Source organism: Nocardia goodfellowii (genome assembly GCF_017875645.1).
Classification (GTDB): domain Bacteria; phylum Actinomycetota; class Actinomycetes; order Mycobacteriales; family Mycobacteriaceae; genus Nocardia; species Nocardia goodfellowii.
Map to the genome: position 1 here is coordinate 57,672 of NZ_JAGGMR010000001.1, position 56,320 is coordinate 113,991.

Genomic DNA, 56,320 nt, shown 5'->3' on the forward strand with positions numbered 1-56,320 from the left:
CGGCCACCACCGCGGTGGGCAACAGCAGATCCATGGTGTGGCTGTCGGTGGGCAGATCCCGGAGCCGCGGATACGCCCGGCGCGCCTCGCCGAGCTTCTCGGCGGCGGTGTGCACCAGACTCGGATCACCGTGCAGCGGAACGGGAACCGGGGCCTCGCCCTCGGTGCGCAAACAGACCTCGAGCCGCCAGAGCGTGAGCTCCTCGTCGCCGTCGCCGTCCGGTTCCAGCAGGCGCAGCACCAGTTCGGGCTCGTCGACGGTGAGACTGGCCCGCCACCGCTCCAGCAACTCCGCGAGCTGATGGCTGCCGATCTCCAGATCCGTGTCCCCGACCAGGGCGGCCAGTAACGGATGGGTGGGTGCGGGTGCGTCGATGAGTTCGCTGACGATCGGGTCGGTGAGTTCGCCGACGAGGTTGTCGAGCAAGGCCGCCGGGCGGCCCGCGACCCGGAGCGCGGCGGGCATCGCCACCGCCAGTTCCGCCAGCCAGGCCCGCTGCCGTGCGCCGCCGATCAGCCGCCAGCGGACCCACCACTGGCCGTCTTCCCGGCGCAGTTCCGGCACCACCCGCCCGGCCCGCGCCCATCGTTCGATCCCGGCGGCGACGTGCGCGAGAAAGCGCAGATCCCCGGCAACCTCGGCGGCGGGCAGTCGCTGGCGCAGGACGGAGACCGCGGCGGACGGGGCCAGCGCGTGGGCCTGCACCTTCGTTCGCTCGCCGTCGAGGAGAACCTCGGCCCGGTGGCGCCACTTCGACGAACGCAGCACACTGCCCAGTGGGTCCGGCAAATCTCCGGGCGCCACCGCGTCGGTCCACAGCAGCAACCCGGAACCCGGTGACCACAGCCCGTGCAGCATCCGCCCATCCAATCAGGTGGCACCGACAGCTGCCAGGGCGCGTCCGGCGAATTCCGCGGACCCTGGCTTTCTGCGCCCGCACAGCACATAATTGAATATCCGCTGGTCATAGCATCAGAACCGCAACATCGCGGTAACCACCCAGCCTCAGAAAGGCAGGGCAGCAGCATGACGATTCTGCTCCAAGTTCTCGAGCAGAGCTTCACGCCGACAACTCCATGGGAGCGGCGCAAATTCACCTTCGTCGACGCCGGGAAGATTGTCGGCATGCGCCTGGACGGGCAGGCCGGCGTCTGGCTGGATCTGTCCCGCCCCGGTGAATCCCAGCGTCTGGCGCGCACACCGGCGGCGGGCGACGCCATCACCTTCCTGCTCACCACCTTCGCGAAGATCGCCGAATGCCAGGAGCGCGGCGGCTCATGGGTGATCGGGCACGACGGCTCGCGGCACCACACCATCGAGGCCACCCGGTTCCCGCCGCGCGCGGTCGAGTTGGCCGAAGACGAACTGCTGACCCGCGCCTGGCTGTAGCCGGGTCGATCGGCAACGCACGCTGGGCGTCCCGGAATGTCAGTGCAGACGAGTACAACTTGGTCCGTGCGCACAGGCATTCGACGGTGGCTGGTGGCGGCGTTCGTGCTCGCCGCGGTGGGCTGCGCCGAACTCGACGGCGCCCCCGTCGCGCCCGCGCCCGGCAGTCCCACCCGCATGCATGTCGAACAACTGCTCGCCTCGGTGCGGGTGATCGCGGAACGGCCGCACCCCGGCGGATACGAGCGGGGCTGTAAATCCGGACAGGCCTGCGTTTTCGGGGAGTCGTGGACCGACGACCACGACGGCCCCGGCGGGCACGACGGCTGCGACACCCGCAACAACGTGCTGGCCAAACAGCTCACGCAGGTCAGCTACCGGCCGGGCACGCGCGATTGCGTGGTCGTGTCCGGCGCCCTCGAGGATCCGTACACCGGGCAGAGCATCGGCTTCAGTAAGGACAACGCGCGCGAAATCCAAATCGACCATGTGTATGCACTGGCCGCCGCCTGGGACATGGGCGCGTCGATGTGGCCGGCCGAGCGGCGCGTGGCGTTCGCCAACGATGTCGAGGTCAATCTCCTGGCTACCGCCGCGGGCGTCAACCAGGCCAAGGGCGACAGCACCCCGTCGGAGTGGCTGCCGCCTGCCCGGGCCAATCACTGCTTCTACGCGGGCAAGTATTTGACGGTGGCGGTGCGGTACGACTTGCCGGTCACCGCCGCCGACAATGCGGCGCTGGCGGGAATCGCCCGCACCTGCCCATGATTCGGGCGACTCGTCTCGATCGCGACCAGGCGCTCGACGTCGTTGCCCCGCTACTCCGCACCGACCGCGACCGGGCGCTTGGGGTCGTTGTCCCCGCTACTCCACACCGACCGCGACCGGGCGCTCGAGGTTGTTGGACCCCACTGCTCCACACCGACCGCGACCTAGGCGCTCGAGGTTGTTGGACCGCCACTACTCCACACCGACCGCGACCCAGGCGCTCGTCGTTGAACCACCGCTACTCCGCGCCGACCGCGACCGGGCGCTTGGGGTCGTTGGACCACTGGGACCACGAGCCCGGGTACAGGGCCGCGTCGATGCCCGCGGTGGCGAGCGCGGCGATCTGATGGGCCGCGGTGACGCCGGAACCGCAGTACACGGCGACCGCGCCCGCGCCCAGGCTGGTGAAACGCTCGCGCAGCTCGTCGGCGGGGCGGAAACGTCCTTCGGCATCGAGGTTTTCGGCGGTCGGGGCGCTGATCGCACCGGGGACGTGGCCCGCGCGCGGGTCGATCGGCTCGGTCTCGCCGCGGTAGCGCTCTCCGGCCCGCGCGTCGAGAAGCAGGCCATCCCAGTTCGCCACCGCGTCGGCATCGACGACGGGCAGGTGGCCCGGACTCAAGTGGACGTCGCCGGTTCGCGGATCCGGCTCGGTGCCCTCGGTGAGCTCGCCGCCCGCCTTCTCCCAGGCGGGCAGTCCGCCGTCGAGGATGCGCACGTCGGCGACGCCCGCCCAGCGCAGCAGCCACCAGGCGCGGGCCGCCGCCATCCCGCCGGTAGCGTCATAGACGACCACCGCGTCACCCTCGCGGATACCCCAGCTGCGCGCGCACTTCTCCAGTCGCTCGATCTCGGGCAGCGGGTGCCGTCCCCGCGCGGGCGACGCCGGGGCGGCCAGTTCGGTTTCCAGATCGACGAAGATCGCGCCGGGAATGTGACCGTCCAGATAGTGCTGCGGGCCGTCCGGATCGCCCAGCGCCCAACGCACATCCAGTAACCGGACTTGGTTGTCGGCCAATGCTTTTCGAAGATCTTCCGGCGAAATCAGTACGGCGCCCAACCCAGCTCCTCGTGTCGAAGTCCTCGGAACCCCCACTGCTTATGCCCCGATGCTACGGCTCCGGTGGGGGCCTCGGGCCGGCACGGCGGAACCGGCACGCCACGTCGAGTGCCGGAGAGACAGCACCCGAAGACCAAGCGCCGGAGTCGATCACCACCTCCCGACCGAGCTGGACTGATGATTTCAGGCCAGTTTCCCAGGACTGGACGGGGACACGAGGTCGGGACGGAGGCGAGACTCGGTCAATGTCCAAGGTTTCCGCTCCGCCAGAAACGGTTGTCCAGCCCGACGTCGCAGTGGGGATCGGGCAGCCGATCGGGGCCGGGGTGGTTACCGCGTTAGTGGGCTTCACCAGCTCGTTCGCGGTGGTGCTTGCCGGGTTGACGGCGGTCGGGGCCAGCTCGGCGCAGGCGGCGTCGGGGTTGCTCGCGCTCTGTGTGACGCAGGCGGCCGGGATGGTGCTGCTGAGTTATCGATATCGGATGCCGATCACATTGGCCTGGTCGACGCCGGGGGCGGCACTGCTCGCGAGTACCGGTGCGGTGGCGGGCGGTTGGGCCGCGGCCGTGGGGGCGTTCGCGCTGGCGGGGGTCCTGATCGTGGTCACCGGGTGGTGGCAGCGGCTCGGGGATCTGGTGGCCTCGATTCCGATGGAAATCGCGCAGGCGATGCTGGCCGGGGTGCTGTTGCCGATGTGCCTCGCGCCGGTGCAGTCGGTGCGGACCAGTCCGGCGGTGGTGGTGCCGGTGATCCTGGTCTGGCTGGTGTTGCAGCGCTACGCGAAACGGTGGGCGGTGCTGGCGGCGTTCGTCACCGCGGCGGTCGGCGCGGGGATCAGCATCGCGGCCGGCGATCGCGGGCTGGAGCTGGCGGCTCTGGTGCCGACGGTGGAATTCACTGTGCCACAGTGGAATTGGCAGGCGATGGTGGGCGTGGCGATTCCGTTGTACATCGTCACCATGGCGTCGCAGAACATTCCGGGGACCGCGGTGATGAAGTCGTTCGATTACCAGGTGCCGTGGCGGGCGGCCATGACGGTCACCGGAATCGGCACCGTGCTCGGCGCGCCGGCGGGTGGGCACGCCATCAACCTCGCCGCCATCAGCGCCGCCCTGTCCGCCGCGCCCGCGGCGCATCCCGATCCGAAACGGCGCTGGATCGCGGCCTGCACCGCAGGCGGCTGCTACCTGCTGCTCGCACTGGGTTCGGCGGCGCTGGTCGCCGTAGTCGCCGCCGCACCCAAGGGCACCTTGGAAACGGTGGCGGGCCTTGCGCTGCTGGCTACCCTGGCGACCGCGCTCGCCGGTGCGCTTCGCTCCGAGCAGCACCGCGAGGCGGGCATCGTCACCTTCCTGATCGCGGCCTCGGGCGTCGGATTCCTCAATATCGGCGCCGCGTTCTGGGCCCTGCTCGCGGGCCTGATCGTCCGTCAGGTGCTGAAACCTCGGTGACGGCAGCGGCTATCCCGCGAGTTCCACCGCGGCGGGCGAGGTCTTGCCACGGGCGAAGGTACCGAGAGCGGTGTGGTTGAACAGCAGGTTCAGCACGAAAGCTGTTCCCGCGCCGAGCGTCACCCCGCTGGTCAGCAGGATTTGGGCGGAGGAGGGGAACTTGGCGAACATGTCCCCCGCCATCTCCGGCAGCAAACCGACGCCGACCGCCGCGGCCACGATCGTGGCGTTGATGCGATCGGAAAGGTCCGCCCGCAGCAGCGTTTGGACGCCGACGACGGTGACAGTGGCGAACAGCACCAGGCCGACGCCGCCCACCACCGGCTTCGGCACCGCCGCGACGAGCGCGCCGATCCGCGGCACCACGCCCAGTACGATCAGGATCACACCGCTGACGGCGGTGACATAGCGGCTGAAGACGCGGGTGGCGGCGACCGAGCCGACATTCTGGTTGAAGATCGTGTCGATGAACGCGGTGAAGATGCCGCCGAGCACGCCGGACAAGCCGTCCCCGACCAGGCCGCGCGCCAAATCGCCCTTGGTGATGGGTTTTCCGGTGATCTCGCTGAGGGCGAGCATGCTGGCGGTGGATTCCGCGAACACCACGGCCATCACGATGCTCATCGCCACCACGGCGGTCACGGGGAATTCCGGCGATCCGAAATGGAACGGCTGCGGTAAACCCAGCCACGCGGTCCCGCCGATGCCGTCGGCGGTTACCAGCCCCATCGGGATGGCGATGACGATGCCGGCGACCAGCGCGATCAACACCCCGAGCTGCGACCAGACACCGCGACCGACACAGATGAATCCCACCGCGATCAGCACCACCACCGCCGCCAATCCGATATGCGAAGGCGAGGCGAAGGTCGGCGACTTCGGGTCGGTGCCGATGATGAGCCCACCGGCCACGCCGATCAGCGAGACACCGACCACGGTCAGCACGGTCCCGGTGACCAGCGGCGGAAAGAAGCGCACCACCTTCGCGAACGGATAGGCCAGCGCCACACCGACGACACCGCCGACCAGCATCGAGCCGTAGACCGCGTCCAGCCCGTACTCCGCGGCGATCAAGATCATCGGATTCAGTCCGACGAAGGTCGCCCCGCAGATGATCGGCAGCCGCGCGCCCGCGAGCATGCCCACCCCCACACTCTGGATGACGGTGATGATTCCGGCGACCAGCAGATCGGCGCTGATCAGCAGCGCGACGGTCGCCGAATCCAGTCCCGCGGCCGCGCCGAACACCAGCGGCACCGTGATGCAACCGGTGTACATGATCAAAACGTGCTGGATACCGAACGCCAGCTGCCGCCCGAACGGCAACCGGGTATCCACGGGATGTGCTGTCACTGCCATGTACAAGAGTTATCGGCCGCGCATTACGCGCAGCGCACGCTCTGTGTTTCCCGCACGTGACATCGCCGATGGAGTGCGGACAGGTCCCACACACTGGGTGGACTACCCGCACACCCTCGACGGGTGTGCGGGTAGTCCATCAGCTGCGGCTGAGCAGGGTGAGCGGATCTTCCAGCAGACTCGCGACAGTCGCGAGGAAGCGAGCGCCCAGTTCGCCGTCGACCATGCGGTGATCGAAGCTGAGCCCGAGGGTGGTGACCCACCGCACAGCCAGTTCGTCGCGGAATACCCAGGGTCGCTTGGCGATCGCGCCGAGGCAGAGAATGGCCGCCTCGCCCGGATTGACCAGCGGGACGCCGGCGTCCACGCCGAAGACGCCGACATTGCTGATGGTGAAGGTTCCGCCGCGCAGGTCGACGGGGGTGGCGTTGCCCGAGCGGGCGGTATCGGCGAGCCAGGCGAGTTCTTTCGCGAGGTCGCGCAGACTCGCCGAATCGGCGTCCTTGAGGTTGGGTACCAGCAGGCCGCGGTCGGTGGCGACGGCGATGCCCAGGTTCACGTAATGCTTGGTGATGATCTGCTGGTTCGCCTCGTCCCAGGCGGCGTTGATCGCGGGGAAGTCGGTGATCGCCACCAGGACGGCCTTGGCCACCAGCGTCAGCGGCGTCAGGGTAAGGCCGGTGAACGCCTTGGTGGTGCGCAGATGATCGAGCAATTCCATCGACGCGGTGCAGTCGATGGTGACGAACGTGCTGGCCTGCGGGATGGTGCGGGCACTGGCCACCATGGCGGCGGCGATGCGCTTGCGGACACCGCTGACCGGCGTGCGCTCCTCGCGATCCGGCGGGCGGATGAGGCCGCCGTGCTGTCGTCCGCCCGTACGCGCGTCGGCGGCCGTCGCGTCGCCGGACCCGTTGTGCCCGGGTGGTTTTCGCGGTTGCGTGACCGGGACGGCGCTGCGCACGTCCTCGACGGTGACCGCGCCGTCCGGACCGGATCCGGCGACGTACCACAGATCGATTCCGAGTTCCCTGGCCAGCTTGCGAGCGGCGGGCGTGGCGGCGGCACGTGCGCTCAGCGAGTTGGTGCGCCCGGAATCGCGTTCGGGGACAGCAGGTCCCGGCGCGGCCTGATCCGAGACTTCGGAATCGGCGGACCATTTCCCGTAAATCGGCTGCTCGTCCGCAGTCTGGGCATCGGGTGCCGAAACAGACTCGGACGCAGTGACTTCCACGGAATCTTCGGCCGGAGCGCGCTTGCGCCTGCGCGAAACCGCTTCCGCCTCGGGCCCGTATCCGACCAGTACCGAGGTGCGCCCACTCGCGCCGCCCTCGGCGGGAGCCTCCTGATCCCCGCGCACGCGAATGAGCGGGGCGCCGACCTCGACGGTGTCTCCCGGCTCGGCCAGCAGCTCGACGACCACGCCCGCGAACGGGGACGGCAGCGCCACCACCGCCTTGGCGGTCTCCACCTCGGCGATGGTCTGATTCAGCTGCACGGTGTCGCCGACCGCTACCGCCCAGGACTGCAATTCGGCGTCGGTGAGGCCCTCGCCGAGGTCCGGTAGCCGGAATTCCAGGACGTGGTCTTCGGGCACGGGTGACACCTCTCAGGCAGCGAGCGATCGATCGACCGCGGCGAGGATGCGGTCGGGGTCGGGCAGGTGGTGTTTTTCGAGCTTAGCCGGGGGGTAGGGGATATCGAACCCGCCGACACGCAGCACCGGGGCTTCCAGGTAATAGAAGCAGCGCTCGGTGATCCGGGCCGCGATCTCCGCGCCCAGACCGCCGAAGACCGGAGCCTCGTGCACCACGATGAGCCGGCCGGTCTTGGTGACGGACTGCTCGATGGTGTCGAAGTCGATCGGCGAAAGACTGCGCAGATCGATCACTTCCAGCGAATGCCCTTCCGCCGCGGCGATCTTCGCGGCGGTGAGCGCGGTGGCGACGGTGCCGCCGTAGGCGACGATGGTGGCGTCCCCGCCCACCGCGCAGACGCGCGCGCGGTCCAGCGGTAGTTCCGGCGCGGCGTGGAAATCGACGTCGGCCTTGTCCCAGTAGCGGCGCTTCGGCTCGAAGAAGATCACCGGGTCGTCGAGCGCGATCGCTTGGCGGACAAGGTGATACGCGTCGGCCGGATTGCTCGGGGCGACCACCCGCAGCCCGGCGGTATGCGCGAAATACGCTTCGGGTGATTCGGAATGATGTTCCACCGAACCGATGCCGCCGCCGAACGGAATCCGAATGGTCAAGGGGGCCTTGACCTTTCCCTGCGTCCGGTAGTGGATCTTGGCGACCTGGGAGACGATCTGATCGAACGCCGGGTAGACGAACCCGTCGAACTGGATTTCACACACCGGCCGATACCCGCGCAGCGCCATCCCGAACGCGGTGCCGATGATGCCGGATTCGGCCAGCGGCGTATCCACCACCCGGTTGTTGCCGAAATCCTTCTGCAGCGTGTCGGTCACCCGGAAGACCCCGCCGAGGCGGCCGATGTCCTCACCCATGAGCAGGACCTTGGGGTCGTCCTCCAGGGCTTTGCGCAGACCGGCGTTGAGCGCGGCGGCAAAGGTGGTGATCATGCGCGAACTCCTTCTTGCGCGGGCATTTCACCGGGGTCGCCGGTGAGATACTCGAGGTACTCCCGCCGCTGCTGGGTGATGAGCGGATGCGGGGTGGAATAAACGTGGTCGAACAGCTCCGCCGGCTCGGGATCGGGCATTTCGATGGTGGCGCTGCGAAGCTGGTGCGCGACACGGTCGGCCTCGGCGGCGACTTCGCGCTCGAAATCTTTGTCGTACAGGTCTTCTCGCTCGAGTAGGCGGCGCAGTCGGTCGATCGGGTCGCGCCGCTTCCACTCTTCGGTCTCGGCGGCCGCGCGGTAGCGGCTCGGATCGTCGGCGGTGGTGTGCGGGCCCATCCGATAGGTCATCGCCTCGATGAACGACGGGCCGCCGCCGGAACGCGCCCGCTGGATCGCCTGCCGGGTCACCGCCAGCACCGCGAGCACATCATTGCCGTCGACCTGGGTGCCGGGAATGCCGTAACCGTAGGCGCGGCGCACGATCGGGGTCGCGCTCTGCACCCGGACCGGAGCGCTGATCGCCCAGCCGTTGTTCTGGCAGAAGAACACCACCGGCGCGCTCCAGCTGGACGCGAACCCCAGCGCCTCGGCGATATCACCCTGGCTGGTGGCGCCGTCGCCGAAGTAGGCGATGGTCGCGATCTCGGCGCCGTCGAGGTGGGCGGCGTAGGCGTATCCGGTGGCGTGCAGGCCCTGCGCGCCGACGACGATGTTCGGATTGGTCATCCGCGCGACGTCCGGGTCCCAGCAGTAGTGGGCGACGCCGCGCCACAACCGGGTGAGCTCGCGCGGCTGGACGCCACGGCAGTAGGCGACGGCGGCTTCGCGATAGCTGCAGAACACGTAGTCGTCGGGGCGCAGCGCGCGGGCGGAGCCGACCTGGGCGGCCTCCTGGCCGAACAGCGGGGGCCATAAACCTAGTTGACCCTGTCGTTGCAGCGCGGTTGCCTCGGTATCGATCCGGCGGGTGACCACCAGGTCCTGATACAGCGCGCGCAGCTGCTCCGGGCCGACGTCGGCGACCAGGGCGGCATGCTCCCGGTCGAAGACGCGGCGACCGTCGGGCTGAATCAACTGGACCGGGTATGCGAGCTTTTCTGGCATAGAGATCGCCTCCTACCAACTGGCCTCGAGCGCGGTGTGCTCTTTCTCACAGCATGCCTTACCGGGCGAACTGCGCAAGCGGTCTGTTTTGCCCTGCGCAGAATGCTCAAAAGTTCGACGCGGGCGAATGTCATACTGCGCATATGTCCACCAGAGAACCCGCCGACCCGACCTTGGACGCCACCGACGCGCGGCTCTTGCTCGAACTGGTCGCCAACCCGCGCGCGACCGGGGTGGAGCTCGCGACCCGGCTAGGGCTGTCCCGCAATACCGTCCAGGCGCGACTGGCGCGCTGGGAGGCCAGCGGTGTGCTCGGCAGCTTCGAACGACGGGTTCGCCCGCGCGCACTCGGCTACCCGCTGTCGGCCTTCGTCGCGGTGGTCGTCGATCAGCATCAGCTGGACGCGGTGGTGGAGGCGCTGGCCGAGGTCCCGGAAGTGACCGAAGTGTGCGGCATGACCGGCCTGACCGATCTCACCGTGCGGGTGGTCGCCCGCGACGCCGACGATCTCTACCGGATCGCCGGGCAGATCCTCAAGATTCCCGGTGTGGAACGCACCAATATGGCGCTGGTGATGCGGGAGCTGGTGGGTCCGCGGACCGCACCGCTGCTCGACCGGCTGGCCGACGGCGGGAACCGCGAGAACCTTTGAGCACGCGGCGTTAGGGTGCGCAGGTGGAGATTTCGGGCAAGATCGCAATAGTTACGGGTGCCGGCGCGGGAATCGGGGCGGCACTGGCGCACCGGCTCGCCGACGGCGGGGCGCGGGTGGTCGTCGCCGATCTGGACGCCGCCGGTGCGGCACGGGTCGCCGAATCGATCGGAGCCAACGCCATCGCCGTCGGTGGTGATGTGACCGACGAGAAGGTGATTCAAGGTTTGATCGATCGTGCCGAATCCGAATTCGGCCCGGTCGACCTGTATTTCGCGAACGCGGGCATCGGCGGCGGGGCCGGATTGGACAGCACCGACGAACAATGGTCGGCCGCACTGGAAGTCAACGTGCTCGCCCATGTCCGCGCCGCTCGGCTGCTCACTCCCGGCTGGCTGGAGCGCGGCAGCGGCTACTTCGTCTCGACCGCGTCCGCCGCGGGCCTGCTGACCCAAATCGGTTCCGCCCCATACTCGGTCACCAAACACGCGGCGGTCGGCTTCGCGGAATGGCTCTCGGTCACCTACGGAGACAAGGGTATTCGCGTCAGCTGCGTCTGCCCGATGGGCGTGGACACCCGGCTGCTGCACGGCGATCTAATCCCCGACAATCCCGAAGCCGCGGCACTGGCCGTCAAAGCCGTGAAAACCGCTGGGGCCGTGCTCACTCCGGAACAGGTCGCGGACGTCGTGATCGCCGGTGTGGCGGCGGAGACCTTCCTCATCCTTCCGCACCCGGAAGTCCTGAAGATGTACCGCCACAAGGGTTCCGACTACGACCGCTGGCTCGATGGCATGCGCCGCTTCCAGACGATGCTGCGGAGCTAGCCCTCGTCCTCGACGACCAGGGTGGCCGCGGCCGTGCGGATGATCTCGGGGATCTCGATCGGCTTGCGGGTCTCGGAGTCCACGTAGACGTGCACGAAGCTGCCGGTGGCGGCGAGCTCCAGGGTGTCGTCCGCGTCGCGGAAGATGGCCAGGTCATAGGTGATGCTGGAGCGGCCGAGCCGGGAGATACGCAGGCCGACCCGCAGCTGATCCGGGAAACTGATGGAGCCCAGGTACTGGCAGGAGGTCTGGGCGACCACCCCGAGGGCGGGCAGGTCGCGAATATCGGTGCCGGTGGCGTGCATCAGCCACGCGTTGACCGCGGTGTCGAAGTACGAGTAGTACGTCACGTTGTTGACGTGGCCGTAGTGGTCGTTGTCGGCCCACCGCGTCGGCATCGGCCACAGGACCGGATACTGCTTGTTCACCCGGCCGACGATAGCTGAGCGGTCGTCGTGCCCAACCGGTGGTCGCGCGGACTCACCCCGAAGTGCCGTTTGAACGCCGCGCTGAGGGCGAACGCACTGCCGTAACCCACTTTGCCCGCGATGGATTCGATGGTCGCGTCGGTTTCCTGGAGCAGGTCGGCGGCCAGCGCCAGCCGCCATTCGGTGAGGAACGACATCGGCGGCTCGCCGACCAGGTCGGTGAAGCGGCGGGCCAGCGCGGCGCGGGACACCCCGACCGCCTCGGCCAGGCCGGCGACGGTCCAGCCGTGCGCCGGATTGTGTTGCAGCAGTCGCAGCGCCTTGCCCACCAGCGGATCGCCGTAGGCGTGGTACCAGGCGGGCGCGTCGTTGCGGGCGAACCAGGCGCGCAACGCGGCGATCAGAACCAAGTCCAACAGGCGGTCCAGCACCGCGCTCTGGGCGGGTTCGTCCTTGGTGGCTTCGTCGGCGAGCAGTGCCACCAGGCGGGGGTCGCAGTCACCGTGCGGCAGCACGATGATCGGCGGCAGGGCGCGCAGCAACCGCTGACTGGCCGCGCCCGCGGACTCATAGGTGCCGGTGACCAGCACGGTAGCGCCGTCCGGGTCGGTCCCCCACTGCCGGGTACCGAGACTCAATGTCTCGCAGAGGATTTCACCGTCCGGCGTTTTGGTGACCTGGCCGGGGTGAATGATGATCTGCGGTTCGGTGCCCGGATCGTCGGCGACCGTATACGGTTGCGGCCCACGGAAAATCGCGACGTCACCGGCGGTGAGCTGACGCGGACTCGGTGCGGCGCCGGTCTTGTCCGGCACGATCCAGGCGGTACCGCGGATCATCGACACCACCGTGAGCGGAGCCTCGTCTTGAATGCGCAGCGACCACGGCGGGTCCAGCAGCGAGCACATGACGAACGCACCCCGGGCGCGTGGCCCTTCGAGCAGGCTGGCTAACGCATCCACACCGTCCACCTTAGACGCACGCGCATGATCATGAGCGGTTGAACTATGTAGAGTCTCGGCCCGCGCCGATGTACTGAGGACATGACATTCCCCGACGCAAACCAGCCCCGCATCCTCGTCACCGGCGGCACCGGCAAGACCGGCAGCCGAGTGGCGGCTCGCCTCCAGCAGTCCGGCCACCAGGTCCGAATCGGTTCCCGCACAGCGGAAATCCCCTTCGACTGGACCGACCGGAACACCTGGTCCGCGGCTCTGACCGGTATCGACGCGGTCTACCTCGCCTTCCAGCCCGACCTCGCGGTGCCGGGCGCACCCGATGTCATCCAGGCGTTCACCGCCGCGGCCGAGCACAGCGGCGTGCGCAAACTGGTCCTGCTGTCCGGCCGTGGCGAGCCCGAGGCCGTGGAATGCGAGGAAATCGTGCGGAATTCCGGCCTCGACTGGACCATCGTCCGGTGCAGCTTCTTCGCGCAGAACTTCAGCGAGGGCGCGTTCACCGATTACATCCTGGCCGGTCACGTCGCCCTGCCCAACGGCGACGTCCCGGAACCGTTCGTACACGCCGACGACATCGCCGACGTAGCGGTCGCCGCCCTCACCGCGGCGGGCCACAGCCGCGAGCTCTACGAACTCACCGGGCCCCGCGCCCTGTCCTTCGCCGAGGCCACCGCCGAGATCGCCGCGGCGACCGGTCGCGACATCGGCTACACCTTGATCAGCCGCACGGAATTCGTCGCGGGCCTGACCGAATACCAGGTCCCCGCCGACGCGGTGAGTCTGCTGGACTACCTGTTCGGCACCATCCTGGACGGCCGCAACTCCGCCACCGCCGACGGTGTGCAGCGCGCACTCGGGCGCGCCCCCAAGGACTTCGGTGCCTACGTGACCGAAGCCGCCGCTACCGGTGTGTGGTCCGTCGAGGAGGCGGCCGCGCACTGACCGAACCCGGGATACTGCACCGGATTCCGGAATACCCGGCACCCGCCGCTGGGTTGGAATCGGTAGACAGTGTTCGTCCCGCGGACGCGGCTCTCGACGATGCGACCGCGCACCCGGATCACCAGGTCAACGCAGCCCTGGCCCCGGTTCCACGGGATGCGAGCCGGCGATTTCGCGGCGCGGGCGGATCGCCGGCCGGGCGCCGGCTTGCACCGATCGGTACCGTCGAGTGATGCTGGATTCGATGGTCGAGCGTCCCATGCGGCGGGCCCGGGTGGCAGTGTTCACGGTGTTCGCGCTCAATGGATTCCTGCTGGCGCTGTGGGTGGTGCACATTCCCGTCATCACCGACCGGACCGGCGTCGCCAAATCCACGCTGGGCACGTTCATCCTGATGCTCGCGGGAGCGGGGATCATCGGGATGCGGATCGCGGGCCCGCTGGCCGATCGGTTCGGCAGCCGCACCCTGGTCGGTGCGGCGGCCGCGATCACCGCCGTGACCGTCATCGGCCCCGGGCTGGCCACCGGCCCGGTGCCCCTCGCCCTCGCGCTGGCCTGTTTCGGTTTCGGCAACGGCGCACTCGACGTCTCGATGAACACCCAGGCCGTACACGTCGAACGGGCTTACGGCCGGCCGATCATGTCCGCCTTTCACGCCCTGTTCTCCGGGGGCGGATTCCTCGGCTCGGTGCTCGGCGCGGCCGCCCAGCGGGCCGGGTGGGACGTGCGTCTGACGCTCGGGCTGGCCGCGGTCACCTGTCTGGCACTCACCGTCGCCCTGGTGCCGCTACTGCTGCGCGACACCGTGGCCACCGTCGATGCCGTCGATGTCGTTGCTGTCACCGATGCCACCGGCTCGCAGGACGCGGCGACCGGGTGGAGCCGGGTGCCGGAACGCACCCGGAAGGTGATGGCGCTGGCGCTGATCGCGTTCGTACTGCTGCTCTGTGAAGGAGCCGCCGCGGACTGGAGCGCCTTGCAGGTCCGCGAACACCTGGACGCCGACGAGTCCACCGCCGCACTGGCTTTCGCGGCCTTCTCCTTCACGATGACCGCGGGGCGGTTCGCCACCGACCGCATCGCGGGCACGTTCGGCCGGGTGGCGGTGGTCCGCTACGGCAGTTTGATCTGCGCGGCCGGACTCGGCCTGGTCATCACGTCGCCGTGGGTCCCGCTGACGCTGGGCGGCTGGGCGCTGTGCGGTGTCGGGCTCTCCGGCGGTATCCCCCAGATCTTCACCGCCGCGGGCAATCTCGGTTCCAGTACCGCGGCCACCGATATGTCCCGCGTGTTCAGTCTCGGCTATCTGGGCCTGCTGGCCGGTCCCGCCGTCATCGGCTGGCTCACCGCGCTGGTCCCGCTCACCACCGCCCTCGCCGCCCCCCTGGTGCTCCTGCTGCTGTGCAGCTGGCAGGCCGGAGTGGTGGCCCCGCCGCAATCCGAGCGCACCGCGGCTACCGCGGAGCGGCCAAACAGAGGGTGAGCGGCTCCGGCTCGGGGTAGACGTAGGTGTTCTCGTCGGATCCCACGGGCCCGCAGGCCGAGCTGGCGGCGACGCCCCGGACGATCTTGTCGACCTTGAAGTCGGCCGACACGGTGCATTCCACCTTCGTGCTCGCCCGCGCCGGTCCGCCGGAGAAACAGTCGCCCTCCTGCGCGTTCAGCCGCAGGCAGAGGGTGTACTCGTTGCCGCCGTCCTGGTAATAGCTGCTGTAATCCTTTGTCGCACAGCCGGAATTCGCGCCCGAGTGCTTTTCCGCCACGACATAGTTGGCCTCGGGGTGGTCGCAGTCGGCGATCTCGAATCGCGCGGCCGAACTGGTCCCCGACAACGTGCCGCACTGCCCGATCTCCGCCGTCGTACCGGTACCGCGCAGCACCCAGACCACACCGGCGATGAGGAAGAGCACCACCCCCGGCGCCAGCACTTTGAGCCAGCTCATGATCTTCGCCCGCCGATCGTCCGGCGGTGGCGGCGGAAAAGCCGGTGGTGCGGTCGGATAACCCTGGTAGAGGCCGTGATTCACCGGTCCGGGCCGGCCTTGATACGGAAAATTCGGCGTGCTCATACGTCTCTCGGGCAACTCTCCTGACACACGAGAGCGGCCCCCCGTTCGAAAAACGAAGGGCCGCCCCGTAAACGAACTACAGCGCTTTCAGTTCCTCGGTGACCGCACCGACAGACTTCTTCGCGTCACCGAACAGCATGGAGGTGGTGTCGGCGTAGAACAACGGATTGTCGATACCCGCGAACCCGGAGTTCATCGAACGCTTCAGCACGATGACGCTCTTCGCCTGATCCACATTCAGCACGGGCATGCCGTAGATCGGGCTGGAGGCGTCCTCGCGCGCGGCCGGGTTGGTGACGTCGTTGGCGCCGATCACCAGCGCGACATCGGTCCGGCCGAATTCGCCGTTGATGTCGTCCATTTCCTTCATGGCGTCATAGGACACCTCGGCCTCGGCCAGCAGCACGTTCATATGTCCGGGCATCCGGCCCGCGACCGGGTGAATGGCGTACTTGACCTCGACACCCTTGGCTTCGAGCAGCGCCGCCATCTCCTTGACCGCGTGCTGCGCCTGCGCGACGGCCATGCCGTAACCGGGCACCACGATGACCTGGTTGGCGTAGGCCATCTGGATCGCGGCGTCGGCGGCCGAGGTGGCCTTCGCCTGCTTGGCCTCGCCGCCGGAAGCGCCGGGAGCAGCTCCGCCACCGCCGAACCCGCCGGCCACGATGGCCGGGATGGACCGGTTCATCGCCTTGGCCATCAGGTTGGTCAGGATGGTGCCGGACGCGCCGACGATCATGCCGGCCACGATCATGGCGGTGTTGTTCAGCGCCAGACCCGCCGCGGCGGCCGACAAACCGGTCAGCGCGTTCAGCAGCGAGATGACCACGGGCATGTCCGCGCCGCCGATCGGCAGTACCACCATCAGGCCCAGCACACCGGCCGCTACCAGCAGCAGCACCATCCACCACCAGGGTGCGCCACCGTCGGCGGCACCGATCCCGATGACCACCGCGGCACCGACCGCGGCGACGAGCAGCAGCAGGTTCAGCGGCTGCTGTAACTTGCCGACGCCGAGCGGGCGGCCGGGCAGGATCTCCTGCAGCTTGCCGAACGCGATCAGCGAGCCCCAGAACGAGATCGAACCGATGATCGCGGCGAACAGCGAACCGACGATGATGTGCACGGTCGGCTCTTCCCCGTGCTTGAACGCGGAAAAGCCGGTGGTGTCGAGGAATTCGGCCCACGCGATCAGCGCGACGGTGCCACCGCCGACACCGTTGAACGCGGCCACCAGCTGCGGCATGGCGGTCATCTTGGTGCGCTGCGCCGGCGGCACGCCGAGCGCGACACCGACCACCAGGCCCGCGATGATCAGGATCCAATTGCCGGTGTCGCGCACCGAGATCAGCGTGGCGACCACCGCGAGGAACATGCCCGCCGCGGCGATCCAGTTGCCGCGCACCGCCGTCTTCGGCCCGGTCAGGCCCATCAGGCCGTAGATGAACAGGGCGAAGGAAATGATGTAGAGAACGTTGACGAGATAATCCATGGCTACTTCTCCGCCTTCTCGACCGCGGCGGCCTTCTTGCCCTTGAACATTCCGAGCATGCGGTCGGTCACCACGAAACCACCGATGACGTTCAGGGTTCCGAAGACCAGCGCCACGAACAGAATGATCTGGATGCCGAGGGAGGGGTCCTCCATCTTGCCCAGGGTGACCAGCGCGCCGAGCACGACGATGCCGTGGATGGCGTTGGTGCCCGACATCAACGGGGTGTGCAAGGTGTTGGGCACCTTGGAGATGACAGCGAAGCCCACGAACCCGGACAGCACCAGGATCGCGATATTGGCCAGAAGTCCGGTGTACATCAGGCGTCCACCTCACGAGTAACGCAGGAATCCGCGAGCACCTGGTCACCGAAGTCGGGGGCGAGCTTGCCGTCCACCAACATCAGTTCCAGCAGTGCCGCGATGTTTTTCGAGTACAGCTCGCTGGCATGCTCGGGCATGGTCGCGGGCAGGTTCAGCGGCGAGCAGATGGTGACCTCGTGCTTGACCACGGTCTGACCGGGTTCGGTCAGTTCGCAGTTGCCGCCGGTCTCACCGGCCAGGTCGACGATCACGCTGCCGGGCTTCATGCCCTCCACCGCAGCGGCGGTGACCAGGCGCGGAGCCGGACGACCCGGGACCAACGCGGTGGTGATCACCACGTCGAAGCCCTTGATCGCGTCCTCCAAAGCCTGCTGCTGCTTGGCCTTTTCCTCGTCGGTGAGCTCGCGGGCGTAGCCGCCCTCACCGGCGGCGTCGATGCCGAGATCGAGCCACTGCGCGCCGACCGAACGCACCTGATCGGCGACCTCGGGCCGCACGTCGTAGCCGGTGGTGCGGCCGCCGAGTCGCTTGGCCGTGGCCAGCGCCTGCAGACCGGCGACGCCGACGCCGAGCACCAGCACGGTCGCGGGCTTCACGGTGCCGGCGGCGGTGGTGAGCATCGGGAAGAAGCGGGTCGATTCCGAGGCCGCGAGCAGCACGGCCTTGTAGCCGGCGACATTGGCCTGCGACGACAGCGCGTCCAGCACCTGAGCGCGCGAGATGCGCGGGATCGCCTCGACCGCGAAGGCTTGCACGCCCGCGGCTTTCAGCGCGCCGATCTGATTCTCGGCGTTGCGCGGCGCGAGGAAACCGATGAGCGTCTGCCCGTCGGACAGCTTCGCCACCTCGGCGTCGGAGGGCGGGGCGACCTTGACGACCACCTCGGCCGACCAGGGATCGCCGATGCTCGCACCGGCCGCGACGTAGGCGTCGTCGGGGATGAGTGCGCCGAGCCCGGCGCCCGCCTCCACCACGACCTCGACGCCCTGCTTGGTCAGGGACGGAATGATTTTGGGCACCAATGCGACACGCCGTTCGCCCGCGGTGGTTTCGCGAACGACTCCGACACGCGCTCCGCGCGGCGACGAGTCGTCGCCTACGTTTTGCGTTGTCTCCACTTTTGTCAGACTTCCTTACTCGAACTGGCTCAGCGTTACCCACGACGCGCTGCTGGTAGGCAACGGCGCCGCCGAACGAGGGCTGGACGATGCTACTTGTGAGTAAGTTCGCCCAAATCCTCGCAACTGTACCCGGGTTGCAGTGAGGGTAGTTGAGATGCCCGTCACAGGCCGTGTCCGAAAACCGCTCACCGTACCCTCCGAACCGCCACAAGGTCCTGGGTTCAGGACGTCTTCGATGGTTGTCGCCGCAGGTGCGCCGCACAAGTGCGCACCTACGGGTCGGTTACTTACCTGGAGGTCGGTCGCCAGGTCACCGTCGTGCGACCCGAGCCGAAGGTGACGCGCGTCATGGTCGTACACCGTTCTCGGGGTGTGCGGCGGCACCGGCACGCCGTATGGTCTGGCGTGTGAAGGATTGTGTGTTCTGCTGCATAGTGGCGGGCACCGCGCCGGCCACGAAGGTCTACGAGGACGACACGCTCTGCGCGTTCCTCGACATCCGGCCCATCGCCCGGGGGCACACACTGATCATCCCCAAGGCGCACGCCACCGAACTCGAAGACCTGGACGCCGATACGGGTGCGCACATCTTCCGCGCCGGGCACCGGCTGGCGCTGGCCATGCGCCGCAGCACCCTCGCCGCCGACGGCGCGAACCTGATCATGAACGACGGCAAGGCCGCGTTCCAGACGGTCGCGCACGTGCACCTGCACGTGATCCCGCGCCGCAACGGCGACAAACTGAGTTTCGCCAAGGGGTTCCTGCTGCGCCGCCCGCATGACCTCGAGGGCACCGCCACCGCGATCCGGGCTGGAATCGCCGCGCTGGCAACCGAAGACAATGATCACGTGGAAGGAACCCAGGCATGACGCCGGATCGAGCCGAGCTGACCGCGCTGCTGTCGCAGCAGTGGGACGCCATCGCCGCGCTGGTCACCGACCTGCCCGAGGACCGCTGGCGCACACCGTCGGCGTTGCCCGGCTGGACGGTGTTCGACGTGGTCGCGCACGTGACCGGCACCGAATCCTGGCTGCTCGGCGATCAACCGCCGGCGCACGATCCGATGCGGCCCAAGACCGACGTGCGCACGCTGCCGCATGTCCGCAACGAGATCGCGGTGCTCAACGAGATCTGGATCGACCGGCTGCGACCGCTGTCCGGGGCACGACTGCTCGAGTTGTTCGGCGAGGTGACCGACCGGCGGCGAAAGGCGTTGGCGGAGATGGACACCGAGGCGTGGACGGTGCCGACGCAGTCGCCGATCGGGCAGGTGCCCTACGGGCGGTTCATGCGAGTGCGGCTGTTCGATTGCTGGATGCACGAACTCGATCTGGCCGACGCGCTCGGCGTCGCCGTCGAGGAGGGCGGTAAGCGCGGCGCGGTGGCGTTCGAGGAATTCCTCGTCTCGGTGCCGCGAGCGGTCGGCAAACTCGGTAAGGCCCCGGACGGTTCCCGGATCTTGTTCGAGCTGACCGGACCACATGCCCGCAGCCTGCGCGTCCAGGTGGCCGGACGGGCCGGTTACGTGGACTCCTTCGACGAGCCGCCGACCGTCCAGATCCGCGTGGACTCCAGGCTTTTCGTGCGCCTGGGTGGTGGCCGGACCACCACCGACGCGCACCCGGACGCGATCGAGATCACCGGCGACACGGAACTCGGGAACAGGCTGGTCCGCAGTCTGGCCTTCACCCTCTGATGCGGCTGTTCCTGGCCAGCTACCGGTTCGGGGCACACGCCGACCGGCTCGCCGCGTTGGCCGGCGAGCCGGGGCGGGTCGCGGTGATCCCCAACGCCTACGACGCCTGGCCGGATGCCTGGGAGTCGGCGGTCACCAGCGATTTCGTGCCGCTGCGCAAACTCGGCTACGCACCCGAGGTGCTCGACCTGCGCGACTTCGTCGCGCGTCCGGCCGACCTGGAGCCCGCCCTGCGAGAATTCCCGCTGCTGTGGGTGCGCGGTGGCAATACCTTCGTGTTGCGCGCCCAATTCGCCCGCAGCGGTGCGGATGTCGTGCTGCCGCGATTGCTGGCCGAGGACGCGCTGGTCTACGCGGGTTACAGCGCGGGCGCCTGTCTGCTGACCCCGGACCTGCACGGGCTGGAGTCGAGCGACGACCCGGCCGAGGTCCGACCGGCCTGCGGTGTCGAAACGCTGTGGGATGGGCTGGGTTTGGTCGATCACCGGATCGTCCCGCACGTCGGTTCGGCATTGGATCCCGACGATTTCGGCACTCGGCTCGTCGCCGACTATCGCGCCGCGGGGATCCCGCACTGGCCGCTCACCGATGACGGCGTGGTCATCGTCGACGGGGATCGGCTCGAAGTACTTGCTTAGCGGCGGAACACGATCCAACGCAGGGCCGTGTACATGTACACCGCCTCGCAAGCGCCCGCCAGCAGCCGGGACAGGTGGTAGTCCAGGCCCAGGGCGGTCAGCCCGGTACCGACGCCGAGGATGAAAGCCAGGTAGTTGACGAGCACGACCACCACGTAGACCGCGGCCTGCTTGCCCACCGGGGCGTGCGAGTGGAAGTTGAAAGTGCGATTCAGCACGAAGGCCAGACCGAACGCGCACAGGTAGCCGACGGTGATCGACAACCACAGCGGCAGGCCGAGCCCGCCGCGGCACAGCGTGAGCAGCGCCAGATCCACCGCGAAGGTGCAGCTGTTGATCACCGCGAAGCCCAGGAAGGTCGGCGCCACAAGGCGATTCAGGCCCCACGGCAACCGGTCGACGACGGCTACGCAGAGCCGGGTGAACCGGTCCGCGACGGTGTCGGTGGTCGCCGTCTCGAGCACCCGACCACGGTGCCAGCGTCAGATGACGGGAAAGTGAGCAGCGGGCAAACCCGCTCAGCCGATCCGGCCCAGCGGTTCCGGGCGGTCCAGCGCCGACCAGGCCATCAGCCAGCGCCGGCGGGTCACATCGTCGACCGCGCCGAGCAGCGCGTCCAGCAGGACCTCCGGGTCCGCGCGCCACTGCTCCTCGATGGTCGCGAGCGCGTCCTTGCCGAACAATCCGGACCGGTCCAGTGCGCTGCGCCACTCCTCGAACTCCCCGGCGTGGATGCGCCGCAGCACGGCGACATCGACGCCGTCGGCGAACTCGTCGGCGAAGAGCGCGGCGATGAGCTCGCGGTGATTCGGCGATTCGGCCTGCATGGCGGTGGTCCCTCCGGGTCGCGGCGCGCGCCCGCGCGTCACTCGGTCTCTCAGCGGTCCCCCGACCCTGTACCGGAATGGTGACCTCGCGGTTCGCGGTGCTCCACCGGTCCACTCGCACAGCACATTCCGGCACCACCGTAACCGGGGCGGCGAGTTTCCGGGAAGCCCGCACGTCGGCGGTCCCCGCCGGCGGCTAGCGTTGAGACGTGGACCTGCGTGAACTGATCGAACGGCTACCCGACGGCACGGTGCTCACCGACCCGGATCTGCTCGCCTCCTACCGGCAGGACCGGGCGCTCGATCCGGACGCGGGGACGGCGCTGGCGGTGGTGCGGGCGCGCACGACCGAGGACGTGGTCACCACGCTGCGGTGGGCCGGCGCGCACGGGGTTCCGGTGGTGCCGCGCGGCGCGGGTTCGGGTCTCTCGGGCGGGTCGACCGCGCTGGACGGCGGAATCGTGCTGTCCACCGAACGGATGCGCGACATCACCGTCGACCCGGTCACCCGGACCGCGGTGGTGCAGCCCGGCCTGTTCAACGCCGAGGTGAAACGCGCGGTCGCCGAGCAGGGACTGTGGTATCCGCCGGACCCGTCGTCGTTCGAGTTCTGCTCGATCGGCGGCAACGCGGCCACCAACGCCGGCGGCCTGTGCTGTGTGAAGTACGGCGTGACCACCGATTACGTGCTCGGCATGGAGGTGGTGCTGGCCGACGGCACGGTGGTCCGGCTGGGCGGCCCGCGGCTGAAGGATTCGGCGGGTCTCTCCTTGACCAAGCTGTTCGTCGGCAGCGAGGGCACCCTCGGCATCATCACCGAACTGACGCTGCGCCTGCTGCCCGCGCAACCACCGCAGAGCACCGTCGTCGCCAGCTTCGCGACCCTCACCGCCGCCACCTCGGCCATCCTCGCGATCACCGGCGCGCTGCGCCCGTCCATGCTGGAATTCATGGACTCGGTGGCGATCAACGCGGTCGAGGACGAGCTGCGAATGGGCTTGGACCGCAACGCCGCCGGGCTGCTGGTAGCCCGGTCGGACGCCCCCGGCGAATTCGCCGCGCGGGAAGCGCAGCTCATGCTGGAGGCGTGCGAGAAGGCCGGAGCCACCGAGGTTTTCAGTACCGACGACGCCGAGGAAGGCGAAGCGTTCACCGTCGCACGGCGTTTCGCCATCCCCGCGGTGGAGAAGCTCGGCCCGCTGCTGCTCGAGGATGTCGGCGTGCCGCTCCCCCGGCTCGGCGACCTGGTCACCGGCGTCGCCGCCATCGCCGCGCGCAACGACGTGCTGGTGTCGGTGATCGCGCACGCCGGCGACGGCAACACCCACCCGCTGATCGTGCACGACCCCACCGACGCCGACAACACCGCCCGCGCGCACAAAGCCTTCGGCGAGATCATGGACCTCGCGATCGAACTCGGCGGCACCATCACCGGCGAACACGGCGTCGGCCGGCTGAAGAAGGACTGGCTGCCGAATCAACTCGGCCCCGAGGTGATGGATCTGACCCGCCGCATCAAGGACGCCCTGGACCCGCATGGCATCCTCAACCCCGGTTCGATCCTCTGAGTTCACCGCATCCGGCCCCGATACACTCCCAGGAACATTCCGGACCGCGAAGGAGTTCGCTCAACTTATGACCACCAGGCTCGAGCACAATGTCGCCGACACCCGATTCGAGATCTTCATCGACGACACCCTCGCCGGGTACGCCGACTACGCCGAGCGTGAGGGTGCGAAGGTCCGCGATTTCCACCACACCATGACGTTCCCGGAGTTCCGCGGTCAGGGCGTGGCGGCGAAGGTGGTCGAGTTCGCGCTGCGGGACTCGCGCGACAACGGATACTCGGTCGTTCCGACCTGCTGGTACGTCGAGAAGTACATCGCGGAGCACGAGGAGTACGCCGACCTCGTCGGCTAGCCGCCGCACAAACGAGTGGGCCCGAGACGAAATCGCCTCGGGCCCACTCGGCCGGAAAGGGACGGCTCAGCCGCGCAGCAGCGCGCGCGACATGACGACGCGCTGGATCTGGTTGGTGCCCTCGTAGATCTGGGTGATCTTGGCGTCGCGCATCATCCGCTCCACCGGGAAGTCGGTGGTGTAGCCCGCGCCGCCGAACAACTGCACCGCGTTGGTGGTGACCTCCATGGCCACGTCGGAGGCGAAGCACTTGGCGGCGGCGGAGATGAAGCCCAGGTTCTTCTCGCCGCGCTCGGCGCGCGCGGCCGAGGTGTAGACCATCAGGCGCGCGGCCTCGATCTTCATCGCCATATCCGCCAGCATGAACTCGGTGTTCTGGAAGCTCGCGATGGTTTTGCCGAACTGCTTGCGGTCCTTGGTGTAAGCGATCGCGGCGTCCAGCGCGCCCTGCGCGATACCGACAGCCTGCGCGCCGATGGTCGGGCGGGTGTGGTCCAGGGTCTGCAGCGCGGTCTTGAAGCCGGTGCCCGGCTCGCCGATGATGCGGTCACCCGGGACCTTGCAGTTCTCGAAGTACAGCTCGGCGGTCGGGGAACCCTTGATGCCCAGCTTGTGCTCGAGCGGTCCGACGACGAAGCCCTCGTCGTCCTTGTGCACCATGAACGCGGAGATGCCGTTGGCACCCTTGTCGGCGTCGGTCACGGCCATGACGGTGTACCAATCGGACTTGCCGCCGTTGGTGATCCAGCACTTGGAGCCGTTGATGACCCAGCTGTCGCCGTCCTGCTTGGCGCGGGTGCGCATGGAGGCGGCGTCGGAGCCCGCCTCACGCTCGGACAGCGCGTAGGAGGCCATCTTGCCGGCCACGATGTCGGCCAGCACCTTGGTCTTCAGCTCTTCGGAGCCGTTGAGGATCAGGCCCATGGTGCCGAGCTTGTTGACCGCGGGGATCAGCGAGGAGGAACCGCAGACGCGGGCGACCTCTTCGATCACGATGCAGGTGGCGACCGAGTCGGCGCCCTGGCCGCCGTAGGCCTCGGGCACGTGCACGGCGTTGAAGCCCGCGGCGTTCAGCGCGGTGAGCGCCTCCTGCGGGAAGCGGGAGTTACCGTCCACGTCCTTGGCGTGCGGCGCGATTTCCTTCTCCGCCAGCCCGCGGATCGCCGCGCGCAGTTCGTCGTGGAAGTCCTCGAGCTTGAAGAGATCGAAATCCGGGTTTCCCGCCATGGGGGCACACTCCTGGCTGTGTCGTGAACGATGTGCGGCACTCAGTGCCACATTGGCTTCGAGTATACGCCTCGACTTCAGGGTTACGTGCAGATATTTCCTGGCACTGAGTGTCAGTTCACAGGGTTTTTTCGGGTGCCAGCGTACCCAGCTTGCGGGCCACAAGATCGGCCACCTGCCGCGACGGCATGTCCCGCGGAAACACCGCCACCACCATTTCATCGGCCGTGCGCGCCGCACCCGGGCCGCGGGGAATCGCCGCCAACTCCACCCGCAAATCCGCGGCGCCCGCATCCGACTCGCCGCGCACCATCCGTCGCAGCAGATAGTTGTGCGTCGCCGTGACCGCCGCGGTGAACTGCACGCGCGCCAGATCCGGCGCCTCCGGCAGCCGCTCCCGCAGATAGTCGGTGAACAACCGCTCGTACCGGAACACCGTCACGATCTCGCGTTCGCGCAGCGCCGGCACCCGCCGTACCACCCGATACCGCCGCGCCGCGATCTCCCGCCACTGCGTGAACCGCTCGAACACCCCCACCACAGCGGCGCACACGGCATCCCACGGATCCCCTTGCGCCGCCGCCAAATCCGCCGCCGCCCGCGCCAGCTGCGATTCATGATCGGCGAAGATCACATCCTCCTTCGACCGGAACTGCCGAAAGAACGTCCGCCGGGAAATCCCGGCGGCCTCCGCGATCTCATCCACCGTCGTCGCCTCATACCCCTTCTCGGCGAACAACCGCAGCGCCTGATCCACCACCGCCAGCCGGAACTGCGCGGTGTCCTCACCACCCCTACCCCGCACCTCGTCATTCGCCACGAGACAACCGTATCGACCCAGGCAAGCATCCCAGAATCAGCAAACGGTTTCGATTACTCCACCTGCTTCGTATATTTCCGCCGACCGCGCAGTGCAACGCATCAAGGACTACTTTCTGCGCCATCCCGGCGATCAGGACATCGAGGCCACTATCGGAACCGACGGCTCAGAGTCCCTCGTCCTGCCCCGGGAAGCGATGAGCCTACTGGCGTACATACTCGCCCAGGCCGCTACTGGCAAAGGCGTCACGATCACCGCGATCAATGCCGAACTCATGGCTCGAGTCGAAGTGGAGACCCGCGAGCGGCAGACGAACTAACCCGACTGGGCCAGGAACTCGGAACTTAGCCCAACAGTTTGGTGCGCAGGGCTTGGTCCTTCTCCAGGACCATCTTTTCCAGACCCGCCTGGAATTGCGCCATGCGGGAACGGAGTTCGGGGTTGTGGGCGGCGAGGATGCGGACGGCGAGCAGGCCCGCGTTGCGGGCGCCACCGATGGAGACGGTGGCGACGGGGACGCCGGCGGGCATTTGGACGATGGAGAGCAGGGAGTCCATGCCGTCGAGGTATTTCAAGGGGACGGGGACGCCGATGACCGGGAGGGGGGTGGCGGAGGCGACCATGCCGGGCAGGTGGGCGGCGCCGCCCGCGCCCGCGATGATGACCTGGATGCCGCGGTCGGCGGCGTCGCGGGCGTAGTCGAGCATGCGCTGCGGGGTGCGGTGGGCGGAGACGACGCCGACCTCGAAGCGAATGCCGAACTCGGCCAAGGCTTCCGCGGCGGCCTCCATGGTCGGCCAATCCGAGTCGCTGCCCATGATCAGGCCTACTTGCGGTCCAAGGTTGGTCATGAATGCGGGTCCCATCCGTCGGTCCAAACCGCGTGCGACATCCAGTGCGCCGCCCGCTCTGCCTGCTCACGCACCACCGCGACATCGTCGCCGAGCACGTTGACGTGCCCGATCTTGCGATCCGGGCGTTCGCTCTTGCCGTACATGTGCACCTTCGCCTGCGGCAGACGCGCGAACAGGTGGTGCAGCCGCTCGTCCATCGACATCGACGGCGCGACCGGCGCGCCGAGGATATTGGCCATCACCGTGACCGGAGCAAGTGGACTGGTGTCGCCGAGCGGATAGTCCAGGACAGCGCGCAGATGCTGTTCGAACTGACCGGTGCGGGCACCGTCCATCCCCCAGTGGCCGGAGTTGTGCGGGCGCATGGCCAATTCGTTCACCAGCAGCTCGCCGTCCTGGGTTTCGAAAAGCTCCACGGCCATCGCCCCGACGACGCCGAGTTCCTTCGCCAAGTTCAGCGCGAGCAGTTCGGCCTGGGTGGCCTTGGCCTCGGCCAGGTCCGGGGCGGGCGCGATGACGACGGCGCACTGGCCGTTGCGCTGCACGGTCTCCACTACGGGCCAGGTCGCCGCCTGGCCGAACGGCGAACGCGCCACCATGGCCGACAGCTCCCGCTTCAAATCGACCTTCGCCTCGGCCAGCAGCGGCACGCCGCGCGCGAGCTGCTCGGTCACAATGGTCGCGGTCTCGGCGGCGTCGGCGGGCATCCACACGCCGCGCCCGTCGTATCCGCCGCGCACCGCCTTCAGCACGAACGGCCAGCCGTGCTCGTCACCGAAACGTACCGCGTCGGCCACCTCGGTCACCGCGGTGAACGCGGGCACCGGCAGACCCAGTTCGGACAGTTTGATCCGCATAGCCAGCTTGTCCTGCGCGAAGACCAGCGCGGACGGCGGCGGCTGCACGTTCACACCCTCGGCGACCAGGGCTTCGAGGTGTTCGGTCGGCGCACCCTCGTGATCGAAGGTGAGCGCGTGCGAACCGATGGCGGCTTTCCGCAGCGCGGCCAGATCGGTATGGCTGCCGAGCACCACCTCGGGGCTGACCTGAGCGGCGGGATCGTCGGGATTCTCCGCGAGCACCCGCAGTCGCTGACCGAGCGCGATCGCGGCCTGATGGGTCATCCGCGCGAGCTGACCGCCACCGACCATGGTCACGGTGGGCATAGCGGATTGATCGGAGAATCGTGCGGGAGTCACGTCATGGAATCTTGTCATGTCGGGGCCGAATGATCGCTACCGGTACACTCGATCCTTGTGTCATTCGTCGACGGCGTGGTCAACGTTCTCCCCAGACCCCTGGCGGAGATCGCTTTCCGCCACCACGAGCTGATCAAGTTCGCCATCGTCGGGGGCATCACGTTCGTCATCGACAGTGGCATCTTCTACTTCCTGAAGCTGACCGTGCTGACCGAGAAGCCGGTCACCGCCAAGATTATTTCCGGCGTCATCGCCGTTATCGCGTCCTACATTCTCAATCGCGAATGGTCGTTCCGGAACCGGGGCGGGCGCGAACGTCATCACGAGGCCTTGCTGTTCTTCGCCGTCAGCGGCGTCGGCGTGGTGCTGAGCTTCCTGCCGCTATGGGTCTCCAGTTACGTCTTCGACCTGCGCGTTCCCGATGTCAGCCTGCTGGTGGAGAACATCGCCGACTTCATCAGCGCATTCATCATCGGCAACCTGCTGCAAATGGCGTTCCGATTCTGGGCCATGCGACGCTGGGTCTTCCCCGACGAGATGGACAAACTCGTCGAAGAGTTCGAGGACGAGTTCCTGTTCGAAGAAGAGCAGCTCGGCCAGAGTTAACGCGGCTCGGCGATCACCGCGTTCGAGGAAATCCGCGGCACCGACGAACCCAGGAACACCGCGAACAACGCCGGTCTGCGCCGCTGCAGCTCCAGCCGGCCACCGTCCGCCTCGATGAGCGCCCGGGCCAGCGCCAGGCCCACACCGGTCGACCCACCGGCCGAGAATCCCCGGTCGAAGATGTGCGGTGCGAGTTCGTCCCGCACGCCCTCCCCTTCGTCGGCCACCTCCACACACACCAGCGGCTCACGCGCGTTGCCGGGCCGGACCGAGCGCACCGAGACCGTGCAAGTGCCGCCGCCGTGCATCAGGGCATTGTCGACCAGCACCGCGACCGCCTCCCGCAACCGCTGCGCCGTGATCGGCGCGGTGAGCGTCTTGTCGCCGGTGAGCACCAGCGTCCGCCCCGCCTCGCTGAACGGATGCCGCCATTCGGCGACGACACCGCGCAGCTCGTCCATCACCGGGATCGGATCGCGGTCCGCCGCGTCTTCGTCCCGGGAGGCGCGCACCAGGTCGTCGATGGCCTCGGTGAGTCGATCGACCTGCGCCATCGCCTCCTCGGCCTCGTGCACCACCTCGGGGTCGGTGTGCGCGGACAACTCGTCCAGGCGCAACCGCACCGCCGTGAGCCGGGACCGCAGCTGATGCGACACGTCCGCGACCAGCGCGTGCTCGCGTTGTAGCCGCCCGGCGATCTCCACCGTCGCGGAATCCAGGACGTCGGAGACGCGATCCAATTCGGCGATGCCGTGCCGGCGGGGATCCGGCCGGAAATCACCCATCGCCAGCCGGGCCGCCCGCGCCGCCACATCACGCAGCGGATCGGCCACCCGGCGCGCGGTCACCACCGCGACCGCCACCGCCGCGCCCAGCGAGGCCAGCACGGCCAGCGCCACCGCCGCGACCGCCTGCCGCTGCTTGGCGTGCATCGGCGCGCCCGGCACCTCCAGCCGCAGCGAACCCGAGGTGCCCATGGCGAGGGATTCCATCAGCGGGTCCGCGACCGCGTCGGCGCCGATGTCGATTCGGGAGGCGCTGTCCTGCGGGGTCGGATAGACGATGGTGAGTTTGCCGTCCTTGGGCACCAGCGGGCGTACCGTGCGGATATCGAGCCCGCCGCGCACCAGGCCGTCGGCCTGCTCCTGCTGGATCACCTCCACCGCGATCCGGTCCAGCCGGCCGCGCAGATCGGTGCGGGTGATGTCCTCCACCCACAGCCACGCCGTATAGGTCAGCGGTACGCCGAGCACCACCGTGGTGATGGTCAGCACGGTGAGCATGGATCGCAGGATTCGACGGCGCACGTCGGTCAGCGTCCGTTCGGCACGAGCCGCTCGGGCAGCCCGTTCATGCCGTGTTCAGCCGGAACCCGACACCGCGCACGGTGACGATCCGGCGCTCGGCCATCGGCCCCTCGTCACCGATCTTGCGGCGCAGCCACGACATGTGCATGTCCAGCGTCTTGGAGCCGCGCAGTTCCGCATCGCCCCAGACCTCGCGCAGGATGGTCTCGCGCGGTACCACCTGCCCGGCCCGGTCGATGAGCACCTTGAGCAACTCGTATTCCTTGTTGGCCAAACCGATTTCCACGCCGTTGACCAGCACCCGGCGCGCGGCGGGCTCCAGCCGGATACCGCCGACCTCGACCGCCTCGTCCCCGATTCCACTGCGCCGCAACAGGGCTCGCACCCGGGCCAGCAGTTCGGCGAGCCGGAACGGTTTGCCCACGTAATCGTCGGCGCCCGCGTCCAGCCCGACCACGAAATCCACTTCGTCGGTGCGCGCGGTGAGCATCAGCACGGCCAGATCGGCGCCCCGCGCGCGCACCTGCCGGCACACCTCCAGCCCGTCCATGCCGGGCAGCCCCAGGTCGAGGATGAGCAGATCGTGCCCGCCCTCCAGGGCGCGCTGCAGCACGGCGGGACCGAAGCTCTCGACGGTGACCGAGTACCCCTCACGACCGAGCGCCCGGGAAAGCGGTGCGGCGATGGCCTCGTCGTCCTCGGCCAGCAGTACGGCGGTCATGTGACTAGGTTACGGTCCCCGATGCACATCGCCGTGGTGGCGCTCGTCATCGAAGACCTGGTGATAGAGCAAGTTGTGCACCTGCTGCACCTGCGGGATGTCGTCGAACTCCAGCGGCTCCTCCGACGAGGAACCGATGATCAAGGTGCCGGTGCCGAGCAGCCGGTCGAACAGCCCGTGCCGGAACTGCACACTCGAGATGCGACTCATCGGGATATCGAGTCCGGAGTGCGTGAGCACGCCCTGGCGCACCAGCACGCGACGATCGGTGACGATGAAGTGCGTCGACTTCCACGCCAGCACCGGCGCGACACAACGCCAGGCGAGGATCGCCGCCCACAGCGCGAAGATCACCAGCAGGGCGACAGTGCGCGCGGACCCCTCGGCCTTCCGGGAGGCAAGTCCCCCAACGAATCCGGCGAGCGCGGTAGCCACCACCAGCGTCACGATGGGCCAGAACAGCATCTTCCAATGCGGATGCCGGTGCAGGATGAGCTGCTCATCCGGTGCCAGCGCCTCCTCAGGGGAACCCATGGTCGAACCCTACCGCTCGAAGATGCCAGAATGCCTGACACCGAGCCCGGCGTGCTGCACAATCGTCAGCCTGCGAGGGTCGATCTCATTCGCGTCGGCAAGTTTTGCACTTCTAAGTTCTGTCCTGCTCCTAAAACCATGCTCGACAACGACCGTGGAGGCGTGTGTGACCAGGGACCTGACCCAGCTGGAAATCCTGACCGAACTCGAACCGGTGGCCGAGGAAAACCTGAACCGGCACCTCTCGATCACCAAGGACTGGCATCCGCACGACTACGTACCGTGGGACGAGGGCCGCAATTTCGCCGCGATGGGCGGAATCGACTGGGACCCGGAGCAATCCCAGCTGAACGAGGTCGCCAAGGCGGCCATGATCACGAACCTGCTCACCGAGGACAACCTGCCCTCCTACCACCGGATCATCTCCGAGGCCTTCGACAACGGCGGCGCGTGGCGCACCTGGGTGGGCCGCTGGACCGCCGAGGAGAACCGGCACGGCATCGTCATGCGGGATTACCTGGTGGTCACCCGGGGAGTAGACCCGGTCGCGCTGGAGAACGCGCGCATGGTGCACATGACCAATGGCGTGCATTCCCCGGAGAATTGGGGCGGGTTCCTGCTCAATATCGCCTACGTCACCTTCCAGGAACTGGCCACCCGGGTCAGCCACCGCAACACCGGCAAGGTGTGTAACGACCCGATCGCCGACCGCATGCTGCAACGCATCGCCGCCGACGAGAACCTGCACATGATCTTCTACCGCAATATGTGCGGCGCGGGCCTGGATCTGGTGCCGGACCAGGCGATCGAGGCGATCGCCATCATTCTCGAGAATTTCGTGATGCCCGGCTACGGCATGCCGAACTTCCGCCGCAACGGCGCGTTGATGGCCAAGCACGGCATCTACGACCTGCGCCAGCACCTCGAGGAGGTGGTGCAGCCGTGCCTGAAGATATGGGACATCTTCGAGCGCACCGACTTCAGCCCCCGCGGCGAACAGGCGCGCGATCGGCTCGGGGCCTACCTGGAGAAGCTGGAGCAGGACGTGGCCAAGTTCGAGGAACAGCGCGATCGCCTGCTGGCGCGCGAAGCGGCCCGGGGCTTGCTGCCGGTCTCCTGAGCGTCAGTATCCGGCGCGCAGGTGGGTGACGTCGCCCGCGGAGACGGCCCGGTCGCCGATCATCAGGCGGCCGTGGTCGTCGACGCCGCCGGCCACCCCGGTGAGCACTTCGCCGCCCGGCAACTCGGCGCGGACCTCCGCGCCGATGGTGGCGCAGCGCTCGCGGTAGGCGCCGACCAGCGACGCGGTAGACCAGCCCGCGGCGCGCCAGTCGGTGAACCTGCGCGCGAACTGGGTCAGCAGGGACCGCACCAGCGCCGTACGGTCGGTCTCCCGCGCGCCCGCGAGCGTGAGCGAGGTCGCGTGCGGCACCGGCAGTTCCGATTCGGTCAGGCTCACGTTGATGCCGGTCCCGACCACCACGACGGGCGCGGCGCCGCCGGCGGCCACCTCGGCCAGTATGCCCGCCACCTTGCGGCCGGCGATCAGAACATCGTTGGGCCACTTGAGATTCGCGTCCACGCCGGCGGTCTCGCGCAGCGCGTCCACCACCGCGACGCCGGTCAGCAAGGGCAGCCAGCCCAGCGCCTCCGGCGCGATCCCGTCCAACCGCACCAGGATCGACATCGAGATCTGCGCCCGTGGCGGACTGACCCAGGTGCGCGCGTGCCGGCCGCGACCGGCCTCCTGCGCTTCGGCGAGCAACACGGCGCCCTCGGCACCCGGTTCCCCCGCGCGGGCGATCAAATCGGCGTTGGTCGACCCGGTCGACTCCACCACGTCGATGCGGGAGAAGAAGGACAGCTCGGGCTCCTCGGCGACGGCTCGCCGCAACCGCTCCACATCCAGGGGCGTACGCATGATCGGGAACGCTACTGCATTGCCATTGCGCCGGAACCTGATTGCCCGCTCCCGCCCGCGCGCCGATCGACCAGGAACTTTACCCTTGTGATAGGTCCAGAACATGATCTAGCTGCGCTTATTTGTACTCACTGGTAGCCCCACTCCGGTTAGTGAGGGCGACTGTCACTGGTTACACTCCGAAGCCATGACGAGTGTCCAGCAGCAGTCCGCGCAAGATCCGGCGGGCGCCCCCGATATCCACACCACCGCTGGGAAGCTGGCTGACCTGCGGAATCGTCTGGAAGAAGCCAAGCACCCGATGGGTGAGGCCGCGGTCGACAAGGTGCACGCCAAGGGCAAGATGACCGCCCGCGAGCGCATCTTGGCCCTGCTCGACGAGGGCTCCTTCGTCGAACTCGACGCCCTGGCCCGGCACCGCAGCGTGAACTTCGGACTGGAGAGCAACCGCCCGCTCGGCGACGGCGTGGTCACCGGCTACGGCACCATCGACGGTCGCGACGTCTGCATCTTCTCCCAGGATGTCACCGTTTTCGGTGGCTCCCTCGGCGAGGTCTACGGCGAGAAGATCGTCAAGGTGATGGACCTCGCGATCAAGACCGGCCGTCCGCTCGTCGGCATCAACGAGGGCGCCGGCGCGCGCATCCAGGAGGGCGTCGTCTCGCTCGGCCTCTACGGTGAGATCTTCCACCGCAATATCCAGGCCTCCGGCGTCATCCCGCAGATCTCGCTGATCATGGGCCCGGCCGCGGGCGGCCATGTCTACTCCCCCGCGCTCACCGATTTCGTCGTCATGGTCGACGGCACCTCGCAGATGTTCGTCACCGGCCCGGACGTGATCAAGACCGTCACCGGCGAAGACGTCACCATGGAGGATCTGGGCGGCGCGCACACCCACATGACCAAATCCGGTGTGGCGCACTATGTCGCCTCCGGCGAGCAGGACGCCCTCGACTACGTCAAGGATCTGCTGTCCTACCTGCCGAGCAACAACCGCGCCGAGGCCCCGCGCTTCCCGGCCACCGACCCGATCAACGGCGCGATCGAGGATTCGCTCACCGACGAGGACATCGAGCTCGACACGATCATCCCGGACTCGCCGAACCAGCCGTATGACATGCACGAGGTCATCCGCCGGCTGCTCGACGACGACGAGTTCCTCGAGGTGCAGGCCGAGCGCGCGATGAACATCATCGTCGGCTTCGGCCGGGTCGACGGGCGCAGCGTCGGCATCGTCGCCAACCAGCCCACCCAGTTCGCTGGCTGCCTCGATATCGACGCTTCGGAGAAGGCCGCGCGCTTCGTGCGCACCTGCGACGCCTTCAACATCCCGATCATCACCCTGGTCGACGTGCCCGGCTTCCTGCCCGGCACCGGCCAGGAGTACAACGGCATCATCCGGCGCGGCGCCAAGCTGCTCTACGCCTACGGTGAGGCCACTGTGGGCAAAATCACGATCATCACCCGCAAGGCCTACGGCGGCGCCTACGACGTGATGGGCTCCAAGCACATGGGCGCCGACGTCAACCTGGCCTGGCCCACCGCGCAGATCGCCGTCATGGGTGCCTCCGGCGCCGTCGGCTTCGTCTACCGCAAGCAGCTGCAGGAGGCCGCCAAGAGCGGCGCGGACGTGGACGCCCTGCGCCTGGAACTGCAGAATGAGTACGAGGACACCCTGGTGAACCCGTACGTCGCCGCCGAACGCGGCTACGTCGACGCGGTGATCCCGCCCTCGCACACCCGCGGCCAGATCGTGGCGGCGTTGCGGCTGCTGGAACGCAAGATGGTCACCTTGCCGCCCAAGAAGCACGGCAACATCCCGCTCTAGCCGAGCGATACGCCTCGGGAGGCCGCACACTGTTGATCAGTGTTCCGAGGGCTCCGGGAAAGCCTGCGAAAGCAACAGAGAGGAACTGGCACCGTGACGACTGTGGCAGAAGAGGATGTGTTGACCGCCGTCGAGTTGGATCTCACAGTCGAGGAAGTCGCGGGCGAGACCGAAGTGACCGTGAACACGGCAGCCGATACCTCGACCCAGCAGCCGTTGTTCCGGATCGTCAAGGGTTCGCCGAGTGATGCCGAGCTCGCGGCGCTGGTCTGCGTGCTGACCGCGGCCGCGAACGGCGACGGCGGCGAAGTCGATTCCGGCCCGCAGGACATGTGGGGCCGGCCGACCATGATGCACCGGGGCACGTCGCCGTTCTCCCCGTACGCCTATCCTCAACTGTCCCACCTGCGTTGAGGGAGTCCGGGCTGATTCAACCCGCCGGCAGCAGTCTTCCGCTGCTCGTTCTCGGTTCCGCGTCCCCCGCGCGCCGGGAGGTGCTCCGCGCCGCGGGTGTGGATCCGATCGTGCGGGTCTCCGACGTCGACGAGGACGCGGTGCAAGCCGCGCTGCCCGCGAATTCGGCGCCTGACGTCGTCGTTGTCGAGCTCGCGCGGGCGAAGGCCCGATCGGTCGCGGCGGAGCTGGTGCGTACGGCCCCGGACGTCGCCGCGAATTGTGTTGTCGTCGGCTGTGATTCGATGCTGCTGGTCGACGGCGTCCTACAGGGGAAACCGCACACCCCCGAGGTGGCGCGGGCGCGCTGGGCCGACATGGCCGGGCGCAGCGCCGATCTGCTGACCGGACACTGCGTGCTGCGGCTCCAGGACGGCTCGATCACGGCGTCGGCGGTGGACTGTAGTTCCACCACAGTGCATTTCGCGAAGCCGGACCCCGAGGAACTCGACGCCTACATCGCGACCGGTGAGCCGCTGCGAGTAGCGGGCGCGTTCACTCTCGACGGGATGGGCGGCTGGTTCGTGGACCGGATCGAAGGCGACCCGTCCAGCGTCATCGGGATCGGGCTACCACTGCTGCGCCGACTGCTTGGCGACGTTGGGGTCGGCGTTGCGCAGCTGTGGGGCCGCGCGACCTCCTGACGGCGCCGCCAGCGTCGGCTCCTCGGTACCGCCGTCGGCGCCCACCGCGACCGGGGTCGCCTCACGGCGCGCCGGCATTTCCAAGCGCGCCACACACAATTCCGGTTCCACGAACGGATGCAGCCGGGCGGTGATCGAATCCCGTCCGCCGTTGCGGTCCAGCACTTCCTCGATCAGCCCCAGATGTACGCCGCACACCACCTCGGAGTGGGTGCGCGCCAGGTCGCGCAGCGGGCAGGCCGTCATCCGGATCTGTACCTGTTCCTCGGTTTCGGCGGCCACGTCGCGTTCCGGGGCGAAGCCGAGCTCCGAGAGCAGAGTCATGGTGACGTCTTTGGCGTCCTCGAGGGTTTCCACGCGGTGATCACCGGCGTCGAGTTTCGCGCCCCATGCGCGGCCCGCGGTGATCGCGGCGTCGGAGCGGCGGCGCGGATCGTTGCCCAGCTGATCGGCGAGCACCTGAGCCAGTTCCTGGTATCCCACCGAATGCTGCACGGCGCTGTAACCGATGCGCGGACGCCCACGGCCGCGCGGCGGTTGCTGGAACTGGCGCACCAGGGATTCCTTGGTGAGCACATCGAGGTGAAAGCGGACCGTCGTGACGTGCTGGCCGGTGATTCTGGCCAGCTCCTGGGCATCGAGAGGTTCGCTGGCGCCACGTAGGATCGCGAGCAGTCGCCGTCGCGGCCACGAATCGGACATAGCTCACCCCTCCTCCCGGGAAACTTTATCGGATGTGGGTGCGATTTATTCGCCCATTCAGCCGATTTGTGATCTGAAACGAGATTGCCCTACACAGCAGACTTACCATTGTTATGCAGCACGGACTACTGAAACCACTGTCTACCTCGCATGAAGGATCCTCATCGTGCCCGTCGCCCCGGACAACGCGCCCAGGTTCGGAACTTACGCACATCCTCACCGACTAGTAACCACAGAGTGGCTGTCGGCAAACATCGGCGCGCCGGGGCTGAAGATCATCGAGTCCAACGAGGATGTCCTGCTGTATGACATCGGTCACGTGCCCGGCGCCATCAAGATCGACTGGCGGGGCGATCTGAGTGATCCGGTTACCCGCGACTACATCGACGGTGACCGCTTCACCGAGCTGATGCGCGCCAAGGGGATCCAGCGCGACGATACCGTGGTGCTCTACGGCGACCGGGACAACGCGCAGGCAGCGCACACCCTCTGGCTGTTCGCGCTGTTCGGCCACCAGGACGTCCGCCTGCTCGACGGCGGCCGCGCGGCCTGGCTGTCCGAGGAACGCGACACCACCTTCGACGTGACGTATCCGGTGCGCAGCGACTACCCCGAGGTGCGCCGCGACGACAGCGCCGCGCGCGCCTTCCGCGACGACGTCCTGGCGCACCTGGGCAAACCGCTGGTCGACGTGCGCGCCCCCGAGGAATACGCCGGTGAAGTCGCGCCGAAACCGGACAGCCCCGAGGCCTCCGCGCTGCGCGGCGGCCACATCCCCACCGCGCGCAATATCGAATGGACCCGGGCCATCGGCGCCGGCGGCCGCTTCCGGGCCCGCGCCGAGCTCGACGACATCTACGGTGACCTGGCCGATTCCGACGATCTCATCGTCTACAGCCGCATCGGCGAACGTTCCAGCCTGAGCTGGTTCGTGCTGACCTACCTGCTGGGATTCGGCAGCGTCCGCAACTACGACGGATCCTGGGCCGAATGGGGTAATTCGGTGCGCATGCCGATCGCCAAAGGCCCTGAACCCGGCGAAGTTCCGACCCTGGCGAAAGCAACGACCAAGGGGCGCTAGCTCACACCGCCTATCCAGGTGTGATGTGCGACCTACTGTCGAGTAGGGCTATCCGAGTGCGGGATCTATTGGCAGACTGCCTACACTCGCCCGAGACGTAAGTTGTCGACCACGGGAGCGGAAAGCCTGCGCAGCGACCCATCCCCGCGAAGCGACTACAGATTGCAAACCAGGAGGCTCAGTGCCCAGCCATGCCAGCGCGCGGATCACGAAGGTACTCGTCGCCAATCGAGGCGAGATCGCCGTGCGCGTGATCCGGGCGGCCAAGGATGCCGGAATCGGTAGCGTCGCGGTCTACGCGGAACCCGATGCCGATGCCCCCTTCGTGAAGCTCGCCGACGAAGCCTTCGCCCTGGGTGGCCAGACCTCGGCCGAGTCGTACCTCGTGTTCGACAAGATCCTCGATGCCGCCGCCAAGTCCGGCGCCGACGCCATCCACCCCGGCTACGGCTTCCTCTCCGAGAACGCCGACTTCGCCCAGGCTGTCATCGACGCCGGGCTGATCTGGATCGGCCCCTCGCCGCAGTCCATCCGCGACCTCGGTGACAAGGTCACCGCCCGGCACATCGCCGAGCGCGCTCAGGCGCCGATGGCCGCCGGCACCAAAGACCCGGTGAAGAACGCCGACGAGGTCGTCGAGTTCGCCCAGCAGTACGGCGTGCCGGTCGCGATCAAGGCCGCCTTCGGTGGCGGCGGCCGCGGCATGAAGGTCGCGCACTCCATCGAGGAGATCCCCGAGCTGTTCGACTCCGCGGTCCGCGAGGCGACCGCCGCCTTCGGCCGCGGCGAATGCTTCGTCGAGCAGTACCTGGACAAGGCCCGCCACGTCGAGGCGCAGGTCATCGCCGACAAGCACGGCAACGTGGTCGTCGCGGGCACTCGCGACTGCTCGCTGCAGCGTCGCTTCCAGAAGCTCGTCGAGGAAGCCCCCGCTCCGTTCCTGTCCGACGCGGTGCGCGCCGCGATCCACGAATCCGCCAAGCGGATCTGCCGCGAAGCCGGGTACTACGGCGCGGGCACCGTGGAGTACCTGGTACAGGGCGAGACGGTGTCCTTCCTCGAGGTGAACACCCGCCTCCAGGTCGAGCACCCCGTCACCGAGGAGACCGCGGGCATCGATCTGGTGCGCCAGCAGTTCCGCATCGCCGAGGGCCACGAACTCAGCATCAAAGAAGATCCGACGCCGCGCGGCCACTCCTTCGAATTCCGCATCAACGGTGAGGACGCCGGCCGCGGCTTCCTGCCCGCCCCCGGCCCGGTCGCGGTGTACCGCGAGCCGTCCGGCCCCGGCGTCCGCGTGGATTCCGGTGTGGTGCAGGGCAGTGTGATCGGCGGCCAGTTCGACTCCATGCTGGCCAAGCTGATCGTCACCGGCGAGAACCGCGAACAGGCGCTGCAGCGCGCCCGGCGCGCTCTCGCCGAGTACGAGGTCGACGGCCTCGCCACCGTCATCCCGTTCCACCGGGCCATCGTCGAGGATCCCGCGTTCATCGGTGACGGCGAGAAGTTCGACGTCTACACCAAGTGGATCGAAAACGAGTGGGTCAACAACGTCGAGCCGTTCACCCCGGGTGCGGTCGCCGCGGACGAGGACGAGGAGCTGCCCCGGCAGAAGGTCGTCGTCGAGGTCGGCGGGCGGCGCGTCGAGGTCTCGCTGCCCGGCAACTTCACCGTCGGTGGCGGCGCGGGTGCGGCCAACGGCGCCGGTGCGATCCGCAAGAAGCCCAAGCCGCGTAAGCGGGGCGGCGCGGGCGCCGGCGCGGCCTCCGGTGACGCGGTCACCGCGCCCATGCAGGGCACCGTGGTCAAGGTCGCCGTGGAAGAGGGCCAGTCCGTCGAGGCGGGCGATCTCATCGTGGTGCTCGAGGCCATGAAGATGGAGAACCCGGTCAACGCGCACAAGGCCGGTGTGGTCACCGGTCTGTCGGTCGCGGCGGGCGCCGCGATCACCCAGGGCACGGTCCTGGCGGAGATCAAGTAGGACCTGAGGTGAACCGCTGCGAAAGCGGGCGTGGACAACGAGGTCCGCGCCCGCTTTCGCGTTTCGGCCAGCTGAACCGGCACCCCGGTCCTGTCGTATGGTGGACCGGTGACCAGCTCGAATGTTGCCGACGTGATCCGAGGACGCAGCGCCTCCGGTAGCCGCGCGGACGGGAACCGGCTGGTCCTCGTCATCGAGGGTGGCGGTAGCCGTGGCGTCTACGCCGGTGGCATGGTGTGCGCGCTCGAGGAGTTGGGGCTGGGCGGGATTTTCGACGCGGTGTACGGCACCTCGGCGGGCGCGCTGAACGGTGCGTGGTTTCTGTCCGGGCGGGTGGTGTCCGGCATGCGGACGTGGACCGATCCGGCGATCCTGCGGCGCACCGTCGACTCGGCGCGGATGCTGCGCGGGCGGCCCGCCTTCGACCTGAACTGGCTGGTCGATCAGGTCTATGACGGGATCGAGCCGATGGACTTCCCGGCGATCCTGCACAACCCCACCACTTTTCATCCGGTAGCCACCGATATCCGCACCGGCCTGGCGGTGGATCTGCAACCGTTCATCGTCGACAAACTCAGCTTGCAGACCGCTCTGCGCGCTTCGGCCGGACTCCCGATCCTGGCGGGTCCGCCTGTCCCGCTGGCCGATTCGCGCTACCTCGACGGTGGACTGGCCGAGTCGGTGCCGATTCGGATCGCGGTGCGCGATGGCGCGACCCACGCCCTGGTGTTGCGCACCCGCCGAGTCGATGAAGCCCGCCCGCCCACGTCGGTCCTGCATCAGCTCGTCGGCGGCAGCTACCTGCGTCTGCGCGCACCCGGCGCCTACCGCGCCTGGGTCGCCCGTCCCGACCAGCAGACCGTCGAGGACCAGTTCCTGGCCGACCTGGGCTCCGCCGCCCTCCAGATCCACCCACCCGCGGGCGCTCCCGATATCGGCAGCGCCTCGCGAGACACCGATCTACTCACCGCAGCACTGGAAATCGGCCGCCACGCCGTCTTGAACGCGCTCACCGAAACAGTCCGCGCCGCCTGAAGCCGCGCTCGCCCGAACGATCCGCACCGCCGAAGCCACGCTCACCCAAACGATTTCCGCCGCCGCAGCCACGCACATCTAGAACAGTTCTCGCCGCCCGAATCTGCGCTGACCCCAACAGTCCCGCCGCCTGAACCGCGCTCGCCCAAACGGTCGGCACTGCTTGAACGCGCTCACCGGAACGGTCCGCGCCGCTGAAGTACGCTCGCCAAACGATCCCCGCCGCCGGAGCCACGCTCAGGTCAGGGCTACGGAAACTCCGCCGGAGAGCACGAAGTCGTGCAGTTCGAGGTGGGCGGGGGTTGATTCAGCGGCCACGTCGAAAACCAGGACGACCGTGGCGGATTGGCCTGGGGTCAGTTCGAAGGAGTAGCCGTGTGAGCGGCTGGTGTTCTTCCAGATGGTGGCTGTGGCGTCGTGCTCGGTGGCGTGCCCGGCGCTGTCGACCAGCTTCTGACCGAAGGGCACGAACCATTTCGGCTCGGCGGAGATATTGCGCACCGAGAGGGTGACGAGCAGGAACGAACCCTGGGCGGATTGGACGCCGACGCGCGAGATTCCGGATTCGACATCGGTGACGGCGAATTCGAACTTTCCGTCGCGCACCGCGGAACCGGCGGGCGCGGGGCCTGGGTCGGACTCGGGCGCTTCGTCCGGTACCGGTTCCGGGGTGCCTTCGGCGATCGCAGGCGGTTTATCGACTGCCGAACCGGTGTCCGAGCTATTCGGGGAACTCGCGGCGATGAGCGCGAAACACCCTGCCGCCAAGGCGAAGGGGGCGACGACCAGAAGGACGAGGGCACCGATCATCTTGCGAAGGAACCCGCCCTTTTTACGACGGCGGGCCGGACGCGGCGGCGGAGCGGCATAACCGGGGCCGCGCGACGGCCACCCCTGACCCCGACGGCGGACGGCCGTGGCCCGCGCGGTCGGCGTGGGACGGACCGGCTGGACCGGAGCCGCCGGACGCGCAGAGCTCGCCGAAGCGTGGCGGCGCAGATACCACCGGCGGCCGGGCGCTCGAACGGGTTGCGCGACCTGCTGTCCGGCAGCCTGCGCGGGCACGACGGCCGCGGCTCGCGCCAGGCCCGAGGGCGGCAGCACCTTGGTCGCCGGTCGACCGGAGGAAACCTGCGCCTCCGGGATCGACGGACGCGCGGCCACTTTCTCCCGGCGGGTCGGCGGCAGCCCGGAACTCTGCTCGGCAGTGCTGCTGCGTAAGACGGCCTCCGGCCGGGTAGGCGGCAATCCGCGATTCGACGGAACCGCACCACCGCGCCCAACACCCTCCGCCCCGGCAGACGGCGACCCGGGATTCGGCGCGACCGCACGACCACGCCCGACACTCTCCGCCCCAGCAGACGCCAACCCCGGACTCGCCGCCACCGCACCACCGCGCAGGACAGTCTCCACCCGGGTGGGCGGTAAACCCCCCTGCGGCAAGACCTTCGTCGGAGTCGGTGCGGACTGGTTCGGGCGGGGCGGACTGATCTCTGCGAGGGCTGCGCGGGCGGCAGCGGCGAATTCGCCGGCGCTGGCGTACCGGTCGGCGGGTTCCTTGGCCATGCCCTTGGCGATGATCTGGTCGAGGGCCGGTGGGATCGTTCGGTTGCGGACGGCGGCGCGGGGCGGGGACGACATGAGATGGGCGTGCATTTGCTGGGCCGGGTCGGTGTCGCCGAACGGGCGGGCGCCGGTGAGACATTCGTAGAGGACACAGGCCAGCGAGTACACGTCGGCGCGGGCGTCGCAGGAGGTGCTGGTGAAGCGTTCCGGCGCCATATAGGCCAGGGTGCCGATGGCCATGCCGGTGACGGTGAGGCCGGAGGTGCCGAGGCTGCGGGCGAGGCCGAAGTCGATGAGGTAGCTGAACCCGTCCGGTCGCACCAGGATGTTGGAGGGCTTGATGTCACGGTGCACCAAGCCCTGCCCGTGTGCGGTGTCCAGCGCGCCGGCGACCTGGCCGACGATGTCGATCGCCGTCGCTACCGGAAGCTCGCCGCAGGCCAGGCGGGCCGCCAGGTCGGTGCCGTCGACGTAGGCCATCTCGATGAACAGGCGGCCGTCGATCGCGCCGTGCGCGTGGATCGGCACGATGTGCGGATCGCGCAGCGCCGTCGCGAGTTCGGCCTCCCGCTCGAATCGGAGGCGATAGGTGGCGTCCCTGGCGTGTTCCGCGGCAAGGAGTTTCAGCGCGACGTGATGGCCGGTGCTGGTGGCGGCGAGCCAGACTTCACCCATCCCGCCCTTGCCGAGCAACCGTTCCAACCGGTACGGGCCGAATCGGACAGCGCCCATGCGTGAAACCTCCCGGTGCTCGCTCCTGTCTCGGAGCCTAACCCCGGTAGGTCACGGCGAGTAGCACGAATACCTGTGAGCTGGCCGACGTGTGGTGGTGCAGTCGCTCTACTTGTCCTTATCCGGTTTGGGCTTGCCGTTGCCGTGGCCGTTGCCGTGCCCCGGTTTGTCGTCGGGCTTGTTCTCCACCGGTTTGGGGTTGTTCGTCTGCTGGACCGGCGCGAGCATGGGCGACCACATCGCGATATCTCCACCGATCTCGATGCAGGACAGGGTGATTCCCTGGGCGGAGACGACCTGCCTGTCGTGGGCCGGATCGCAGGTCTGGCCGATAGCCGGGACGCTCGGCGCGTTCGAGGACGGCTCCTGCGCCACCGGAGCGGAGGTCGCCACGACCGGCGTGGTCGCGGGCGTAACGGTCACCGGCGAGCGCGAACTGGACTGCGGCGCGGAACCGGCCGGAGCCCGGAACACCGACTCCGAGGTCGCGGGCCCGGCATCGGTTTCGGCGCCACTGTCGAGCCGGTTGGACGACCACACCACCCCGGCGGCGACCGCCAGCAGCACAATGGCGGTACCGGCGAGCAGCTGTTCGCGGCGATGGGGCGCCGAGTGCAGCGGTTCGGGCGACGTATCCGCCGGTTCCGAAAGCTCCCCCAGCACATGCACGTCGGTCTCCGGCGTGATGACGCCCGGCCAGGACAGGCGTTCGTGCTCCGGCGTGCCGGTCGCGATGAACGGCGCGACAGCGGCCGCCAGCCGGGCGGTGGTCTCCGGTGTCGCGGTACCGACCGCATCCTGCGCCGCCCGTGCCAATTCCACTGCGCTGTCGTATCTTTCGTCCGGCTCCTTCGCCATCCCGCGGGCGATCACCTGGTCCAGTGCCGCGGGCACGGCCGGATTCAGGTCCGAGGCCCGCGGCGGAGGTGTCCGCAGGTGCGCGTGCAATTGCTGGGCCGGATCGGTATCTCCGAAGGGCCGCCGGGCGGTGAGGCATTCATAGAGGACGCAGGCCAGCGCGTAGACATCGCAGCGGGCGTCACCGCCGCCGGTGAACCGTTCCGGAGCGAGGTAGGCCAGTGTGCCGATGACCCGTCCGGTGCCGGTGATGGCGGTCTGTCCCGAACGGTAGGCGGTGCCGAAATCGATGAGATAGGCGAAACCGTCGCCGTCGACCACGATGTTGGACGGTTTGACATCGCGATGCACCAGACCGGTGCGGTGTGCCGCGTCGAGCGCCGCCGCGGTCTGCGTCACCAGGTCCACGGCCACACCGGGCGCCATCGGGCCTTCGCAGGCCAGCAGTGTCGCCACGTCCGCCCCGACGATCAACTCCATATCGATGAATAGTCGGTCGTCGAGTTCGCCGAACCGGTGAATCGGCACCACATGCGGATTCCGCAACGCGGCGGCGGCGCGCGCCTCCCGTTCGAACCGCTGCCGGTACTTCGCGTCCCAGCTCAGTTCCGGCGCCAGAATCTTCAGCGCTACCGACCGCTCGGTCTCGGTGTCATGGGCCAGCCACACCTGTCCGGTTCCGCCCCGGCCCAGTGGACGCTGCAATCGATATGGGCCGAAGGACATGTCGCCCATGACGAACTCCTCGCGCTTACCTCTCACGGAGGAGCTACCCGTTCCCTCGTATTCCACGCTTCGAGACCCGGAATCTACCGAGTCCGCTTCGGGCATACCCCGGGTTTGACGGACATAACCGAAGTGCCGGAGCGCTAGCCTTTCCTTATGAGCGAGGACACCCTCTGATGGAACCCATCGAGATCAACGCCGGCAGCTGGTATCTGCGCGCCCTGCGGGCCGATGAACGCATCGACGACCGCCCCGCCCTCGCCGCCGGCGGCATCACCGACCCCGACTACGTCACCCGCCGAGCCGCCCAGTGGGACAAGGAAATCCACTTCTCCTGGGCGGTCTGCGAACCCACCACGGCCGAGATGGTCGCCGAGATCGGTGTCACCCCCACCGCCGACGGCGAAGCCGAACTCACCGGCTGGGCACGCCCGGGCTATGACGAAGCCCTCGAAGCGGGCCTCACCACCGTCCGCCGCTTCGCCGAGGGCGCTTTGGGCCTGCGAATCGCGTGAGGTCAGAGGGTGTACAGCACCCGGTCCACTCCGTCCACCGCGGCGTCCAGGTCCGCGATGCCCACGGTGAGCGGCGGCCGGAAGCGGATACCGCGCTCGCCGGTGCCGAGGATGAGCACATGCTCGCGCTCCCGCAGCGCGGTCAGCGTCTCGTCCCGCAACTCCGTCGACGCCAGCGTGATCGCGCACATCAATCCGCGCCCGCGCGGCTCGGTGACCCGTGGATGCGCCGCCGCGAGCTCTTCCAACCGCCGCAGCAGATGCGCGCCCAGCTCCCGCGACCGCTCCACCAGCCGATCCTGTTCCAGCACTTCGAGAATCCGCCGGGTGCGCACCATGTCGGTGAGGTTGCCGCCCCAGGTGGAGTTGATCCGTGAGCTGACCGCGAACACATTGTCGGCCACCTCGTCGACGCGGCCACCGGCCATCACGCCGCAGACCTGGGTCTTCTTGCCGAAGGCGACGACATCGGGTGCCAGCCCCAATTGCTGGTAGGCCCAGGTGCTCCCGGTCATGCCGACCCCGGTCTGCACCTCGTCGAGGATGAACAGCGCGTCGTTCTCGTGGCACAGCTGCTGCATCGCCCGCAGGAATTCCGGCCGCATATGCCGGTCTCCGCCCTCGCCCTGGATCGGCTCGGCGATGAAACACGCTATGTCGTGCGGGTTTTCGGCGAACGCGCGACGCGCCTGCACCAGCGCATGGGCTTCGGCCGACTCGATCTCCCGGCCGTCGGTCAGGTAGGGGGTCTTGATGCGCGGCCAATCGAACTTCGGGAAGCGGGCCGTCTTCACCGGATCGGTGTTGGTCAGCGACATGGTGTAGCCGGTGCGGCCGTGGAACGCGCCCGTCAGATGCAGCACCTTGGTGCCGAGTTCGGCTGGGCGGCCACAACTTTCGTTGTGCCTGCTCTTCCAGTCGAAGGCGATCTTGAGCGCGTTCTCCACCGCCAGGCCACCGCCGTCGATGAAGAACAGGTGCGGCAGCCGCGGATCACCCAGCACGCGCGCGAAAGTGTCCACGAAGCGGGCCATTTCGACGGTGTAGATGTCGGAGTTGCTGGGTTTGTTCAGGGCGGCGGTGGCCAGTTCGGCCCGGAACTCGGCATCGTCGGCCAGGGCAGGATGGTTCATGCCGAGCGCGTTCGAGGCGAAGAAGCCGAACATGTCCAGATAGGTGGTGCCGTCGAGTTCGTCGACGAGGCGGCAGCCGCGCGAATTCGCCAGATCGAGCACCAGGTCGAAGCCGTCGGCGAGGATGTGCGACGACAAGATCTCATGTACCCGGGTAGCGGGGGTGACCGCACCTCGGGTTTGCTCCATTTCGAGGGTCACACCGGTAGCGTACGTAAAAAATCCGTCAGGATCTAGAACATTCCGGACTTATTACCGCAAACGGCTACCTGTCGTAGAATGTCTGCAGAATGATGGTGCTTCGAGTTCTGACGTTGGCGGTCGCCCTGATCTCCTGCAGCAGTTGCTCCAAGTGCCGCGGTGAGGCCACCCGCACCAGCAACACGTAGCTCTCGTCGCCCGCGACGGAGTGGCATGCCTCGATCCCCGGGATATGTTGCAGGACGGCGGGCGCGTCATCGGGCTGCGACGGGTCGAGAGGAGTGATCGCGACAAATGCCGAAAGCAACTGCCCCAGTGCTTCCGGATCGACATGCGCGCTGTAACCGCGAATCACCCCGCGCGCCTCTAGTCGCCGCACCCGCGACTGCACCGCGGACACCGACAGACTGGCCTTCTCGGCCAGGTTCGACAGGGTGGCCCGGCCATCGGCCATCAGTTCACGAATCAGCAGACGATCAGTGTCATCGAGTACGGGTCTTGCCGGTGTATCCGCCATCAGGGAAGGCTAACCCGGCGGGCGCGACTCGGGGCACGAAAAGACGACTGCCCGACAGAAGGCTACAGCGGAGCAAACGATGACAAACACCATCGGTGATCAGCTCACCAAGGAACTCTCCGAGCGCGCGGCGGCACTGCTGCGTGGATTCGGCGCCGAAATCCCCGCCCCGGGCGAGTTGACCGCGCGCACGCCGATCACCGGCGGCACGCTGCTGACGCTGCCGGCCGATCGACTGGACGCCGTCGATGCCGCAATTTCGCGCGCCGCCAACGCCTTTCGGACATGGCGCACGGTACCCGCGCCGGTGCGGGCGGCTCTGGTGCGCCGGCTCGCCGAACTGCTCACCGAGCACAAGACCGAACTCGGCGAACTGGTCACGCTGGAGGCGGGCAAGATCGGGCCGGAGGCAGTCGGCGAAGTGCAGGAAATGATCGACATCTGCGAATTCGCCCTCGGCTTGTCGCGTCAGCTGTACGGCTACACCATGCCCTCGGAGCGCCCGGGACACCGGCTGATGGAGACCTGGCATCCCCTCGGCGTGGTCGGGGTGATCTCGGCGTTCAACTTCCCGGTCGCGGTGTGGGCCTGGAATACCGCGTTGGCGCTGGTCTGCGGCGATACCGTGGTGTGGAAGCCCTCGGAGACCACACCGCTCACCGCACTCGCCTGTCACACCCTGCTGCGCCGGGCCGCCGCCGATGTCGGCGCCGATCCCGAAGTGCACCAGGTGATTCAGGGCAACGCCGAGGTCGGCGCCCGGCTGGTCGACGATGAGCGGGTGGCGCTGCTGAGCGCGACGGGCTCGGTACGGATGGGCAAGATCGTCGCCCCGCGGGTGGCGGCGCGCTTCGGACGATGCCTGCTCGAGCTCGGTGGCAACAATGCGGCGATCGTCACGCCGTCGGCCGATCTGGAACTGGCCGCGCGCGGCATCGTGTTCTCGGCGGCGGGCACGGCCGGGCAGCGCTGCACCACGCTGCGACGGCTGATCGTGCACGCCGACGTGACGGGCCCGCTGCTGGACCGCATCGCCAAGGCGTATGACCAACTGCGCGTGGGCAATCCGCTCGACGACGGTGTGCTCGTCGGCCCGCTGATCGACCAGCGGTCCTACGCCGGCATGCGGGACGCGCTCGATCGTGCTCTGGGCGATGGCGGCGAATTGGTCTGCGGCGGTGAGCGCGTCGACGCCTTCGGCGACGACGCCTACTACGTGCGCCCGGCCGTCGTCCGGATGCCCGCCCAGACCGCGGTCGTGCGCGAGGAGACCTTCGCACCCATCCTCTACGTGCTGACCTATCGGGACCTCGAGCACGCCATCGAGCTGCACAACGGTGTGCCGCAGGGACTTTCGTCCTCGATCTTCACCACGAACCAGCGCGAGGCGGAACGCTTCCTGTCCGCCGACGGCTCGGACTGCGGTATCGCCAACGTCAATATCGGCACCTCCGGCGCGGAGATCGGCGGCGCGTTCGGCGGCGAGAAGCAGACCGGCGGCGGGCGCGAATCCGGCTCGGATTCCTGGAAGGCCTACATGCGCCGCGCCACCAACACGATCAACTACTCCGCCGATCTCCCCCTGGCCCAAGGCATCCAGTTCGGCTGAAAAGCCGCCCGACCAGGCGATTAGGCACTCCTCCCCTCCCGTGTGTAAGGTTGTGAATACCCAACGCGGGGTGGAGCAGCTCGGTAGCTCGCTGGGCTCATAACCCAGAGGTCGCAGGTTCAAATCCTGTCCCCGCTACTACCAGAGGCCGGAATCCTGACCAGGATTCCGGCCTCTTTTTTGCTGTCACGGCAGCCGTTGCCGCAGGCCCGAGTCAATGAGATGATCCATGCACCGCCTTCTCATCCAGGCGACGCCGATCGGCGCTTCGGATCCGCGGAAGCCACTGCTGGACAACGGATTCGGATGGCGGTGCAGCCACAAGGGAGTGACCCGTGCAGAATCGTCCGTCCGCAGCCGAGTTGCTGGAGTCGCTCGCCGAACTGCTGGAAGACACATTGATGCCGGCCTTGCCGCCCGAACTGCGGCATCGCGCCCGAGTCGGGGCCCACCTGGCCAGGATCGTGCGTCGCGAGGTCGAATTCGGGCCGGCGGCCGCACAGCGCGAACACGAGCTGATGAGCACGGTCGACGACGGCGACGAGCAGGCCCTGTGGCTGGCCCTGACCGAGGTGGTGCGCGCCGATCTGGCGATTGCCAAGCCCGGTTACGACAGTTGGGCGGGAGAGTGACGATCGATCCCGTCGCCGGCCTGGCCGAATTCCTGACCCGGTCTTTTCATACGCCGGTGCGGGTCACCGATGTGGAGTACCTCTCCGCCGGCGCGCGCAGGCGCAATGTCGCCTTCACCGCGCAGGTCGACGGCGAACCCGCCCGCAAACTGGTGGCCACCCTGGTGCCGCCCGCGGTGCAGATCATGTCGGTCGAGGACGAGGCCGCGGTGCGCGAGCTCGCCAGAGCGCACGCGGTCCCGGTACCCGCGGTGGTCGCCGTCTGTGGCGACCCGGCTGTGCTAGGCGAACCGTTTCTGATCAGCGCGCACGTGGCCGGAGAAACCATCCCACGCAAGGTATTACGTCTCATCGAAGCGGCGGGCAACGCCGACACGGTCGCCCGGGAGTGGGGCGCGGCGATGGGCCGGTTGCACGCCATCGACCCGGCCGCCGCTCCGCCCACCGTGCCCGCATCGGGCGCGGACGCGGCCGCCGCCGTCCTCGCCGAGGCCGAACGGAACGTGCGCGCGCTACTCGACGACCGGCCGGTCTTCGCCCTGGCCCTGCGCTGGCTCGAACAACGGCTGCCGGACCCGCCGTCGCGCACGGTGCTGCTGCACACCGATCTGCGCAACGGCAACATCGTCGTCGGCCCGGACGGCCTGCGCGCCGTGCTGGACTGGGAGGGCGCCCAGCGTTTCGGTGACCCGATGCGGGATGTGGCGTGGCCCGCGCTACGGATGTGGCGCTTCGGCGTGGACGCACGGGAGTTCGGGGGCTTCGCCGACCGCGCCGGCTTCGTGCGCGGCTACGAGGATGCGGGCGGCGCCTTCGATCTGGACCGGTTCCGCTGGTGGAAGGTGATGGGCACGCTGGCGTGGGGTGCGGGCCTGGCCGCGCAGGCGGCCGCTCATCTGGACGGAACCGTGCGCGACATCGTCATGGCCGCCAGCGGGCGTCGCGTGTCGGAAATCGAATGGGATCTGCTCATGCAGATCCGCCCCGGCACGAGAACTTAGGAGCGACTGTGGATTTCGAACTGCCCGCGGAACTGACCGGGTATCTGGCCGAGTTGGACGCCTTCATCGAGACCGAGATCGTCCCGCTCGAACAGGAGCACGACAATATCCGCTTCTTCGACCACCGCCGCGAGGACGCCCGCACCGACTGGGACCGCGGCGGCCTGCCTACCGCGGAATGGGAGCGGTTGCTGGCCGAAGCGCGTCGCCGCGCCGACGCCGCGGGCCACTATCGCTACGCCTTCCCCCGGGAGTTCGGCGGACGCGATGGCACCAACCTCGGCATGGCCGTGATCCGGGAACACCTGGCGCGACGCGGGCTCGGCTTGCATTGCGATTTGCAGAACGAGCACGCGATCGTCGCCAACAATGTGGGTCTGTTGCTCATGCTCGAGTACGGTTCGGCGGCGCAGCAAGCCGAGTGGGTGGACGGGCTGGCCGCGGGCACCAAGTTCTTCGCGTTCGGGATCACCGAACCCGAGCACGGCTCCGACGCCACCCACCTGGCGACCACCGCTGTGCGCGACGGCGACGATTGGATCATCAACGGGGCCAAGACCTGGAATACCGGCGTACATATCGCCGACGCGGACCTGATCTTCGCGCGTACCTCGGGGAAAGCGGGCGACGGGCACGGCATCACGGCGTTCCTGGTGCCCACCGGCGCTCCCGGCTTTCAGGTCGAGGAGTACCTCTGGACGTTCAACATGCCCACCGACCACGCGCGGATCTCGCTGACCGACGTCCGAGTCCCCGAGGCGGCGATCTTCGGGCCGGAGGGCCACGGTCTCGGGGTCGTGCAGCACTTCTTCAACGAGAACCGGATCCGCCAAGCCGCCTCCAGCCTCGGCGCGGCGCAGTACTGCGTCGACCAGGCCGTCGCTTACGCCAAGGAGCGCAAGCCGTTCGGCAAACCGCTGGCCGTCAACCAGGCCATCCAATTCCCGCTGGTGGAGCTGCACACCCAGTGCGAAATGCTGCGTGCGCTGCTCTACAAAACCGCCTGGTCCATGGACACCTACGGCACTTTCGCGGCCGCCGAACAGGTGTCGATGCTCAACTACTGGGCGAACCGGTTGTGCTGTGAGGCCGCCGACCGGGCCATGCAGGTCCACGGCGGCCTCGGCTACTCTCGGCACAAGCCCTTCGAGCACATCTACCGGCACCACCGCCGTTACCGCATCACCGAGGGCGCGGAAGAGATTCAGATGCGACGGGTGGCGGGCTACCTCTTCGGCTTCATGGACCGAACGGCGGTCAAGGGGGTGTAAGCCGGGTCGGAAGATGTTGCAGGGGCGAACTTTCAATGATTAAGTTTGCTGGAACCACTGGTGAGTGGGCGCGTATGCCCGGGAGTAGGCAAGATATTCGGTGTTCGGCAGTAGATTCCCCCGCATATCCCCGGCACACCTGAGCCGGACCGTCGGTGTCCGTACCCGGCTGCTCGCCATCGTGCTGATCCCGAGTATTGCGCTGCTGGCCACCGGCATCGGTGGCGCCGTCTACCTGATCCGGGACGGTCAGAAGGCCAACGATTGGGCCGAGCTGGCGGACGCGACGGGTAAACCGGTCGCCTTGATGGTGCAGGCCTTTCAGGAGGAGCGCCGAATCTCGTTGCTGCACCTGGCCGGTGACGGCACGGCGGTCGCGCATCTGCCTGCCGCCCGCAAGCAGTCCGACATAGCCCTGGCGGCGGTGCACGAAGGGGCGGTCGCGGCACGCAAGCTGCGTCCCGACACCAAAGACGAGCTCGACGACTACCGCAAGCTCTTCGACAAACTCACCCAACTCCGTGGCGGCATCGACGCGCGAATGGTCCCCACGGCCATGGCCTTCGAGGCCTTCAACAAGGTCATCGACACCGTCTCGCTGGTGGTGCTGCTCGCCGCGGACATCGCGCCCGACGCGAAAGTCGCGGTGGAGCTGTACAAATCGACGCACTTGCTGCGTGCCGCGGAATCGCTGTCCCGGGTCACCAGTCTCGGTTCGGTGGCGCTGCTCACCGACCAGCTCTCCGCAACCCAAGTCCCCGAGCTGGCCCGCTACATCGGCGATGCTCGCGGCGAGGTCTCCTACTTGAGCTCGGTCCTCACCGGCGCGCGGCAGGAGGAGCTGAAGCAGCTCGTCGCCGGCCCCGAATGGCAGCGCAACGTCGCGATGGAGAACGCGCTGGTGCAGCGCGGCCCGGTGGCGCCCAAGAGCGACACCGCCGCACGCACCAGCCGGACCAGCCGGACCGAGACCGCGGCACTGCCGATGGAGCTCGCCGAATGGCAGCAGGTGGCGGGCCACGTACGCGGCGGACTGCTGAAGGTGTGGGTCGATCAGACCACCGACGCCCAGACCGCCGCGAAAACGCTCGGCGACCGGCTCGCCAAGCGGTCCATGTTCGGCGGGGGCGTGGTCCTCGCCGTCACCCTGGTCGCGTTCATAGCGGCCCTGCTGCTGGCCAACCGATTCATCGGCCGGATGAAACGCCTACGCCGCGACACCCTGGAACTGGCCGACGAGCGACTACCGGAGACCATCCGCCAGCTCAGCAGCGGAAAAGAGCTCGACGCGGTCGACGAGCTCGCGAAACTGGACTACGGCGCCGACGAGATCGGCCAGGTCGCCGATGCTTTCAACCGTGCGCATCGCGCCGCCGTGTCGGCCGCGGTCGCCGAATCGAAGACCCGCGCGGGCGTGAACGCGGTGTTCCTGAATATCGCGCACCGCAGCCAGGTAGTCGTGCATCGCCAGCTGGTCCTGCTCGACAAGGCCGAGCGCGAGGAAGAAGATCCGGAACGCCTCGATCTGCTGTTCCAACTCGATCACCTGGCTACCCGGTCCCGGCGCAACGCCGAAAACCTGATCATCCTCGGCGGCGAACAGCCGGGACGGAAGTGGCGCAATCCGGTGCCGCTGGTCGACGTGATCCGCGGCGCGGTCGCGGAAAGCCTCGACTACACCCGCATCAATATCGGCCAGCTGCCGCAGACCCACATCACCGGCAGCGCCGTGGCCGACATGATCCACCTGCTCGCCGAACTGACCGACAACGCCACCGCGTACTCGCCGCCGGAAGCCAAGGTGGAGATCACCGGCAACCTGGTGGGCAAGGGCGTGGCGGTGGAGATCTCCGATCAGGGTCTGGGCATGTCCGTCGAGGAATTCGGCGAACGCAACACGCTGCTGGCCAGCCCGCCGGATTTCAGTGTCGCGGCGCTGTCCAGCGATGCCCGTCTGGGCCTGTTCGTGGTCGCCAAACTAGCCGTCCGGCACGGGATCTCGGTGCGTCTCGCGGAATCCGAGTACGGCGGAGTGAAGGCCATCGTGCTGATCCCGGTGGCACTGACCACCAATGAACTGGAGCCGAGCGCGAGCCGTCCGGCTTTGACCGGTGGTGCCGAGTACGCGCTCACCGGACAGGTCGCGGCCATCGGTAAGTCCGGCAGTTTCGATGCCTTCGGGCCGGGTGTGATCGGCGGCGGTGAAATCCCGGTGCGGGCCGGTGGGCTGGCACGGACCGAGGCGTATGGCCAGAGCGTCGCCTTCGAGCCGACCGTAAACGGTGGCTCGTCACCGAGTTTCGGTCCATCGCAGAGTTTCGGCGAGACACCGAGTTTTGGTCAGCCGCAGAGCTTCAGCGAGACATCCAGTTTCGGTCAGCCGCAGAGTTCCGGCGGAACCACAAGTTTGGGCCAGTCGCAAGGTTCCGGCGGGACCCCAAGTTCGGGCCAGCCGCAGAGTTCCGGCGAAACGCCGAGTTCGAGTCACTCGCCCATGTCCGGCGAGACGTCCAGCTTCGGTGAGACGGCGGCTGCGGGACATCCCTCGAACACCGGGCAGTCCCCCAACACCGGCCAGTCCCCCAACACCGGCCAGTCCCCCAACACCGGGCAGCTCCCGCGCTTCGGGCAGCCCGCCGGTTTCGGCTCGTCCGCTAGCGTCCGCCATTCCGAAAGCTTCGGCCAGGCGCAAACTTTCGGCCGCCCGGAGAGCGCCGAGCAGACCGGCACGGGTCTGCCCCCGGCGGCCAACCCGGCGGAAACCACTGGGCGGCACCAGAAGCCCGAGCTGCCGCGACGCCGCCGGACCACCGGCGCCGCCGCCAAACCCACGCCATCCCTGCCGGAGCCCGAACCGGCGCCACGCCAGCGTTCGGCCGACGAAGCTCGAAACCTGATGTCGGCCATCGAGAAAGGCACTCGGCAGGGCCGCATGAACCGGATCGATTCCGACCCGGCTCCCAGCAATCCCGATCTCCACGAAGGGCGGTGGTGACGATGTCCGTGTCACGTAATCTCGATTGGCTGCTCGACGATCTGCTACAGCGGCTGCCCGATGTCCGCGACGCCGTCGTGCTGTCCACCGACGGGCTGCTGCTCGGCAAGAGCAGCGCGATGGAACGCTCGGATGCCGAGCGCTTCTGCGCGATGGCCGCCACGCTGCACGGCGTAGCGCGCAGCGCCGGAACCCATTTCGATGCCGGCGGGGTCTGCCAGACCGTGGTGGAGCTGGACCGCGCTGTCCTGTTCATCACCGCCGCCGGTGCGAATGCCTGTCTTGCCGTGCTGACCTCGGAAACGGCGAACCTCGGTATGGTGGCTTATGAGATGAACCAAACCGTGCAGCGGGTCGGCACGCACCTGTCGGTGGACCCGCGGCCGCAAGCTCTTGATCAAGTGGGTTAGAGGCAGTCATGAACAGTCCACGGGAGTCCTGGTACGACGACGAAGCCGGGCCCGTCGTCCGGCTGTTCGCGGTCACCCGCGGCCGCTCCGACACCCGCCGGACCGATATCGACCTGCTCACGTTGGTCGTCACCTCGCCGTACGGCGTGCTGCGCCGCCACGAACCCGAATACGCCGCGATCACTCGTCTGGCCCAGGCGCCGCAGTCGGTGGCCGAACTCGCCGCGCAACTGCGCCTGCCGATAACGACGACCAAGATTCTGGTCGGCGATCTGATCGGCGACGGCGTATTGGATTTCCGGGCGCCGGTCGCGACCAACGAGAATGGCGCGGGCACTACCGATATTCCTATGCTGCGCGCGCTGCTGGAAGGTATCCGGGCGCTGTAGCCAGGCCGAAGTTAGTTAACATTCTCCTAAGGTTCCGATTCGGCAAATCTCTCCGCGCATGCTAAGAGATCGTCAAATGTGCAGGTGAAATGCTGTTTCATCAATTCCCGCCCCCTTCCGCCGGGCCTGGAAACTGTTGCGCGGGTTCATTTTCAGTGATTAGGTGTTCTCGACTCACTAGCGAGGGGGCCACCGTGCCCAGAAGTAGGCAAGTACATCGGTGATCGGTAGTAAATTCCCCCGGATTCGCGCCCCACGCACAGTCGGTGTCCGCACCAGACTGCTGGCCATTGTGCTCATTCCGAGTCTGGCCCTGCTGGCCACCGGCATCGGTGGCGCCGCCTATCTGGTGCAGAGTGGCCGCGACGCCAATCGGTTCGCCGAATTGGCCAGTGGCACAACGGCTCCAGCGATCATGATGGTCGAGGCGTTCCAGGAGGAACGCCGGATCTCGCTGCTGCACCTGGCCGGCGACGACAGCGCGGCGCCCAATCTCCCCACGGCGCGCAAACAATCCGATCTGGCCCTCGCCGCCGTCGCCGCGCAAGGTGAAGCGGTTTCCGAGCTGCGGCCGGACCTGGCGAGCAATATCGACGGCTACAACGAACTGTACAAACAACTTCCGACCCTGCGCGGCGGCATCGACGCGCGCGCGGTCCCGGCCCCACAGGCCTTCGCCGCGTACAGCCAGATCATCCAGGTCATCACGCTGGCCTCGCTGCTCGCGGCCGAAGTCGCCCCTGACGCCGGGGTCGCGGTGGAGCTCTACAAGGCGGTGCACGCCCTGCGCGCCGCCGAGGCGATCTCCCGGACCAGCAGCCTGGGCTCGGTCGCGGTACTCACCGAGTTCCTCGCGCCGGAGACATTGGCCGAACTCAGCGGCTACATCGGCGACGGCCGTGGTGAAGTCGCCTATGTCGGCTCGGTTCTGACCGGTGTCCGGTTGGAGCAGTGGAAGCGGATCACCGGTGGTCCGGAATGGCAGCGCGTGACCGCGATGGAGGACGCGCTGTTGCAGCGCGGCCCGCAGCCCGCCGTCGACCGCAGAGCCTCCGACATCGAACTGCCGATGGATGTCACCGAATGGCAGACCGCCGCGGGCAAGGTGCGCACCGACCTGCTGCAACTCTGGGAAGACCAGAGCGCGGACGCGCACGTCACCGCGACGGACTCCGGCAACCGCATCTCCCGGAACTCGATTCTCGGTGGCGCGGCGGTCTTTTCGCTCGCACTGCT

At 68.0% G+C, this 56,320-nt stretch carries 57 protein-coding genes and 1 tRNA gene (2 of these 58 only partly in view); 31 read left to right on the forward strand and 27 right to left on the reverse strand.

The genetic code is table 11. From position 1 onward, the window contains the following. Positions 1–859: the start of a DEAD/DEAH box helicase gene (locus BJ987_RS00260; protein WP_209883541.1), read on the reverse strand. It extends 1,925 nt beyond the left edge of the window; the window shows 859 of its 2,784 coding nt (coding positions 1–859); it begins with the start codon at positions 857–859; its stop codon lies beyond the left edge, outside the window. Positions 860–1,027: 168 nt separating this feature from the next. Between BJ987_RS00260 and BJ987_RS00265 the strand changes: the two genes are divergently transcribed. Beyond that, entirely contained in the window at positions 1,028–1,390 is a 363-nt protein-coding gene (locus BJ987_RS00265; RefSeq protein WP_209883543.1) for a hypothetical protein, read from the forward strand. A gap of 66 nt (positions 1,391–1,456) precedes the next feature. Further along, positions 1,457–2,158: an HNH endonuclease family protein gene (locus BJ987_RS00270; RefSeq protein ID WP_307869377.1), complete on the forward strand. Its 702-nt coding sequence runs from the start codon at positions 1,457–1,459 to the stop codon at positions 2,156–2,158. Between the two features lie 238 nt (positions 2,159–2,396). Here BJ987_RS00270 and BJ987_RS00275 read toward each other — a convergent pair whose 3' ends face one another. Then, entirely contained in the window at positions 2,397–3,218 is an 822-nt protein-coding gene (locus BJ987_RS00275) for a sulfurtransferase (protein WP_372446828.1), read from the reverse strand. A 245-nt stretch (positions 3,219–3,463) separates the two neighbouring features. On the opposite strand from BJ987_RS00275, the gene BJ987_RS00280 reads away from it, so the two are divergent. Beyond that, positions 3,464–4,669: a benzoate/H(+) symporter BenE family transporter gene (locus BJ987_RS00280; RefSeq protein WP_209883547.1), complete on the forward strand. Its 1,206-nt coding sequence runs from the start codon at positions 3,464–3,466 to the stop codon at positions 4,667–4,669. 9 nt (positions 4,670–4,678) lie between these two features. Here the strand turns inward: BJ987_RS00280 and BJ987_RS00285 are convergent, their stop codons facing one another. The 4 genes from BJ987_RS00285 to pdhA all read right to left on the reverse strand — a co-directional run bounded on the left by BJ987_RS00285 (position 4,679) and on the right by pdhA (position 9,718). Continuing rightward, positions 4,679–6,022: a uracil-xanthine permease family protein gene (locus BJ987_RS00285; RefSeq protein ID WP_209897652.1), complete on the reverse strand. Its 1,344-nt coding sequence runs from the start codon at positions 6,020–6,022 to the stop codon at positions 4,679–4,681. A gap of 145 nt (positions 6,023–6,167) precedes the next feature. Then, a complete protein-coding gene (locus BJ987_RS00290; protein ID WP_209883549.1) occupies positions 6,168–7,625 on the reverse strand; it encodes a dihydrolipoamide acetyltransferase family protein in 1,458 nt (485 codons plus the stop codon). Between the two features lie 12 nt (positions 7,626–7,637). After that, complete coding sequence (locus BJ987_RS00295) at positions 7,638–8,612, reverse strand: alpha-ketoacid dehydrogenase subunit beta (protein WP_209883551.1); 975 nt, start codon at positions 8,610–8,612, stop codon at positions 7,638–7,640. After that, entirely contained in the window at positions 8,609–9,718 is a 1,110-nt protein-coding gene (pdhA, locus tag BJ987_RS00300; protein WP_209883552.1) for a pyruvate dehydrogenase (acetyl-transferring) E1 component subunit alpha, read from the reverse strand. The genes BJ987_RS00295 and pdhA overlap by 4 nt, the downstream gene beginning before the upstream one ends. Before the next feature lie 143 nt (positions 9,719–9,861). Here pdhA and BJ987_RS00305 point away from each other — a divergent pair, with 143 nt between their 5' ends. Together BJ987_RS00305 and BJ987_RS00310 are read left to right on the forward strand one after the other, a co-directional pair. After that, a complete protein-coding gene (locus BJ987_RS00305; protein WP_209883554.1) occupies positions 9,862–10,371 on the forward strand; it encodes an Lrp/AsnC family transcriptional regulator in 510 nt (169 codons plus the stop codon). 23 nt (positions 10,372–10,394) lie between these two features. Continuing rightward, complete coding sequence (locus BJ987_RS00310) at positions 10,395–11,198, forward strand: SDR family oxidoreductase (protein WP_209883556.1); 804 nt, start codon at positions 10,395–10,397, stop codon at positions 11,196–11,198. On the opposite strand, the gene BJ987_RS00315 is transcribed toward BJ987_RS00310, so the two are convergent. Continuing rightward, positions 11,195–11,596, reverse strand: coding sequence for an acyl-CoA thioesterase (locus BJ987_RS00315; RefSeq protein ID WP_209897654.1), 402 nt, complete (start codon positions 11,594–11,596; stop codon positions 11,195–11,197). The genes BJ987_RS00310 and BJ987_RS00315 overlap by 4 nt on opposite strands. A 26-nt stretch (positions 11,597–11,622) precedes the next feature. Further along, positions 11,623–12,588: an AraC family transcriptional regulator gene (locus BJ987_RS00320; RefSeq protein ID WP_209883558.1), complete on the reverse strand. Its 966-nt coding sequence runs from the start codon at positions 12,586–12,588 to the stop codon at positions 11,623–11,625. An 81-nt stretch (positions 12,589–12,669) separates the two neighbouring features. Between BJ987_RS00320 and BJ987_RS00325 the strand changes: the two genes are divergently transcribed. Beyond that, entirely contained in the window at positions 12,670–13,527 is an 858-nt protein-coding gene (locus BJ987_RS00325; RefSeq protein ID WP_209883560.1) for an SDR family oxidoreductase, read from the forward strand. 232 nt (positions 13,528–13,759) lie between these two features. Further along, positions 13,760–15,010: an MFS transporter gene (locus BJ987_RS00330; protein ID WP_209883562.1), complete on the forward strand. Its 1,251-nt coding sequence runs from the start codon at positions 13,760–13,762 to the stop codon at positions 15,008–15,010. On the opposite strand, the gene BJ987_RS00335 is transcribed toward BJ987_RS00330, so the two are convergent. The 4 genes from BJ987_RS00335 to BJ987_RS00350 form a co-directional block, all read right to left on the reverse strand. Further along, the gene (locus tag BJ987_RS00335; RefSeq protein ID WP_209883564.1) at positions 14,982–15,596 is read right to left on the reverse strand and encodes an LppU/SCO3897 family protein; all 615 of its coding nucleotides are present in this window, start codon (positions 15,594–15,596) and stop codon (positions 14,982–14,984) included. The genes BJ987_RS00330 and BJ987_RS00335 overlap by 29 nt on opposite strands. 76 nt (positions 15,597–15,672) lie before the next feature. After that, positions 15,673–17,091, reverse strand: coding sequence for an NAD(P)(+) transhydrogenase (Re/Si-specific) subunit beta (locus tag BJ987_RS00340; RefSeq protein ID WP_209883566.1), 1,419 nt, complete (start codon positions 17,089–17,091; stop codon positions 15,673–15,675). A 2-nt stretch (positions 17,092–17,093) separates the two neighbouring features. Beyond that, positions 17,094–17,411 (reverse strand): NAD(P) transhydrogenase subunit alpha part 2, encoded by a 318-nt coding sequence (locus tag BJ987_RS00345; protein WP_209883567.1) that lies wholly within the window; start codon positions 17,409–17,411, stop codon positions 17,094–17,096. Beyond that, positions 17,411–18,532: a Re/Si-specific NAD(P)(+) transhydrogenase subunit alpha gene (locus tag BJ987_RS00350; RefSeq protein WP_209883569.1), complete on the reverse strand. Its 1,122-nt coding sequence runs from the start codon at positions 18,530–18,532 to the stop codon at positions 17,411–17,413. Before BJ987_RS00350 ends, BJ987_RS00345 begins: the two co-directional genes overlap by 1 nt. Before the next feature lie 398 nt (positions 18,533–18,930). Here BJ987_RS00350 and BJ987_RS00355 point away from each other — a divergent pair, with 398 nt between their 5' ends. Genes BJ987_RS00355 through BJ987_RS00365 form a run of 3 tightly spaced genes read left to right on the forward strand, consistent with a single transcriptional unit; the run spans position 18,931 to position 20,869 of the window. Continuing rightward, the gene (locus tag BJ987_RS00355) at positions 18,931–19,404 is read left to right on the forward strand and encodes an HIT family protein (protein WP_209883571.1); all 474 of its coding nucleotides are present in this window, start codon (positions 18,931–18,933) and stop codon (positions 19,402–19,404) included. After that, the gene (locus BJ987_RS00360; protein WP_209883573.1) at positions 19,401–20,231 is read left to right on the forward strand and encodes a maleylpyruvate isomerase family mycothiol-dependent enzyme; all 831 of its coding nucleotides are present in this window, start codon (positions 19,401–19,403) and stop codon (positions 20,229–20,231) included. The genes BJ987_RS00355 and BJ987_RS00360 overlap by 4 nt, the downstream gene beginning before the upstream one ends. After that, positions 20,231–20,869, forward strand: a complete 639-nt coding sequence (locus BJ987_RS00365) for a Type 1 glutamine amidotransferase-like domain-containing protein (RefSeq protein ID WP_209883575.1) — start codon at positions 20,231–20,233, stop codon at positions 20,867–20,869. Before BJ987_RS00360 ends, BJ987_RS00365 begins: the two co-directional genes overlap by 1 nt. On the opposite strand, the gene BJ987_RS00370 is transcribed toward BJ987_RS00365, so the two are convergent. Then, positions 20,866–21,333: a GtrA family protein gene (locus BJ987_RS00370; protein WP_209883577.1), complete on the reverse strand. Its 468-nt coding sequence runs from the start codon at positions 21,331–21,333 to the stop codon at positions 20,866–20,868. The two genes, BJ987_RS00365 and BJ987_RS00370, sit on opposite strands and share 4 nt — an antisense overlap. A gap of 54 nt (positions 21,334–21,387) precedes the next feature. Beyond that, a complete protein-coding gene (locus BJ987_RS00375) occupies positions 21,388–21,696 on the reverse strand; it encodes a hypothetical protein (RefSeq protein WP_209883580.1) in 309 nt (102 codons plus the stop codon). A gap of 209 nt (positions 21,697–21,905) precedes the next feature. Between BJ987_RS00375 and BJ987_RS00380 the strand changes: the two genes are divergently transcribed. Beyond that, a complete protein-coding gene (locus tag BJ987_RS00380) occupies positions 21,906–23,264 on the forward strand; it encodes an FAD-binding oxidoreductase (protein ID WP_209883582.1) in 1,359 nt (452 codons plus the stop codon). A 67-nt stretch (positions 23,265–23,331) separates the two neighbouring features. Then, on the forward strand, positions 23,332–23,616 hold the full coding sequence (locus BJ987_RS00385; RefSeq protein WP_209883584.1) for a GNAT family N-acetyltransferase: 285 nt from the start codon (positions 23,332–23,334) through the stop codon (positions 23,614–23,616). Positions 23,617–23,682: 66 nt separating this feature from the next. On the opposite strand, the gene BJ987_RS00390 is transcribed toward BJ987_RS00385, so the two are convergent. Together BJ987_RS00390 and BJ987_RS00395 are read right to left on the reverse strand one after the other, a co-directional pair. After that, positions 23,683–24,843, reverse strand: coding sequence for an acyl-CoA dehydrogenase (locus tag BJ987_RS00390; protein WP_209883586.1), 1,161 nt, complete (start codon positions 24,841–24,843; stop codon positions 23,683–23,685). Positions 24,844–24,961: 118 nt separating this feature from the next. Beyond that, a complete protein-coding gene (locus tag BJ987_RS00395) occupies positions 24,962–25,663 on the reverse strand; it encodes a TetR/AcrR family transcriptional regulator (RefSeq protein ID WP_209883588.1) in 702 nt (233 codons plus the stop codon). Positions 25,664–25,754: 91 nt separating this feature from the next. Between BJ987_RS00395 and BJ987_RS00400 the strand changes: the two genes are divergently transcribed. Then, complete coding sequence (locus tag BJ987_RS00400; RefSeq protein ID WP_209883590.1) at positions 25,755–25,982, forward strand: hypothetical protein; 228 nt, start codon at positions 25,755–25,757, stop codon at positions 25,980–25,982. A gap of 25 nt (positions 25,983–26,007) precedes the next feature. On the opposite strand, the gene purE is transcribed toward BJ987_RS00400, so the two are convergent. Then, complete coding sequence (purE, locus tag BJ987_RS00405; protein WP_209883593.1) at positions 26,008–26,514, reverse strand: 5-(carboxyamino)imidazole ribonucleotide mutase; 507 nt, start codon at positions 26,512–26,514, stop codon at positions 26,008–26,010. Then, positions 26,511–27,734 (reverse strand): 5-(carboxyamino)imidazole ribonucleotide synthase, encoded by a 1,224-nt coding sequence (locus BJ987_RS00410; RefSeq protein ID WP_372446829.1) that lies wholly within the window; start codon positions 27,732–27,734, stop codon positions 26,511–26,513. Before BJ987_RS00410 ends, purE begins: the two co-directional genes overlap by 4 nt. Before the next feature lie 39 nt (positions 27,735–27,773). Between BJ987_RS00410 and BJ987_RS00415 the strand changes: the two genes are divergently transcribed. Beyond that, entirely contained in the window at positions 27,774–28,322 is a 549-nt protein-coding gene (locus tag BJ987_RS00415; RefSeq protein WP_209883595.1) for a GtrA family protein, read from the forward strand. Here the strand turns inward: BJ987_RS00415 and BJ987_RS00420 are convergent. The 3 genes from BJ987_RS00420 to BJ987_RS00430 are packed head-to-tail and all read right to left on the reverse strand — an operon-like array spanning position 28,319 to position 30,884. Further along, positions 28,319–29,629 carry a sensor histidine kinase gene (locus BJ987_RS00420; protein WP_209883597.1) on the reverse strand — a complete coding sequence of 437 codons (1,311 nt, stop codon included), beginning with the start codon at positions 29,627–29,629 and terminating at the stop codon, positions 28,319–28,321. The genes BJ987_RS00415 and BJ987_RS00420 overlap by 4 nt on opposite strands. 43 nt (positions 29,630–29,672) lie before the next feature. Further along, positions 29,673–30,350 (reverse strand): response regulator transcription factor, encoded by a 678-nt coding sequence (locus tag BJ987_RS00425; protein ID WP_209883599.1) that lies wholly within the window; start codon positions 30,348–30,350, stop codon positions 29,673–29,675. Positions 30,351–30,359: 9 nt separating this feature from the next. After that, the gene (locus BJ987_RS00430) at positions 30,360–30,884 is read right to left on the reverse strand and encodes a PH domain-containing protein (RefSeq protein ID WP_209883601.1); all 525 of its coding nucleotides are present in this window, start codon (positions 30,882–30,884) and stop codon (positions 30,360–30,362) included. Positions 30,885–31,050: 166 nt separating this feature from the next. Between BJ987_RS00430 and BJ987_RS00435 the strand changes: the two genes are divergently transcribed. Further along, a complete protein-coding gene (locus BJ987_RS00435) occupies positions 31,051–32,004 on the forward strand; it encodes an acyl-ACP desaturase (RefSeq protein WP_209883603.1) in 954 nt (317 codons plus the stop codon). 3 nt (positions 32,005–32,007) lie between these two features. Here BJ987_RS00435 and BJ987_RS00440 read toward each other — a convergent pair whose 3' ends face one another. Beyond that, a complete protein-coding gene (locus BJ987_RS00440; protein WP_209883605.1) occupies positions 32,008–32,805 on the reverse strand; it encodes a biotin--[acetyl-CoA-carboxylase] ligase in 798 nt (265 codons plus the stop codon). 187 nt (positions 32,806–32,992) lie between these two features. On the opposite strand from BJ987_RS00440, the gene BJ987_RS00445 reads away from it, so the two are divergent. From BJ987_RS00445 to BJ987_RS00455, 3 genes are all read left to right on the forward strand, one after another. Further along, positions 32,993–34,633: an acyl-CoA carboxylase subunit beta gene (locus BJ987_RS00445; protein ID WP_209883607.1), complete on the forward strand. Its 1,641-nt coding sequence runs from the start codon at positions 32,993–32,995 to the stop codon at positions 34,631–34,633. A 93-nt stretch (positions 34,634–34,726) separates the two neighbouring features. Continuing rightward, complete coding sequence (locus BJ987_RS00450; RefSeq protein ID WP_209883609.1) at positions 34,727–35,047, forward strand: acyl-CoA carboxylase subunit epsilon; 321 nt, start codon at positions 34,727–34,729, stop codon at positions 35,045–35,047. A gap of 41 nt (positions 35,048–35,088) precedes the next feature. Further along, on the forward strand, positions 35,089–35,730 hold the full coding sequence (locus tag BJ987_RS00455; RefSeq protein ID WP_372446922.1) for a nucleoside triphosphate pyrophosphatase: 642 nt from the start codon (positions 35,089–35,091) through the stop codon (positions 35,728–35,730). On the opposite strand, the gene BJ987_RS00460 is transcribed toward BJ987_RS00455, so the two are convergent. Beyond that, positions 35,656–36,432, reverse strand: a complete 777-nt coding sequence (locus BJ987_RS00460) for a helix-turn-helix transcriptional regulator (RefSeq protein WP_209883611.1) — start codon at positions 36,430–36,432, stop codon at positions 35,656–35,658. The genes BJ987_RS00455 and BJ987_RS00460 overlap by 75 nt on opposite strands. Positions 36,433–36,598: 166 nt before the next feature. Here BJ987_RS00460 and BJ987_RS00465 point away from each other — a divergent pair, with 166 nt between their 5' ends. The 3 genes from BJ987_RS00465 (at position 36,599) to BJ987_RS00475 (ending at position 40,529) form a co-directional block, all read left to right on the forward strand. Then, positions 36,599–37,513 carry a sulfurtransferase gene (locus tag BJ987_RS00465; RefSeq protein WP_209883613.1) on the forward strand — a complete coding sequence of 305 codons (915 nt, stop codon included), beginning with the start codon at positions 36,599–36,601 and terminating at the stop codon, positions 37,511–37,513. A 181-nt stretch (positions 37,514–37,694) separates the two neighbouring features. Beyond that, the gene (locus BJ987_RS00470) at positions 37,695–39,494 is read left to right on the forward strand and encodes an acetyl/propionyl/methylcrotonyl-CoA carboxylase subunit alpha (RefSeq protein ID WP_209883615.1); all 1,800 of its coding nucleotides are present in this window, start codon (positions 37,695–37,697) and stop codon (positions 39,492–39,494) included. A 108-nt stretch (positions 39,495–39,602) separates the two neighbouring features. Continuing rightward, positions 39,603–40,529 carry a patatin-like phospholipase family protein gene (locus BJ987_RS00475; protein ID WP_209883617.1) on the forward strand — a complete coding sequence of 309 codons (927 nt, stop codon included), beginning with the start codon at positions 39,603–39,605 and terminating at the stop codon, positions 40,527–40,529. A 237-nt stretch (positions 40,530–40,766) separates the two neighbouring features. Here the strand turns inward: BJ987_RS00475 and BJ987_RS00480 are convergent, their stop codons facing one another. After that, positions 40,767–42,827 (reverse strand): serine/threonine-protein kinase, encoded by a 2,061-nt coding sequence (locus BJ987_RS00480; protein WP_209883619.1) that lies wholly within the window; start codon positions 42,825–42,827, stop codon positions 40,767–40,769. 108 nt (positions 42,828–42,935) lie between these two features. Continuing rightward, on the reverse strand, positions 42,936–44,420 hold the full coding sequence (locus tag BJ987_RS00485) for a serine/threonine-protein kinase (protein ID WP_209883621.1): 1,485 nt from the start codon (positions 44,418–44,420) through the stop codon (positions 42,936–42,938). A 167-nt stretch (positions 44,421–44,587) separates the two neighbouring features. Between BJ987_RS00485 and BJ987_RS00490 the strand changes: the two genes are divergently transcribed. Then, positions 44,588–44,926 carry a hypothetical protein gene (locus tag BJ987_RS00490; RefSeq protein WP_209883624.1) on the forward strand — a complete coding sequence of 113 codons (339 nt, stop codon included), beginning with the start codon at positions 44,588–44,590 and terminating at the stop codon, positions 44,924–44,926. 2 nt (positions 44,927–44,928) lie between these two features. Here the strand turns inward: BJ987_RS00490 and lat are convergent, their stop codons facing one another. Both lat and BJ987_RS00500 read right to left on the reverse strand, forming a co-directional pair. Continuing rightward, complete coding sequence (gene lat, locus BJ987_RS00495; protein ID WP_209897659.1) at positions 44,929–46,248, reverse strand: L-lysine 6-transaminase; 1,320 nt, start codon at positions 46,246–46,248, stop codon at positions 44,929–44,931. Between the two features lie 76 nt (positions 46,249–46,324). After that, on the reverse strand, positions 46,325–46,777 hold the full coding sequence (locus BJ987_RS00500) for an Lrp/AsnC family transcriptional regulator (protein WP_194817557.1): 453 nt from the start codon (positions 46,775–46,777) through the stop codon (positions 46,325–46,327). 79 nt (positions 46,778–46,856) lie between these two features. On the opposite strand from BJ987_RS00500, the gene amaB reads away from it, so the two are divergent. The 9 genes from amaB to BJ987_RS00545 form a co-directional block, all read left to right on the forward strand. Beyond that, on the forward strand, positions 46,857–48,386 hold the full coding sequence (gene amaB / locus BJ987_RS00505) for an L-piperidine-6-carboxylate dehydrogenase (protein WP_209883626.1): 1,530 nt from the start codon (positions 46,857–46,859) through the stop codon (positions 48,384–48,386). A gap of 64 nt (positions 48,387–48,450) precedes the next feature. After that, positions 48,451–48,524 (forward strand) — tRNA-Met (locus tag BJ987_RS00510). Positions 48,525–48,721: 197 nt separating this feature from the next. Beyond that, positions 48,722–49,018, forward strand: a complete 297-nt coding sequence (locus tag BJ987_RS00515; RefSeq protein ID WP_209883628.1) for a DUF6285 domain-containing protein — start codon at positions 48,722–48,724, stop codon at positions 49,016–49,018. Next, positions 49,015–50,019, forward strand: coding sequence for a phosphotransferase family protein (locus BJ987_RS00520; protein WP_209883630.1), 1,005 nt, complete (start codon positions 49,015–49,017; stop codon positions 50,017–50,019). The genes BJ987_RS00515 and BJ987_RS00520 overlap by 4 nt, the downstream gene beginning before the upstream one ends. A gap of 8 nt (positions 50,020–50,027) precedes the next feature. Then, the gene (locus BJ987_RS00525) at positions 50,028–51,290 is read left to right on the forward strand and encodes an acyl-CoA dehydrogenase family protein (protein WP_209883632.1); all 1,263 of its coding nucleotides are present in this window, start codon (positions 50,028–50,030) and stop codon (positions 51,288–51,290) included. A 100-nt stretch (positions 51,291–51,390) separates the two neighbouring features. Beyond that, on the forward strand, positions 51,391–54,285 hold the full coding sequence (locus tag BJ987_RS00530; protein ID WP_307869379.1) for a sensor histidine kinase: 2,895 nt from the start codon (positions 51,391–51,393) through the stop codon (positions 54,283–54,285). Between the two features lie 2 nt (positions 54,286–54,287). Continuing rightward, a complete protein-coding gene (locus tag BJ987_RS00535; protein WP_245365753.1) occupies positions 54,288–54,695 on the forward strand; it encodes a roadblock/LC7 domain-containing protein in 408 nt (135 codons plus the stop codon). 8 nt (positions 54,696–54,703) lie between these two features. Beyond that, a complete protein-coding gene (locus BJ987_RS00540; protein WP_209883636.1) occupies positions 54,704–55,084 on the forward strand; it encodes a DUF742 domain-containing protein in 381 nt (126 codons plus the stop codon). Between the two features lie 220 nt (positions 55,085–55,304). Beyond that, positions 55,305–56,320: the start of a sensor histidine kinase gene (locus BJ987_RS00545; RefSeq protein WP_307869381.1), read on the forward strand. It continues 1,093 nt past the right edge of the window; 1,016 of the gene's 2,109 nt are visible here — the first part of the coding sequence; the start codon lies at positions 55,305–55,307; the stop codon falls past the right edge of the window.

What these genes read in the sequence shown, in the direction of transcription:
- BJ987_RS00265 (WP_209883543.1), top strand. Translation starts at nt 1,028, where the DNA reads ATGACGATTCTGCTCCAAGTTCTCGAGCAGAGCTTCACGCCGACAACT.
- BJ987_RS00280 (WP_209883547.1), top strand. Translation starts at nt 3,464, where the DNA reads ATGTCCAAGGTTTCCGCTCCGCCAGAAACGGTTGTCCAGCCCGACGTC.
- BJ987_RS00295 (WP_209883551.1), bottom strand. Translation starts at nt 8,612, where the DNA reads ATGATCACCACCTTTGCCGCCGCGCTCAACGCCGGTCTGCGCAAAGCC.
- pdhA (WP_209883552.1), bottom strand. Translation starts at nt 9,718, where the DNA reads ATGCCAGAAAAGCTCGCATACCCGGTCCAGTTGATTCAGCCCGACGGT.
- BJ987_RS00305 (WP_209883554.1), top strand. Translation starts at nt 9,862, where the DNA reads ATGTCCACCAGAGAACCCGCCGACCCGACCTTGGACGCCACCGACGCG.
- BJ987_RS00315 (WP_209897654.1), bottom strand. Translation starts at nt 11,596, where the DNA reads ATGCCGACGCGGTGGGCCGACAACGACCACTACGGCCACGTCAACAAC.
- BJ987_RS00325 (WP_209883560.1), top strand. Translation starts at nt 12,670, where the DNA reads ATGACATTCCCCGACGCAAACCAGCCCCGCATCCTCGTCACCGGCGGC.
- BJ987_RS00330 (WP_209883562.1), top strand. Translation starts at nt 13,760, where the DNA reads ATGCTGGATTCGATGGTCGAGCGTCCCATGCGGCGGGCCCGGGTGGCA.
- BJ987_RS00335 (WP_209883564.1), bottom strand. Translation starts at nt 15,596, where the DNA reads ATGAGCACGCCGAATTTTCCGTATCAAGGCCGGCCCGGACCGGTGAAT.
- BJ987_RS00340 (WP_209883566.1), bottom strand. Translation starts at nt 17,091, where the DNA reads ATGGATTATCTCGTCAACGTTCTCTACATCATTTCCTTCGCCCTGTTC.
- BJ987_RS00345 (WP_209883567.1), bottom strand. Translation starts at nt 17,411, where the DNA reads ATGTACACCGGACTTCTGGCCAATATCGCGATCCTGGTGCTGTCCGGG.
- BJ987_RS00355 (WP_209883571.1), top strand. Translation starts at nt 18,931, where the DNA reads ATGGTCTGGCGTGTGAAGGATTGTGTGTTCTGCTGCATAGTGGCGGGC.
- BJ987_RS00360 (WP_209883573.1), top strand. Translation starts at nt 19,401, where the DNA reads ATGACGCCGGATCGAGCCGAGCTGACCGCGCTGCTGTCGCAGCAGTGG.
- BJ987_RS00365 (WP_209883575.1), top strand. Translation starts at nt 20,231, where the DNA reads ATGCGGCTGTTCCTGGCCAGCTACCGGTTCGGGGCACACGCCGACCGG.
- BJ987_RS00375 (WP_209883580.1), bottom strand. Translation starts at nt 21,696, where the DNA reads ATGCAGGCCGAATCGCCGAATCACCGCGAGCTCATCGCCGCGCTCTTC.
- BJ987_RS00385 (WP_209883584.1), top strand. Translation starts at nt 23,332, where the DNA reads ATGACCACCAGGCTCGAGCACAATGTCGCCGACACCCGATTCGAGATC.
- BJ987_RS00390 (WP_209883586.1), bottom strand. Translation starts at nt 24,843, where the DNA reads ATGGCGGGAAACCCGGATTTCGATCTCTTCAAGCTCGAGGACTTCCAC.
- purE (WP_209883593.1), bottom strand. Translation starts at nt 26,514, where the DNA reads ATGACCAACCTTGGACCGCAAGTAGGCCTGATCATGGGCAGCGACTCG.
- BJ987_RS00410 (WP_372446829.1), bottom strand. Translation starts at nt 27,734, where the DNA reads ATGACAAGATTCCATGACGTGACTCCCGCACGATTCTCCGATCAATCC.
- BJ987_RS00425 (WP_209883599.1), bottom strand. Translation starts at nt 30,350, where the DNA reads ATGACCGCCGTACTGCTGGCCGAGGACGACGAGGCCATCGCCGCACCG.
- BJ987_RS00430 (WP_209883601.1), bottom strand. Translation starts at nt 30,884, where the DNA reads ATGGGTTCCCCTGAGGAGGCGCTGGCACCGGATGAGCAGCTCATCCTG.
- BJ987_RS00440 (WP_209883605.1), bottom strand. Translation starts at nt 32,805, where the DNA reads ATGCGTACGCCCCTGGATGTGGAGCGGTTGCGGCGAGCCGTCGCCGAG.
- BJ987_RS00445 (WP_209883607.1), top strand. Translation starts at nt 32,993, where the DNA reads ATGACGAGTGTCCAGCAGCAGTCCGCGCAAGATCCGGCGGGCGCCCCC.
- BJ987_RS00460 (WP_209883611.1), bottom strand. Translation starts at nt 36,432, where the DNA reads ATGTCCGATTCGTGGCCGCGACGGCGACTGCTCGCGATCCTACGTGGC.
- BJ987_RS00480 (WP_209883619.1), bottom strand. Translation starts at nt 42,827, where the DNA reads ATGGGCGCTGTCCGATTCGGCCCGTACCGGTTGGAACGGTTGCTCGGC.
- BJ987_RS00485 (WP_209883621.1), bottom strand. Translation starts at nt 44,420, where the DNA reads ATGGGCGACATGTCCTTCGGCCCATATCGATTGCAGCGTCCACTGGGC.
- BJ987_RS00490 (WP_209883624.1), top strand. Translation starts at nt 44,588, where the DNA reads ATGGAACCCATCGAGATCAACGCCGGCAGCTGGTATCTGCGCGCCCTG.
- lat (WP_209897659.1), bottom strand. Translation starts at nt 46,248, where the DNA reads ATGGAGCAAACCCGAGGTGCGGTCACCCCCGCTACCCGGGTACATGAG.
- BJ987_RS00500 (WP_194817557.1), bottom strand. Translation starts at nt 46,777, where the DNA reads ATGGCGGATACACCGGCAAGACCCGTACTCGATGACACTGATCGTCTG.
- amaB (WP_209883626.1), top strand. Translation starts at nt 46,857, where the DNA reads ATGACAAACACCATCGGTGATCAGCTCACCAAGGAACTCTCCGAGCGC.
- BJ987_RS00535 (WP_245365753.1), top strand. Translation starts at nt 54,288, where the DNA reads ATGTCCGTGTCACGTAATCTCGATTGGCTGCTCGACGATCTGCTACAG.
- BJ987_RS00540 (WP_209883636.1), top strand. Translation starts at nt 54,704, where the DNA reads ATGAACAGTCCACGGGAGTCCTGGTACGACGACGAAGCCGGGCCCGTC.